We start from the raw sequence: 55,753 nt of genomic DNA, 5'->3' as shown, positions 1-55,753 counted from the left end.
GGAGCCTGGTACGGCGCGGGTCCCTGGCGCGGCGGGCCGTTGCGGGTCAGCAGCCACAACGCGACCAGCGCGACGATCGCGAGCGGCCAGGGGAACCAGAAGGCGCCCCAGCTGTCGCCGATCAGGGCCAGCGCGGCGAGCGCGCCGACGATGACGAGCGCGACCGTGCGGCTCTTCTCGTCCAGGTTGAACGGCGCGCGGTCCGCGCCGTCCTCGGGCACCAGCAGCCAGCAGGCGCCGTACAGGATCAGGCCGGCGCCGCCGAAGAACACCAGCACCACGAACGCGACCCGCAGGATCAGCGGATCGACGTCGAGGTGGCGGCCGAGGCCGCCCGCCACGCCGGCGACCTTGCGGTCGGTGATCGAGCGGCGCAGGCGACCCAGGTTGCGCATCTCGTCTCGGGTGACGCGCGGGCCGCTGCCGGGGTCGGGCTGCGGCGGAGGTGGTGCTTCGGGTGGTGTCGTGGTCATGCGGGGTCCTCGCGGAATTGTGGGCTGGAGGAGCGAAGCGGGGGAAGTCCGCTTCGTGGGGTGCTCATGGCACCAAGCCTGCGTCGTCCGACGCCCGCGAACCATCGGGGACGCCCCTGATCCTCGAGACGGCCGCCGTGGCGGCGCTCAGGGTCGGGCCGGGGTTCGCCCTCATGGTCCGGGCCCTCGCGCTGTGTGACGATTGACCCCGAGATGAGCAGCACACACGGCACCGCGTTCGAGGACGGTGCGCACCCCACGACACGGGAGCCTCGCCGCGCCGCCCGCGACACGCAGGAGCCGATCCTCGGCGGCGTGGCCTCCGGGCTGGCGCGCCACCTCGCCGTCCCGGTGCTCTGGGTGCGCGCCGGCTTCGTGCTGGCGGCGTTCCTCGGCGGCTTCGGCGTCATCTTCTACGCCGCGCTGTGGTGGATGCTGCCCTCGGACCAGCACTTCGAGACGGCCGCGCCCGGCATCGAGAGCGCGACCAGGGGCGGGCGCCGCCCTGGCCGCATCCGCCGGCTCGGCGACGTCGGCCCGGCGATCGCGCTCGCCGCCCTCGGCCTGGGGGCGATCCTCCTCCTGGAGGCCGTGCTCGGCCGCGGTGCCGTCTTCTGGCCGCTGCTCATCGGCGTCGGCGGCATCGCCCTGCTGTGGCGGCAGGCCGACGAGGCGCAGCGGGAGCGGTGGCTCGACAGCACCGGCCGGATCGCCCCGATGCGGGTCGTCTTCGGCAACGGGGGCTGGGCGTCGTACGCCCGCGTCGCCGCCGGTGTCGGCCTGATCGTGCTCGCCCTCGTCCTCTACTCCGCGCACGGCGGCTCGCTCTCGATCGCCCGCGACATCCTGGTCGCGACGCTGTTGACCATCGTCGGCCTCGCGATCGTGATCGGGCCGTGGGTGCACCGTCTGGCCACCGACCTCTCCGACGAGCGCGCCGAGCGCGTGCGCACCCAGGAGCGCGCCGACGTGGCCGCGCACCTCCACGACTCGGTCCTCCAGACGCTGGCGCTGATCCAGAAGAACTCCGACGACCCCACCACCGTGGCCCGGCTCGCGCGCGCCCAGGAGCGCGACCTCCGGTCGTGGCTCTACGCCGGTGAGTCCACCGACGAGCGCACGGTCGCCAGCGCGCTGCGCGGAGTCGCCGCGCGCGTCGAGGACGAGTACGGCGTGTCCGTCGAGGTCGTCACGGTCGGCGACTGCGACTTCGACGAGCTGCTCCGGCCGATCGTCAACGCGACCGGCGAGGCCGTCACCAACGCCGCGAAGCACGCCGGCACCGGCAAGGTCGACGTGTACGCCGAGATCACCGACGCGGCGGTCGACGTCTTCGTCCGCGACCGCGGCCGCGGGTTCGACCCCGAGACGATCGGCACCGACCGGTACGGCGTACGCCACAGCATCGTCGACCGCATGCAACGTCACGGCGGGTCGTCCGACATCCGCTCGACACCGGGGGAGGGGACCGAGGTGCGCCTGCACCTGCCCCGCCCCGCCCGACAGGAGGAGAACCACCATGGCCACGGCTGAGCGGAAGGGCCCCGTGAGCGTCGTCATCGTCGACGACCACGCGATGTTCCGGCGCGGTGTGCGAGCCGAGCTCGAGAGCGCCGGCAGGGGCCAGGTGGCGATCCTCGCCGAGGCCGCCGACGTCGACGAGGCGATCGCCGCCGTCGGCGAGCACCGCCCCGACGTGGTGCTGCTCGACGTGCACCTGCCCGGAGGCGGCGGCGCCGAGGTGATGCGACGGGTCACCGCCGGCGGCGGCGCGCCCGAGACCCGCTACCTCGCGCTCTCGGTGAGCGACGCCGCCGAGGACGTCATCGGCACGATCCGCGGCGGCGCCCGCGGCTACGTCACCAAGACGATCACCGGACCGGAGCTGGTCCAGGCCATCGGCCGGGTCGCCGAGGGGGACGCCGTGTTCTCGCCGCGGCTGGCCGGCTTCGTGCTCGACGCCTTCTCCGGCTCGATCGACGTGGCGGCCGTCGACGAGGACCTCGACCGCCTCACCGAGCGCGAGCGTGAGGTGATGCGCCTGATCGCCAGGGGCTACGCCTACAAGGAGGTCGCGAAGGAGCTCTTCATCTCCATCAAGACCGTCGAGACCCACATGTCGAGCGTGCTGCGCAAGCTGCAGCTCTCGTCGCGGCACGAGCTGACCCGTTGGGCCTCGGACCGCCGGCTCCTCTGAGAGCGCTCTCGTTTCGCCCCTGCGGACACCGGGTACCGCGGGAGCCATGACTGCGGCAACCGAACGCGAGCCCGACGTCGACGAGTCCGGCCTCAAGCGCACCATCACCGGACGCCAGCTCTTCTTCTACACGCTGGGGGACGTCCTCGGGTCGGGGATCTACGTCCTGATCGGCCTCGTCGCGGCCGCCGTCGGCGGCGCGTTCTGGATCGCGTTCGCGGTCGGTGTCGCGATCGCGGCCATCACCGGCAGCGCTTACGCAGAGCTCGTCACGAAGTACCCCAAGGCCGCCGGTGCCGCGCTCTACGTCAACAAGGCGTTCGGCAGCAAGGCGCTGGCCTTCCTCGTCACGGTCTCCTTCCTCTCGGCCAGCTTCGCGGCGGCCGGGTCGCTGGCGAGCGGCTTCGCGCAGTACTTCGCCGAGCTCTGGCCCGGACCGCCCGCGCTGGTCGTGATGCTGGTCTTCCTGGCGGCGCTCACCGTCATCAACTACATCGGCATCACCGAGTCGGTCGTGATCAACATGGTCATGGCGTTCGTGGAGATCGCGGGACTCGCGATCATCATGTTCACCGGCGCCTGGTACCTCGCGGAGGGCCACGGCAACTTCGGTGAGCTCGTCGACTTCTCCGCCACCGGCAACCCGGCGCTCGCGGTGCTCGCCGGCGTCGCGCTCTCGTTCTTCGCGATGACCGGCTTCGAGAACACCGCGAACGTCGCGGAGGAGACCATCGACCCGCACCGCTCCTTCCCGCGCTCGCTGATCGGCGGCATGGTCGTGGCCGGCGTGGTCTACGTGCTCGTCTCGATCACGGCTGCCCTGACGGTGCCCACCGACACACTCGCCGGATCCGACGCGGCGCTGCTCGAGGTCATCGAGGAGGGCATCCTGCCGATCTCGACCGGCTTCATGAGCAACCTCTTCGCGGTGATCGCGATGATCGCGATCACCAACACCACGCTGGTCGCCGTCGTCACGCAGCCGCGCATCCTCTACGGGATGGCCAACGAGGACGTCGTACCGGCGGTGTTCAAGCGGCTGCACTCCGGCCGGCGCAGCCCGTGGGTCGGGCTGATCTTCAGCGCGGTCGTCGTGGCGACGCTGCTGGTCGTCGGGACCGCCCTGACGCAGGCCGGGTCCGGGCTCGACCTGGTCGCCCGCCTCGCGACGGTCACGGTGCTCTTCCTGCTCTTCATCTACGCCCTGGTCATCGTCTCGGCGCTCAAGCTGCGCGGCCACGAGGAGGACGAGCGGACCTTCCGGGCCAACACCCCGCTGCTGGTCGTCGGCCTGGTCGGCAACATCGCGATCTTCGGCTGGTCGGTCTACGACGACCCGACGTCCCTGCTGTGGTGTGCCGGGCTCGTCGCCGTCGGCCTGGTGCTCTTCGCGATCGAGTTCTTCTTCGGCGGCCAGGACCGCCCCGAGGGCGCCGAGCGGGGCGACCCGAGCCTCAAGGTCTGAGCCGGGCCCGTCTAGGGTCGGGGCCATGGAGTTCCTGCGGCACCTGCTGCTCGTCGTCCACCTGCTCGGCTTCGCCGCCCTCGTCGGCGGGCTCCTCGTCCAGGCCCGCGACCCGGAGAAGAGGGTCAACGGCTTGATGCGCGACGGCGCCGGCACGGCCTTCGTCGCCGGTCTCCTCCTGGTCGGGGTGCTCGAGGCCGACGGCTCGCCCGACCACGCGAAGATCGCTGTCAAGGCGATCATCGGCCTGGTGATCCTGGTGCTGGTGATGGCGAACCTCCGCAAGGACCGCATCGCCACCGGCCTGTGGGCGCTGCTCCTCCTGCTCAGCGTCGCCAACGTCTGCGTCGCGGTCTTCTGGAGCCCGGTCCACACCTGACCTGCGGGGCCGTGTGTGCACGCGGTGACGGCCCCGGCCACCGGCCGTCGTCGTTTCATCAAGGGATGAAGGTCGCCCCGCGGTTCCCTCGGCGGGCTCGGCCAGGGAAGCGCGGCCTCGCCTTCATCCCTTGATGAAGCCGCGCCCCGGCCGACCCGCCGCCACTGACCCGCGCCCGGCCGACCCGCGCCCGGCTCGGCCGCTCCGCAACCCAACCCTCAGGTCGTCCCACGAGCGGCCGATATGCCTCGTCGAACGGGTCGTACGACGGAAGGCAACGCCAGTGGATGAGATGGACGAGATCGTTCAGGAGTTCCTCGTGGAGAGTCACGAGAACCTGGACCAGCTCGACCGCGACCTGGTCGCGCTCGAGCGCGAGCCCGGCTCGCGCGACCTGCTCGGCAGCATCTTCCGCACGATCCACACGATCAAGGGCACGAGCGGCTTCCTCGCCTTCGGCAAGCTGGAGTCGGTGACCCACGTCGGCGAGAACCTGCTCGCCCGGCTCCGCGACGGCAAGATGTCGATGACCCCGCGGACCACCGACGTGCTGCTCGCGATGGTGGACACCGTGCGCGACCTGCTGTCGGCTATCGAGCAGCAGGGCAACGAGGGTGACGCCGACGTGAGCGCCGTCGTCGAGCAGATCACCGCGCTCCTGGAGGGCAACGAGCCGGCGCTGGAGGTCGTCCCCGCCGCCGTCGTCGACGCCGCGGCCGTCGAGCCCGTCGAGGCCGTGACGGTCGAGCCCGTCGTACCCGAGCCGGTCGCCGAGGTGCCCGCGCCGGTCGCCGTGCCCGTGGTGGAGGCCGTGCCGGACGCCACGACCCCCGTGGCCGAGCACCCGGAGGAGCCCACCACTCGGCGCAGCGTCGCCGACTCCTCGATCCGCGTGGACGTGGACCTGCTCGACACGCTCATGCAGCTGGTCGGCGAGCTCGTCCTCACCCGCAACCAGATCGTCCGGCAGGCCGGTGACCAGCGCGACGTCGAGCTGAGCCGTTCGGCCCAGCGCCTCAACCTGATCGCATCGGAGCTGCAGGAGGGGGTCATGAAGACCCGCATGCAGCCCATCGACAACCTCTGGGCCAAGCTGCCGCGCGTCGTCCGCGACCTCGGCGCCCACTGCGGCAAGCAGGTCACCCTGTCGATGGTCGGCAAGGAGACCGAGCTGGACCGCTCGCTGCTCGAGGCCGTCAAGGACCCGCTGACGCACCTGGTCCGCAACGCCGTCGACCACGGCCTGGAGACCCCCGAGGTCCGCGCCGCGGCCGGCAAGCCGGCCGAGGGCGTCCTCACGCTCCGCGCCTACCACGAGGGCGGCCAGGTGGTCGTCGAGGTCAGCGACGACGGTGCCGGCATCGACGCGGACCGGATCGCGGCGAAGGCGCTCGACCGTGGCCTGCGCACGGCCGGTCAGCTCGCCCAGATGACGCCGACCGACGTCCTCCAGCTGATCTTCCTCCCCGGCTTCTCCACCGCGGCCGCGGTGACGAACGTGTCCGGCCGCGGGGTCGGCATGGACGTCGTGAAGACCAACATCGAGGGCATCGGCGGCACGATCGAGGTCGAGTCCGTCGTCGGCCGGGGCACCACCTGCCGGCTGCGCATCCCGCTCACGCTGGCGATCGTCCCGGCGCTGACCGTGGAGTGCGCCGGTGACCGGTACGCCATCCCGCAGCTGAGCCTGCTCGAGCTGGTCGCGCTCGACGCCGACCGGGCCGCCCACGCGGTCGAGGACGTCAACGGCGCCTCCGTCTACCGCCTGCGCGGCTCCCTGCTCCCGCTGGTCCGGCTGACCGACGTCCTCGGCGTCGAGTCCGACCGTTCCGACGGCCACGTGCTGATCGCGGTCCTCCAGGCGGAGGGCAAGCGGTTCGGTCTGGTGATCGACCGCGTCCTCTCGACCGAGGAGATCGTGGTCAAGCCGCTCGGCTCGCAGCTGAAGGCGATCGGCACCTACTCCGGTGCCACGATCCTCGGCGACGGCCGGGTCGCGCTGATCCTCGACGTACAGGCCCTGGCCCGCCGCGTCCTCAACATGGACGCCCTGGACCAGGAGGACGATGCGGGCGAGGACTCGCGTGCCGCTGGCGGCGAGAACCTGCGCCTGCTGGTCGCCGGCCTGGGCGAGGGCCGCAAGGTCGCGATCCCGCTGTCGTCGGTCACCCGCCTCGAGAACTTCGACCGCTCCGCCCTGGAGCGCGTCGGCAACCGCGAGGTGGTGCAGTACCGCGGCGGCATCCTGCCGGTCGTCCGCCTGAACAACTACTACGGCGTCATGAGCGACCGCGACGGCGAGGAGCTGGTGGTCGTCATCTACACCGTCGGCGACCGCAGCGTCGCCCTGGTCGTCGACGAGATCGTCGACATCGTCGACGAGGTCACCGAGTTCCACGACGAGGTCACCGACCACGGCGTCCTCGGCTCGACGCTCGTCCGCGACCGCATCGTCGAGGTCCTCGACGTCCGCGCCGCGATCATGTCGGCCGACCCCACCTTCTACACCGACCACGAGATGCCCGAGCTCCTGGAGGCGATGTGAGCGCCCGACTTGTCACCTTCACCCTCGACGGGCGCCTGTACGGCGTCGACGTCAACGCGGTGCAGGAGGTGTTGCGCGGGCAGCCGCAGACGCGGATCCCGCTCGCTCCCGACACGGTCTCCGGACTCATCAACCTGCGCGGCCAGGTGATGAGCGCGGTCGAGCTGCGCGCGCGCCTCGGCCTTCCGGACCGGCAGGTCGACCAGGAGCCGATGCTCGTGGTCGTCCGGGTCGCCGGAGAGACCATCGCCCTGCTCGTGGACACGATCGGCGCCGTGATGGACGTCGACGACGACCAGTTCGAGCTGCCGCCCGACACGCTCGCCGGCCCGGCCCGCGAGTTCCTGTTCGGCGCCTACAAGCTCGACAACCAGCTCCTGCTCGCCCTCGACGTCGACCGCGCCGCGGCCGCTTGAGTCTTCGCACCACCCCGACCGCTCTCCGGAGCCAACCGAAGCGAGGAACGCCATGTCACCTGCCATCTCCTGGACCGTGGGCCGCCGGCTCGCGGCGCTCAGCGGCATCGGGGCCGCCACCACCGTGCTCGTCGCGGGGGTCGCGTACTCGGGCTTCCGCGGACTCGACTCCGACGCCGAGCACCTGCAGAAGTACGAGGACGCGCGGTCGATCATGCACGCGCTCGACACCCGTTCGAGCGAGCTGAAGGTCACCGGGCTGAAGTCGGTCGCCTACGAGGACAACGCCGAGTTCGCGGACGAGCTCGGGGAGGACGCCGGGACGATCACCGCGCTGATGGACGAGCTCGCCGCCCTCGATCTCGGGGCATCGGACGAGGAGGCGGAGCAGTTCAACCAGGCGTGGACGACGTACATCGCCGCGATCACCGACTTCGTCGACGCCGCGGTCGCCGACCGCGAGGCGGCGCAGGCCGACGTGGACCAGGTCCAGAAGGCCAACGACAAGATGGACGAGCTGCTCTCCGGTGCGATCGAGTCGATGGAGGCCGAGGCCCAGGCCGCCCGCGACGAAGCAGCCGACACTCGCTCCCGGGCGCTGCTGCTCCTCTGGGCTGCCGCCGCGCTCGGGCTGGCGGCGCTGGTCGCGCTCGCGTTCCTGATCTCCCGCTCGATCACGCGGCCGCTGCGCGGCAGCGTCGACGCCCTCACCCGGTTCGCCGACGGCGACCTGACCCAGCGCGTCGAGGAGAGGTCGGCGGCCGAGCTCGGTGAGCTGGAGCGGGCCCTGAACCAGTCGATCGGCTCCGTCGCCGCCGTCGTGGCGACCGTGCAGGACTCCGCGGACGCGGTGGCTGCGGCGTCGGAGGAGTTGTCGGCGTCCTCGCAGCAGATCGCGGCGGGTGCGGAGGAGACCTCGGTGCAGGCCGGGGTGGTCTCGGGTGCGGCCGAGGAGGTCTCGCGCAACGTGCAGACGGTTGCGGCGGGCTCGGAGCAGATGGGTGCCTCGATCCGGGAGATCGCGACGTCGGCGAACGACGCGGCGCGGGTGGCCTCGCAGGCGGTGACGATGGCCGAGACCACCAACGACTCGGTCTCGCGGCTGGGGGTGTCGAGCCAGGAGATCGGCAACGTGGTCAAGACGATCACCTCGATCGCGGAGCAGACGAACCTGCTGGCGCTGAACGCGACCATCGAGGCCGCGCGTGCGGGTGAGGCCGGCAAGGGGTTCGCGGTGGTCGCCAACGAGGTCAAGGAGCTGGCGCAGGAGACCGCGCGGGCGACCGAGGACATCGCGCGTCGGGTGGAGGCGATCCAGGCCGACACCACCGGCGCCGTCGAGGCGATCGGTGAGATCTCGGAGATCATCGCCTCGATCAACGACTACCAGCTCACCATCGCCTCGGCGGTGGAGGAGCAGACCGCGACCACCAACGAGATGTCGCGCAACGTCGCCGAGGCCTCCACCGGCTCGGGCGAGATCGCCACCAACATCAGCGGCGTCGCGACGGCGTCCACGACCACCACCCAGGCGGTCAACCAGACCCTGGCCGCGATCGGCGAGCTGGCTGTCATGGCCGCGGGCCTGCGCACCGAGATCTCCCGCTTCCGCACTAACTGACCACCCTGATCGTCGAGGACCCACGTGATGAAGAAGCTCCGCAACCTGACCGTCGCCCAGCGTCTCGCCGGCGTCGCGGCGGTCAGTGCCCTGACGATCGTCGCCCTCGGCGCCGTGGCCGTCTCGGGTGTCAGCACGATGCACGACAGCGTGGACCAGCAGAACCGCCTCGCGACGGCTGCCGGCATGCTGGAGGGCCTCCAGACCGCCGGCTCCCACCTCGCGACCGACGCCGCGCTCGCCGCGACGCTCGAGGACCCCTCCGACGTACCGGCCGCGGTCCAGGCGCACGTCGGCGAGCTCCAGGGGACCGCCGAGGCGCTCGGGGCCGCCGACCTGACCGGCACCAAGCTCGAGCTCACCGACGACACCAACGACGAGTTCGCGAAGACGATCGAGGACTACGTCACCGCGGTCGGCACGTTCGTCGAGTCGGCCATGACCGATCAGGCCGCCGCGCGGGCACAGCTGCCGAAGTTCATGAAGCAGGCGCAGCAGTACGACCAGTACACCGGTTCCGCGGCGGACATGCTGGTCGAGACGACCGGCGCCTACTCGGCGGACCTCGACGCGACGCGGAGCCGGGTCTACTGGTCGACGATCGGAGTGGCGGTGGCCGGACTCGTGCTGGTCGTCGCCCTGACCCTGCTCGTGGCTCGCTCGATCGTCGCCCCGCTGCGCAGCAGCGTGCGCGTCCTCGGCGCCTTCGCCTCGGGTGACCTCTCCCAGCGGGCCGAGGAGAGGTCGGCGGCCGAGCTCGGTGAGCTGGAGCGGGCCCTGAACCAGTCGATCGGCTCCGTCGCCGCCGTCGTGGCGACCGTGCAGGACTCCGCGGACGCGGTGGCTGCGGCGTCGGAGGAGTTGTCGGCGTCCTCGCAGCAGATCGCGGCGGGTGCGGAGGAGACCTCGGTGCAGGCCGGGGTGGTCTCGGGTGCGGCCGAGGAGGTCTCGCGCAACGTGCAGACGGTTGCGGCGGGCTCGGAGCAGATGGGTGCCTCGATCCGGGAGATCGCGACGTCGGCGAACGACGCGGCGCGGGTGGCCTCGCAGGCGGTGACGATGGCCGAGACCACCAACGACTCGGTCTCGCGGCTGGGGGTGTCGAGCCAGGAGATCGGCAACGTGGTCAAGACGATCACCTCGATCGCGGAGCAGACGAACCTGCTGGCGCTGAACGCGACCATCGAGGCCGCGCGTGCGGGTGAGGCCGGCAAGGGGTTCGCGGTGGTCGCCAACGAGGTCAAGGAGCTGGCGCAGGAGACCGCGCGGGCGACCGAGGACATCGCGCGTCGGGTGGAGGCGATCCAGGCCGACACCACCGGCGCCGTCGAGGCGATCGGTGAGATCTCGGAGATCATCGCCTCGATCAACGACTACCAGCTCACCATCGCCTCGGCGGTGGAGGAGCAGACCGCGACCACCAACGAGATGTCGCGCAACGTCGCCGAGGCCTCCACCGGCTCGAACGAGATCGCCACCAACATCAGCGGGGTGGCAACGGCCGCGTCCACCACGACGGACTCCGTCACCCAGACCCTCGCGGCGATCGGCGAGCTCGCTCAGATGTCCGCCGAGCTGCGCAGCGAGATCTCGCGCTTTCAGTTCTGATCGGTCGGTGGGCTTCTTCAAGGCTTCAGCAAGCAGCTGACCACCGCGACCGGGCCGCGGCTACGATCGTCGGGTGGCGTACTCGGTCGTGGGCGGCCCGGCCCTCGGGTTCGACCTCGCCCGCCTCTCCGGCGGCGCGCAGGTCGCCGGTGTGCTGCGGCTCGCGCTCGCGGCCGGGCCCAACGACCTCGACCGGCTGGCCGGCTCTCACCCGGGGGCCGGGGTCCGCGAGGAGTGGCGCCGGGCCTACGTTCCCGCGACCGACACCGAGTCCGTCGTGGCGACACTGCCGCTCGCCGGCGCCGCGCTCGAGGAGGCGGCGTCCGGGGAGACGGCCCTGCTGCGCCGCCTGGAGACGAGCCTGCTCGGCGATGCCCACGCCCTGGACCGGATGGTCCGGCGCGACCTGCTGGACTGGACCTGGCTGCACAGCGGGCCGGTCGCGGTCCAGGACCCGGCCGCCTCGCTCGCCGCCGACGTGCTCGCCGACGCCGCCACCAGCGCCTACCTGCGCGACCGGCTCGCTCCCGAGCTGCGTCGCGCCATGGCCGCCCCGTTCGTGAAGTCGGGGCTGGCCGGAGCGCCGGACCTCCACACCGGGCTCCCCGGACTCGACGAGCGGCTGGCGACGTTCGCCGCCGCCGACGAGGAGGTACGACGGGCCTGGCGTCGGGTCGTCGACGAGCAGCGGGTCCACACCGCGCAGTGGGCCCCGGCGATGCACCAGGCGACCTGGGCGCTCTCCCTCTCCGAGCGGCTGCGCCCGGCCTGCGACGCCCAGCTCGCGGGCGTGATGGCCTTCGCCCGCGCGGGCTTCACCGGCCGCGACGCGGCGTACGGCGTCTGGAACGCGTGGTCCGGTGTCGTGCAGGCCAGCCTGGTGACCGACCTGCTTCCCGCGGACGACGCCACGGTGCTGCTGCGCGTGTGGAACGCGGTGCACGCTTCACCCGCAGACTGATCGCGACGGTCTCTCAGGTCGCGAGCGCCACGGCCGATCAACCCTTCACCTGTCACGGGGGCAGGCTGACAGTGAAGGACGTTAGATGGCGCGGATCCGAGTGCTCGTGGTCGATGACTCGGTCGTGATCCGCAAGCTGGTCTCCGACCTGCTCTCCGAGGATCCGGACATCGAGGTCGTCGGCACCGCGGTCAACGGTCGGGCCGGCGTCCAGAAGGTCGCACTGCTCGAGCCCGACCTGGTGACGATGGACATCGAGATGCCGGAGCTCGACGGCATCGGGGCGGTCCGCCAGATCCGGGCGACCGGCAACCGGGTGCCCGTCATCATGTTCAGCACGCTGACCGAGCGGGGCGCGGTCGCCACGCTCGAGGCGCTGGCCGCCGGCGCCTCGGACTACGTGCCGAAGCCGGCGAACGTCGGCAGCGTCGGCCGCTCCATGGAGCAGGTGCGCGAGGCGCTGATCCCGCGGATCAAGTCGCTCGTGCCTCGGGCGGGCGCCCGGCCGACCCACGTCGGCACCGGTGGGTCGGTGCCGCCGACCGCCGCGCCGACCCTCCGGGCCCCGGCGCCGCCGCCGGTCGGTGGCCACAGGCTCCTCGTCATCGGTTCGTCGACCGGTGGTCCCGAGGCACTGAACACCCTGCTCTCCGGGCTCCAGCCGCTCCCGGTGCCGATCGCGGTCGTGCAGCACATGCCGCCGGTCTTCACCCGCCAGTTCGCCGCGCGCCTGGACCGTCAGCTCCCGTTCGAGGTCACCGAGGCCGCCGACGGTCAGGTCCTGCGCCCCGGCACGGTGTGCATCGCTCCCGGCGACTTCCACCTGGAGATCGTCGTGGAGGGCCGCTCCTTCGTCGCCCGGCTCAACCAGGCGCCGCCCGAGAACTACTGCCGACCCGCCGTCGACGTGCTGTTCCGCAGCGCCGCCGCGGTCGCCGGCCCCGCCGTCCTCGGCGTGGTGCTCACCGGCATGGGGTCCGACGGCTGCAAGGGCGCCCGGGACCTCGTCGACCGGGGCGGCAGCGTCCTCGCCCAGGACCAGGCGACCTCGGTCGTCTGGGGGATGCCCGGCGCGGTCACGACCGCCGGGCTCGCCGAGCGCGTGCTGCCCCTGGGCGACATCCCCGGCGAGATCAACCGTCGCGTGGGCCAGCCGGCCCGTGCTACCGCATTCACCACACCAGCAGGAGGGACCCGGTGACGATCGGGACGCAAGCCTTCGCCTTCGTCCGCGAGCTCGTCCGCGCAGAGAGCGCGATCGTGCTCGAGACCGGCAAGGAGTACCTCGTCGAGTCGCGGCTGGTCCCACTGGCTCGCGCGGCCGGCCACCCCGACGTCGACGCGTACGTCGCCGACCTCTCGAAGCGGCGGACCCCCGCCGCGCTCAAGCAGGTCGTCGAGGCACTCACGACCAACGAGACGTCGTGGTTCCGCGACTCGGACCCGTTCACGGCGCTGCGGCAGTCGGTGTTCCCCGCACTCGCCAAGACCCGCTCGAACCGCACCATCCGGATCTGGGCGGGCGCGTGCTCGAGCGGCCAGGAGCCGTACAGCATCGTCATGACGGCCCTCGACACCCCGGAGCTCGCGGGATGGAGGGTCGAGGTGGTCGCCACCGACCTGTCCGACGAGATGCTGGACCGCGCCCGCAAGGGCGAGTACTCGCAGCTGGAGGTCAACCGGGGCCTCCCGGCGACGACGATGGTCCGCCACTTCGAGCGCTCCGGCCTCAGCTGGCGGATCAACCAGTCGATCAGGGACCGCGTGGAGTTCCGTCACCTCAACCTGACCCGGCCCCTTCCGCCGATGGGCCGGTTCGACGTGGTGTTCCTCCGCAACGTGCTCATCTACTTCGACCTGCCGACCAAGCGTGACGTGCTCAAGCGCGTGCGCCAGGTGATGGCGCCCGACGGCCACCTCTTCCTGGGGGCGGCCGAGATGACCATGGGCGTCGACGACGCCTGGGAGCGGGTGCCGGCGGGACGGTCTTCGGTGTACCGGATCAGAGAGGAACAACGCACATGCGTGCCGTGATTGTCGATGACTCCCGAGCGATGCGCCGGATCGTCGGCCGCATCCTCGGGGACGCGGGCTACGAGATCTCCGAGGCCGGCGACGGCCTGGAGGCCCTCGCGGTGCTGGAAGGGCTCGAGAGCCCGCCCGAGCTCGCCTGTGTCGACTGGAACATGCCGGTGATGGACGGACTGACCTTCATCACCGAGGTCCGCAAGCGGCCCGAGTGGCGCTCCATCACGCTGATGATGGTGACCACCGAGAGCGAGCAGGACCGCATCGTCCGCGCCCTGGCGGCCGGAGCCCACGAGTACCTCATCAAGCCGTTCACCGGTGAGGCCATGCTCGAGAAGCTCGACCTGCTCGGGCTTCTCCCGACGTCGACAGGGGTCTGACATGACCAGCGCAAGCGCACCCGACGAGGCGCTCGTCCTCGCCGCCATCGAGCAGGTGTGGGGATCGATGCTCTACGCCTCCGCCGAGCCCTGGCCCGCCGACCGGCCCGCCGAGTTCGAGTCCGGCCTCCAGGCCCAGATCGAGCTGCGCGGCGAGTGGAACGGCCGTCTGGTGCTCACCTGCGACAGCGAGGTGGCGACCCAGATCGCCGGCGCGATGCTCGGCGTCGGCCCCGACGAGGGCCTCGAGCAGCCCGACGTCCACGACGCGGTGGGCGAGGTGCTCAATGTCGTCGGGGGGAGCGTGAAGGGGGCCCTGCCGGGTACCTCGGCACTGGGCCTGCCCGGCGTCTCCGAGGTCACCGCGGTGCCCTCACGTGGTGAGTCGTTCGTCGTCTCCTGGGGCGACGCACCCGTCTACGTCCAGATCGTCCCGGACGCCGCCTGAGCGGCGCCCGGGAACACCAAGCAGCGAGTCAGAAGGAAGATCATGAAGATCCTCATCGCCGACGACAGCAGGGTCATGCGCCAGATCGTGCTGCGCACGATGCGCCAGGCCGGCTTCGGTCACCACGACTTCGTCGAGGCGTCGGACGGCGCCGAGGCCCTGGACCTGGTCGCGAGCGAGTCTCCCGACCTGGTCCTCTCGGACTGGAACATGCCCAACAAGACCGGCATCGAGCTGCTCCGCGCCTTGCGGGTCACCGGCAACCCGGTCCCCTTCGGGTTCGTGACCTCCGAGGGCTCCGACGAGATGCGGCAGACCGCCCAGGAGGCGGGCGCGATGTTCCTCATCGCCAAGCCCTTCACGTCCGACACCTTCGAGTCCGAGCTCTCCGGAATGCTGAGCTGAGGCCGCCATGCTTCCCAGCCGCAAGGACATCAAGGACCTCTTCGCCGGCCTGCTCGGCCGCGACGTCGAGCTGACCGACGGGAAGCCCGTCGACATCGGCATTCCCAAGCCGATCGTCGCGTCGTACGTCGACGACGTCCACAACCTCCGCGCCGTCGCGGTGATGAGCTTCGGTCTCGCCGCTCGCTCGGGCGCCGCGATCGCGCTGATCCCCAAGGGCGCGGCGGAGGCCGCCGAGGAGGACCGGGTGCTGCCGGTCAACCTCTTCGAGAACGCCTCGGAGATCTGCAACGTCCTCGCCGCGCCGCTGGGCGACGCGATGGGCACTCACCTGCGGCTGTCGGAGACGTTCGCTCCGTCGGACTCGGTCCCGCCCCAGGTCCTCTCGGTGGCGGCCCAGGCCGGTGCGCGCGAGGACGTGGTGCTGGAGATCTCGGGCTACGGCGCGGGCGGGCTCTCCGTCGTCGCCGTCGTCTGACCGGCCCGTCGCGGCCGACCCCGTCACTGGGGGAGCCCACACGTAGGCTGGGCGACGAGATGAGCACGTCGATCCCGCTGCCCGGCCTGGAGTCCGTCGCACCCGCCGACCCGCCGGCCCGTCGCGGTCCGAGCCGCGACGAGCTGCTCGAGGGGCTCAACGAGCCGCAGCGGGCCGCCGTGGTGCACGAGGGCGCGCCGCTGCTCATCGTCGCCGGCGCCGGCTCGGGCAAGACCCGGGTGCTCACCCGACGGATCGCGTGGCTGATCTCCGAGCGTCGGGCCCACCCCGGGTCGATCCTGGCGATCACGTTCACCAACAAGGCCGCCGCCGAGATGAAGGAGCGGGTCGAGGACCTCGTCGGCCGCCGCGCCCGCATCATGTGGGTGTCGACCTTCCACTCCGCATGCGTGCGCATCCTGCGCAAGGAGGCCGACAAGCTCGGCTACAAGTCCAACTTCTCCATCTACGACGCCGCCGACCAGAAGCGCCTGATGACGCTGGTCGCCAACGACCTCGACCTCGATCCCCGCCGCTACCAGCCGGGCGCGCTGCTGCACTGGGTCTCCAACCAGAAGAACGAGCTGCGCGACCCCGAGGACGCCGCCAAGGACGCCCGCAACGCGCTCGAGGAGACGTACGCCGCGGCGTACACGACCTATCAGCGCCGGCTGCGCGAGGCCAACGCGCTCGACTTCGACGACCTGATCATGTCGACCGTGCACCTGTTCCAGGCGTTCCCTGAGGTCAAGGAGACCTACCGGCGCCGGTTCCGGCACGTGCTGGTCGACGAGTACCAGGACACCAACCACGCGCAGTACGCGCTCATCCACCAGCTCTGCGCGGACCCGATGGACCCAGACGGCTCGCAGCTCGACCTCACGGCCGAGCGCGTCGAGCCCGCCGAGCTGATGGTGGTCGGCGACGCCGACCAGTCGATCTACGCCTTCCGGGGCGCCAACATCCGCAACATCCTCGACTTCGAGCAGGACTTCCCCGACGCCACCTCGATCCTGCTCGAGCAGAACTACCGCTCCACCCAGACGATCCTCAACGCCGCCAACGCGGTGATCGGGCACAACAAGGGCCGCAAGGACAAGCGGCTGTGGTCGGACGCCGGCGACGGCGAGCGGATCGTCGGGTACGTCGCCGACGACGAGCACGACGAGGCGCGGTTCATCTCCGAGGAGATCGACAAGCTCACCGACGCGGACGCCTACCGGCCCGGCGACGTCGCGGTCTTCTACCGCACCAACGCCCAGTCGCGCGTCTTCGAGGAGATCTTCATCCGCACCGGGATGCCCTACAAGGTCGTGGGGGGCGTCCGGTTCTACGAGCGGCGCGAGGTGCGCGACGCGCTCGCCTACCTGCGGATGCTGGTCAACCCGGCCGACCAGGTCTCGCTGCGCCGGATCCTCAACACGCCGAAGCGCGGCATCGGCGACCGGGCGGTCGAGTGCGTCAACGCCCTCGCCGAGCGCGATCGGACCACGTTCTGGGAGGCGCTGCGCCGCGCGCAGGACGCGCCCGGGCTGGCGACCCGGTCGCTCACCCAGATCCAGAGCTTCGTGGCGCTGGTCGAGGAGCTGCAGTCGATGGTCGACGGGGGCGAGCGCCCCGACGTCATCCTGGAGACGACGCTGGCCCGCTCGGGCTACCTCACCGCGCTGGAGGAGAGCGACGACCCGCAGGACGAGACGCGTCTCGAGAACCTCGCCGAGCTGGTCGCCGTCGCTCGCGAGTTCGCCGACGACCCCGTCGCCGGCCCGTCCGCGGACCCGGCCGACGTCGACGCCGGCACCGTGGCTCCGGGGCTGGCCGACTTCCTGGAGCGGGTCGCGCTGGTCGCCGACGCCGACCAGATCCCCGACGACGATCCTGAGGACTCGGGGGTCGTCACGCTGATGACGCTGCACACCGCCAAGGGCCTGGAGTTCCCGGTCGTCTTCCTCACCGGCCTCGAGGACGGCGTCTTCCCGCACGCCCGGTCGCTCGGCGACCAGCCGGAGCTCGAGGAGGAGCGGCGGCTGGCGTACGTCGGGCTGACCCGCGCCCGCGAGCGGCTCTACATCTCGCGTGCGGTCGTCCGCTCGGCGTGGGGCGCGCCGTCGCACAACCCCGGCTCCCGCTTCCTCGACGAGCTGCCGATCGACCTCGTCGACTGGAGGCGCACCGAGGCGTCCCAGACCCGCTGGGGCCGGCCCGACCTCAGCGGCGGGTCGACCCGGCTCGGCGCGCCCACCGCCGCCGGTCGGCGCAACTTCTCCGCCGCCGCCGTCCGGGCCGACGCCGCCGCCCGGGCCAAGCCGGCACGGGAGATCCCGAGCCTCGAGCCCGGCGACCGGGTGCTGCACGACTCCTTCGGCATGGGGACCGTCGTCGCGCTGGAGGGCGTGGGGGAGAAGTCGGTCGCGTCGATCGACTTCGGCTCCGAGGGCGTCAAGCGGCTGCTGCTGCGCTACGCACCGGTCGAGAAGCTCTGACGAGCGGAGTCGACGGACTCGACCACCGGTCTCGGCTCAGGGTGTCACGCCGTGCACGACCATCGCGGCGTACGGGTCGACCGGGTCGCCGCCGCCGGGGCGCACCTCGAGGTGCAGGTGCGGGCCGGTGACGTGACCGGTGGAGCCGACCGAGCCGATCGGGTCGCCGGCGTGGACCTCCTGGCCCTCGCTGACGGTGTAGGAGGTCTGGTGGCAGTACCAGAGTTCGGTGCCGTCATCGAGCGTGATGACGGTCTTGTTGCCGTAGGCGCCGTCGTAGCCGACGGAGGTCACGACGCCGTTGGCGACGGCGTGGATGGGGGTGCCGCTGGGCGCGGCGAAGTCGAGGCCGGTGTGGTAGTGCGCCCACAGGCCGTAGTCACCGAACCGGGCGGTGAGATGGTAGCCCGCGACCGGGACGACCCACTGGTTGAGGCGCAGCTTGGCGGCCTGGTGCTCGATCTGGCTGGCGTACTTCTTCAGCGCGGCGTTGCGCTCACGGTTCTGCGCCTCGGCCTCGTCAACGAGCTCGGCGTCGGCGTCGTCGGCGAGCGCGTCGCGGCGGGAGTCGCGGCTGATGGTGCGCCGGTCGAGCAGGCTGACGCTCGCGACCTGACTGGCGCCGCTGAGGGCGCTCGCCTGGGTGAAGCGGGACGAGTCGTCCCCGAGCCCACCGTTCGCGGTGACCGCGCCGCCGACGGAGACCGCGAGGGCGGCGAGGCCGAGCAGCACGGGGGCCGACGGGAGGCCCTTGAAGAGCGGCCCGCGCGACGAGCTGCGGCGGGCGCCGGGCCGCGACGGCGCGGTGCGGGGGGTCTGTGCGGCCCGCACGCCGGCGATGCGAGAGGTCTGGTAGACGACCGGACGGTCGGTCAGCACCTCCGGCACGTCGCGGGTGACCGGCAGGACGAGCGTCTCCTCGTCCGCGTCGAGGACGGGCGCGGGGGTCGCGGTCGAGCGGGCGACGGAGCGGCGGCCGGGCTTCTCGGCCCGCCGTTTGCCGACGGCCGTGCTGGCTACCGGGGTCGGGAGGTCCGAGGGACGGCGGCGCGGGCCGCGGCGTTCCGCTCGGTGGTTACCCATGGATGTGCTTCTCCGCTGCTCGGGGTTCAGACGGCGAGGCCCGACTGTAACGGACCGGTCACGGGGTCGGGAAACCACCCCGCGAACTTGTGGACGAAATTTGTCGGTACACGCTCCCATCGACATTGCTTCACGAGAGAGATCGGCCGCTGGGCCCCGCCTGAAACCCATTCGTGTCGACTTTTTACCGTGGCCCCGCCCACGTGGCGCGTCTCACCCCTCGGCTAGCCTCCCGTCATGAGCACGTCAGGGGCGCGTCGGATCCGCATCGTGGTGGGCAAGCCGGGCCTCGACGGTCACGACCGGGGAGCGAAGATCGTGGCGCGCGCGCTGCGCGACGCGGGTCACGAGGTGGTCTACACCGGTCTCCACCAGACCCCCGAGCAGATCGTGGAGACCGCGATCCAGGAGGACGCCGACCTGATCGGCCTCTCGGTCCTGTCCGGGGCGCACATGACGCTCTTCCGACGCCTCGTCGAGCTGCTCGCCGAGCGCGACGCGTCCGACATCGTCGTCTTCGGGGGCGGGATCATCCCGGAGGAGGACATCCCAGTGCTCGAGGAGATCGGTGTCGCCAAGGTGTTCACCCCGGGCGCGCCCACGGGCGAGATCACCGGCTGGGTCGCGGAGCACTTCGCCGACTGAACGAGGTCCCGCGTCGTGCCGGACGTCACGTCGGCCCGCCCTCGTCGTACTCCGCCGCACCGGTCTAAGGTGCGAAGGACACCCCGAGCATGTGGCGCCCCCCGGGATCGGCAGGGTGCGCGCCCGCTCGCTCCGACAAAGAGGACTTGGTGGATCAGTGGATCTGATGGAGTACCAGGCGAAGGAGCTCTTCGCCAAGCATGGTGTGACCACGACGCTCGGCGTCGTCGTCGAGACCGCGGAGGCTGCCAAGGCCGCCGCCGAGAAGCTCGGCGGCGTGACGGTCATCAAGGCGCAGGTCAAGGCCGGCGGCCGAGGCAAGGCCGGTGGCGTGAAGATCGCCAAGACCGCCGACGAGGCGCACCAGCACGCGTCGAACATCCTGGGCATGGAGATCAAGGGCCTCACGGTCAACCGGGTGCTGGTCACCCCGGCCACGCCCCCGGAGGAGGAGTACTACTTCTCCTTCCTGCTCGACCGGGCCAACCGTCGCTACCTGTGCATCGCGTCCGTCGAGGGCGGCGTCGAGATCGAGGAGGTCGCCAAGACCAACCCCGACGCCGTCAAGCAGATCCCGGTCGACCCCGGTGCGGGCGTCGACGAGGCCAAGGCCCGTGAGATCGCGACCGAGGCGAAGTTCCCCGAGCCCGTCTTCGAGCAGGCCGTGGCGATGATCGAGTCGCTCTACAAGGTCTTCGTCGAGGAGGACGCCACGCTCGTCGAGGTCAACCCGCTCGCGCGGCTGGCCGGTGACAAGCTGGAGGCGCTCGACGGCAAGGTGTCGCTCGACGACAACGCGTCCGAGGTCCGGCACCCCGACCACGAGGGGTTCGTGATCCGCGAGGAGGAGGACCAGCTCGAGGCGAAGGCCAAGGACAAGGGCCTCAACTACGTCAAGCTCGACGGCCAGGTCGGCATCATCGGCAACGGCGCGGGCCTGGTCATGTCGACCCTCGACGTGGTCGCGTACGCCGGTGAGAAGCACGGCGGCGTCAAGCCCGCCAACTTCCTCGACATCGGCGGCGGCGCCAACGCCCAGGTGATGGCCGACGGCCTCGACGTGATCCTCGGCGACCCGCAGGTCAAGAGCGTGTTCGTCAACGTGTTCGGCGGCATCACCGCATGCGACGAGGTCGCCAACGGCATCAAGGGCGCGCTCGAGATCCTCGGGTCCGACGCGACCAAGCCGCTCGTCGTACGCCTCGACGGCAACAACGTCGCGCAGGGCCGCGCGATCCTCGACGAGCTGAACCACCCGCTCGTCACGCAGGTGGACACGATGGACGGTGCGGCCGACAAGGCCGCCGAGCTGGCCAATTCGGGCAAGCAGAGCGCGTAAGGACGACGAAGCAGATGAGCATCTACCTGAACAAGGACTCGAAGATCATCGTCCAGGGCATGACGGGCGGGATGGGCTCCAAGCACACCACCCTCATGCTCGACGCCGGCTCCAACATCGTCGGCGGCGTCAACGCGCGCAAGGCCGGCACCAGCGTCGAGCTCGGTGGCAAGGAGCTGCCGGTCTTCGGCAGCGTCAAGGAGGCGATGGCCGAGACCGGCGCGGACGTGTCGGTCGTGTTCGTGCCGCCGGTCTTCACCAAGGACGCCTGCATCGAGGCCATCGACGCCGGCATCGGCCTGCTCGTCGTCATCACCGAGGGCGTGCCGGTCCAGGACAGCGCCGAGGTGTGGTCCTACCTCCAGGGCAAGGACACCCGGATGATCGGCCCCAACTGCCCGGGCATCATCACGCCCGAGGAGTCGCTCGCCGGCATCACTCCGCACACCATCGCGGGCAAGGGCCCGGTCGGCCTCGTGTCGAAGTCGGGCACGCTGACCTACCAGATGATGTACGAGCTGAAGGACTACGGGTTCTCGACGGCCATCGGCATCGGCGGCGACCCGATCATCGGCACCACGCACATCGACGCCCTCGCGGCGTTCGAGGCGGACCCGGAGACCAAGGCGATCGTGATGATCGGCGAGATCGGCGGCGACGCCGAGGAGCGGGCCGCGGCGTACATCAAGGACAACGTGACCAAGCCGGTCGTCGGGTACGTCGCGGGCTTCACCGCCCCGGAGGGCAAGACGATGGGCCACGCGGGCGCCATCGTCTCCGGCTCCTCCGGCACCGCGCAGGCCAAGAAGGAGGCCCTCGAGGCCGTCGGCGTGAAGGTCGGCAAGACGCCGTCCGAGACCGCCGACCTCATGCGGGAGATCCTCAAGGCCCTCTGAGCATCCACCGACGCCGACCCGCCCGAAACTTTCGGGCGGGTCGGCGTTCATTTCAGCAGGGGTCGGCCGAGAAGACGCACATCGCGTCGACGGTGCCCCCCGACTTCTCCTCGAGCAGGTCGGCAGTCTGCTGCACGACGTCGGGGTCGCCGCCTCCCATCGCGTACGTCGAGTCCAGCAGCAGCGCGTTGCCGACGCGGACGACGCGGTGCACGAACATGTCGCCCGCGTCGCTCATGTGGTCGGCGTAGACGAGCGTGTCGTCGTCCGAGGAGATCACCTCCGCGGACCGGCCCTCGCCCTCCGACGCGATCACGCACGCCTGCACCTGCGCGGTCTGCGACTGCATCGCCAGTCCGGCGGCACGCTCCGACGGGTACAGCGCGAGGGTGCGCTCCTGGCCGCCCTCGCTCTCCCCGGTGTACGTCGCCTGCTGCACGTCGGTCGTCTCGGCCGGCGTCCAGCCCTCGCCGTCGCAGACGTCGACGGCCTGCGGCTCGTAGCCGGCGCGTGCCTCGACGGGGGAGCCGTCGTGGCCGTTGGTCTCCGGCAGCCCGGAGGTGAGCGGGAAGTCGGGGGGGATCGTCGTCACCCAGGTGACCGCGGTGGCGGTGGGGGTCTCGGCGGGATCGGGGGTGCCGCCGGCGTCGCCGGTCCCGGAGGCGGCCAGGGCGATCGGCGTCGCGACGAGCGCGACGGCGGCAACCGCGCCGACCGTGGCGAGGGCCGTGTTGCGGCGGCGCATCCGGGTGCCGCGGCGGCGTACCTCTGCGGCGGGGAGCGGGGTCATGGTGAGTCCTGGGGCGGAGAAGTTGTCGAGCTCGTCCAGCGGGTCAGGCATGGCTCAGTCCTTCCTCGTCGGCGAGCAGGGCGGCCAGAGCCGCGCGGCCCCGGCTGAGCCGGGCCTTGATGGTTCCCTCGGGGACGCCCACCTCGCGGGCGACGTCGTGGACGGGCAGGTCGGCGATGTGGTGGAGCACCAGCGCCTGGCGCTGCGCCTCGGGGAGCTGCTTGAGCGCGGCCACCAGGGCGACGTGCGCCTCGCTGGGAGCGGCGGCCTCGAGGGTGGGACCGACCGCCCGGTCGGTCGGCCGCCTGCCGCGCTGGGTGCGCCGCCAGCGGCTCACCGCCAGTCGGTACGCCGTGGTGCGCACCCACGCCTCGGGGTGCTCGGCCCTCTCGAGCTTCCTGCGGTGTGCCCAGGCGCGGACGAACGCCTCCTGGACGCACTCCTGCGCCTCGTCGCGGTTGGCGATCATGGCGTACACCTGGCCCGTGATCCGCTGGAACGACGCGGTGTAGAAGTCGTCGAACTCGCGTTCGTCCATCGACCCTGGTCCCGTCTTCGTCTGATCGGCAGGGTTGCCGATCGTGAGGGATACGCCCGGACTGGAGCCACGGTTGCACGCGCGCGAGGAAAACCTGGACAGGCGCAGCGTCAGGGGCGGGGCATCTCCTCGAGCCGGTCCAGGGCGCGCTCGGCGAGGGTCAGGAAGTCGTCGGAGGGGATGGTCACGTCCTTGACCGGCACGAACCCGACCTGCGCGACGGCGGTGCCGTCGCGCAGCACGCCCATCAGGAAGCTGATCGACTTCTCGTCGGTGACCTCGGTGGTGACCCGCCAGACGGTCAGCTCGCGGTCGCCGCGGCGTTCCTCGCGAAGGCGGGTGACCTCGGTGCCCATCTGCTTCTTCGAGCAGCTCGCGAGCCGGTCGCGGACGTCGGAGACGAACTCCTTCGCCTTCTTCGACCGCATCGTGGCGACGGTCTCGGTGAGCCCGAACTCGCTCGGCAGCTTTGCCTCGGGGATGAGGAACGTGCGGGTGAGGTTGTTGGTGATCCCGTCGCCGGTGAAGTCGGCGTTGTCGCAGTGGGTCGCGGCCGCGTTGTCGAGGGCACGGCGGGGCTCGGTGCCGACCCACGGCTGCCGCACCCGGGTGGCCGGCGGGAGGTCGACCTCGGCCAGCATGCCGGGGACCACGCCGACCGGGACGGGCGAGCTCTTCTTCGTCGACGACCCGGTCGAGCAGGCGCCGCCCTCCGGCAGCTCGCACAGGCGGTCGACGCCCTTGGAGAGCAGCCTGGCGACGGCACGCGGGCGCGGACCGTCGTCGCCGGGGGTGCGGGCGACCGTCGTCGTGGTGAAGCTGCCGGTGCGGGCGACCCCCGCGAGCAGGCGGGCGTCGGGGTCGCCCCAGGTGCGCAGCTCGAAGACCACGGCCTCGTCACCGACGTCCGGCACGGCGTACGTCGTGAGCAGCTGCGCGCGGTCGTCGCGGCAGTCGGCGAACCAGTGGGCCGCCACGTCGTAGGCCCGGCCCGCAGCCCGCTCGGTCGGCGCGGCCTCGGCCGCCTGGACGACGGCGGTCCGGTCGGACCTGCGGACCGACGTGCCGGGGTCGAACACCCGGACCAGCGCCGCATCGGGGCGGTTGCGCGGCACGGCGTACCGGGTCTCCTGGCAGGTCATCACCAGGCCGTCGCCCGTGGAGTTGTCGTCGGTGCTGGCGACGCTCCACGCCCGGTCGACGTCGGAGCCTGCCACGGTGCGCGCGACGTCGTCGCCGTCGAGCAGCGACTCCTCGGGCAGCGCCACCGGCTCGCGCTCCTCGGCGCCGGTCGGGGAGCCCGCGATGCGCTCGCCCGCGAGCGTCGGGCGCACGCCGTCGGCATCGGTGACGAGGGTGCCGGTGACGACCATGACCGCGGCCGTGGCGGCGACGCCGATGACGGTGTGGGTACGCCGCCGGGTGGCTCCGGCGCGGCGCAGGATCGTGGCGCGTGGCCAGCGGACGTTCTCGACGTGCGCGCCCACCGCCTCGAGCATGCCGCGCACGCTCGTGGTCGGGATCCCGCGCTGCAGCGCGAAGGTGGCCGTCGCGGTCTGGAGTTCGCGCTCCGCCTCGGTCCGGGGGAGCCCGACCTCCCGGGCCATCGCGCTCAGCGAGGCGCTCGTGAGCTCGGTGACGAGCAGCACACGACGTGGGGTCATCGAGAGCTTCGCCAGGGCGTCGAGCGTCGCCTTCACCTCGGGTCCGATGCTCTTCTCGCGGTGCCAGAGCTTGGCGGTGTGCCGCCGCTGCGCGTGTCGGCAGGCGTGCTCGCGGACCCACGCCTCGGGGTCCTCGAGCCGGGAGACCTTGCGCCAGTGGTGCCACGCGACGACGAAGGCGTCACGGACCGCCGCGCGGGAGGACGGGAGGTCGCCAGTGAGGCAGTACGTCAGCAGCAGCAGGCGGGTGCGGACGTCCCTGTAGAACTGGTCGAACTCGTCGGGCTCCCTCATGGCGGCCTCCACGGTAACGCCCGGCGCACATCGGCGCCGATTCGGCGTGTGCGCCCGGATCCGGCGTACGCCGGGAGCGATGATGGCCCCACCATGACCTCGCTGTTGCCCGGCCCGCTCTCGGCCGGACCCGCCTCCGGCCGGAGCAGCGCCGACCGCGGGCACCGGTCGCCGCTGGTCCCGGTCGCGCTCCTCGGTGGAGCGGCCGCGGCGGGGGCGGTCCTCCTCGTCTGCCTCGCCCTCGGGGTCGTGGGCTGGTTCCTCTCCGACGCCGGCGCCCACGGGACCCCGAGCGACGGACTGCGCGTGGGGGCGCTCGGGTGGCTGCTCGCACACGGGTCGGGCGTCCACGTCGACGGTGTCGCGGTCACGATCGTGCCGCTCGGGCTCTCCGCGCTCTGCGCGTGGTCGGCGTGGCGCATCGGCCACCGGGTCGGCGACGCGATCTCCGGACACGGTCCGGACGCCGACCGGATCGCCGACGGCGAGCGCGACTGGACCGTCCCGACCGCTGCGGCGTCGTTCTCCGGCGGCTACCTCGCCGTGGCCGTCGCCACGGGATTGCTGGCGTCGTCCGCCAGCACCGCACCCTCGCTGGCCCGGGTCGTGGTGTGGTCGATCGTGCTGTGCGCCGCGTTCGGCTGGACCGGCATCGCCACCGGCTCCGGCCGGCTCGCGATCTGGGCCGCCGCGGTGCCGCCCTGGCTGCGGGCCGGGCTGGCGGGCGGCCTGCGCATCCTCGGGACGTTCCTGGTCGCCTCGACGCTCCTCTTCCTCGTCGCGCTTGCCGTCGACCTCGGTACGGCGGTCAACGTGATGTCCCAGCTCCACGCCGGGGCCGGCGACGCGAGCGTCTACACCGTCCTCACCGCGACCCTGGTGCCCAACGCCGCGGTCTACGCCGGCAGCTACCTGCTCGGTCCGGGCTTCGTCGTCGGCGCCGGCACCCTGGTCTCGCCGTCGCTGGTCTCGCTCGGCCCGGTCCCGATGTTCCCGCTGCTCGCCGCGCTGCCCGACAACGGCGCCACGCCGGTGTGGGCGACGTACCTCATCGCCGCCCCGCCCCTGGTCGCCGCCGCGGCCGCCGCCTGGGCGCAGCGCCGCCGCCCGACCGTGCGCTGGGAGGAGGGCGCCCTGCGCGGCTGCGTCGGCGGCGTGCTCGCGGGCGTGCTGCTCGGCGTCGTCACCGCGGTCTCCGGGGGAGCGGCGGGCCCGGGCCGGATGCGCGAGATCGGGCCCGACGCCATGGACGTGATGGTCCACGCCGTCACGGCGTTCGGCATCGGCGGTGTCGTCGGCGGGCTCGCGATGACGTGGTGGCAGCGTCGCGCCACCGCCTCCCGGCACCCCTAGACTCCCTCGCGTGTCGCACACCGAGCCCGCTGCCCTGGTCGTCCTCGTGTCCGGGAGCGGCACCAACCTCCAGGCGCTCCTCGACGCGTGCGCGGACCCGGCGTACGGCGCGCGCGTGGTCGCCGTCGGCGCCGATCGTCACGGCATCGAGGGCCTGGCGCGTGCGGAACGGGCCGGCGTCCCGACGTTCGCGCTGCAGGTCAAGGACTTCGACTCCCGGGAGGAGTGGGACGCGGCGCTGGCCGGCGCGGTCGCGGCGTACGACCCCGACATCATCGTCTCCGCGGGCTTCATGAAGCTCCTCGGCAGCACGTTCCTCGCGTTGTACGGCGGGAAGGTGGTCAACACCCATCCGGCGCTGTCGCCGTCGTTCCCCGGCATGCGCGGCCCGGCCGACGCGCTGGCGTACGGCGTGAAGGTCACCGGCGCGACGCTCTTCGTCGTCGACCCGGGCATCGACACCGGACCGATCGTCGCGCAGGCCGCCGTCGAGGTCGTCGACGGCGACACCGAGGAGACGCTCCACGAGCGGATCAAGGTGGCCGAGCGGACCATGCTCGTCGACTCGGTCGGGCGGATGGCGCGGGAGGGCTTCGTGGTCGAGGGACGCCGCGTCCGCTTCGGCGGGCTGGTCGACTAGTCTCGGGATCACACGACTGGCGCAGGTGGGCAACCACCGGGGAGTGACGTCGGGAGCATCGTCCGCCTGGGTGCTTCCAGCTGTCCGTTCCAACGCTTCGCAGGAGTGTCCGTGTCCGATCACCGCATCCCGATCAAGCGCGCCCTCGTCTCCGTCTACGACAAGTCCGGCCTCGAGGACCTGGTCCGCGGTCTCCACGACGCCGGCGTCGAGCTCGTGTCGACCGGCGGCTCCGCCGCGCTGATCGGCGGGCTCGGCCTGCCGGTCACGAAGGTCGAGGACCTCACCGGCTTCCCCGAGTGCCTCGACGGCCGCGTCAAGACGCTGCACCCGAGGGTGCACGCCGGCATCCTGGCCGACCGCCGCCTCGACTCCCACGTCGAGCAGCTCGCCGAGCTCGGCGTCGAGCCCTTCGACCTGGTCGTGTCGAACCTCTACCCCTTCGTGCAGGCCGTCGCGTCCGGTGCGACCCCCGACGAGTGTGTCGAGCAGATCGACATCGGTGGCCCGTCGATGGTCCGCGCGGCCGCCAAGAACCACCCCTCGGTCGCGATCGTCACCTCGCCCGCCAGCTACCCGGCCGTGCTCGAGGCGGTCGCCGCGGGCGGCTTCACGCTCGCCCAGCGGCAGCGGCTCGCCGCCGAGGCGTTCGTGCACACCGCGACGTACGACGTCGCCGTCGCGTCGTGGATGGGCAACGTGCTGACCGACACCTCAGACGGCGAGGGGTTCCCCGCGTGGGTGGGTGGCACCTGGGACAAGTCGACCGCGCTGCGCTACGGCGAGAACCCGCACCAGCCGGCCGCTCTCTATCTCAACGGGTTCGGCACCGGGCTCGCGCAGGCCGAGCAGCTGCACGGCAAGGAGATGTCCTACAACAACTACGTGGACGCCGACGCGGCCCGGCGAGCGGCGTACGGCTTCGACGAGCCGGCCGTCGCGATCATCAAGCACGCGAACCCCTGCGGGATCGCCGTCGGCGCCGACGTCGCCGAGGCGCACCGCAGGGCCCACGAGTGCGACCCGGTCTCCGCGTTCGGCGGCGTGATCGCGGTCAACCGGCCGGTGTCGGTGGAGATGGCGCGCCAGGTGGCCGAGGTGTTCACCGAGGTCATCGTCGCGCCGGCGTACGACGAAGGCGCCGTCGAGGCGCTCCAGGGCAAGAAGAACATCCGGATCCTGGTCTGCGAGCCGCTGGGTCGCGGCGAGGTCGAGATGCGCCCGGTCTCCGGCGGCCTGCTGATGCAGCAGCGGGACTACGTCGACGCCCCCGGTGACGACCCCGCGTCCTGGACGCTCGCGACCGGAGAGGCCGCCTCGTCCGAGGTGCTGGCCGACCTGGCCTTCGCCTGGAAGGCGAGTCGGTCGGTGAAGTCCAACGCGATCCTGCTGGCGAAGGACGGCGCGTCCGTCGGCGTCGGCATGGGACAGGTCAACCGCGTCGACTCCTGCAGGCTCGCCGTCGAGCGGGCGGGGGAGCGGGCCGCCGGGTCGGTCGCGGCCTCGGACGCGTTCTTCCCGTTCGACGACGGTCCGCAGATCCTCATCGACGCCGGTGTCGCCGCGATCGTGCAGCCCGGCGGCTCGGTGCGCGACGAGCTGACGATCGAGGCGTGCGCCAAGGCCGGGATCACGATGTACTTCACCGGCACGCGGCACTTCTTCCACTGATCGGGGACGCGGAGCGGACCCGATCGTCGGTGGTTGAGCAGCGACGGAGCGTGTCGAAACCCGTCAACTCGCTGAACACCTGCCGCGCTGGGCAATGAAAGGATGCAGGACGTGACCGCACAGAAGCTGGACGGCTCCGCCACGCTCAAGGCGATCAAGGCCGAGCTCACCGAGCGGGTGGCCAAGCTGCGCGAGCGCGGCGTGGTGCCGGGGCTCGGCACCGTGCTCGTCGGCGACGACCCGGGCTCGCACTGGTACGTCGGCGCCAAGCACAAGGACTGCGCCGAGATCGGCATCGAGTCGATCCGGGTCGACCTGCCCGCGACGGCGACCCAGGCTGAGGTCGAGGCCGAGATCGACCGGCTGAACGCCGACCCGGCGTGCACCGGCTTCCTCGTCCAGCAGCCGACCGGGCTCGACGAGTTCCGGCTGCTCTCCCGTGTCGACCCCGACAAGGACGTCGACGGCCTGCACCCCACGAACCTCGGCAGGCTCGTGCTCGGCGAGCCGGGTCCGTTGCCGTGCACCCCGATCGGCTGCATCGAGCTGCTGCGTCGGCACGGTGTGGAGCTGAAGGGTGCGGAGGTGGTCGTCGTGGGCCGCGGCATCACGGTCGGCCGCCCGCTGGGGCTGCTGCTCACCCGCCGCAGCGAGAACTCCACCGTCACGCTGTGCCACACCGGCACCCGCGACCTCGCCGCCCACACCCGCAACGCCGACGTCGTCGTGGCCGCTGCCGGTGTGCCGGGGATCATCACGGCCGACATGGTGCGGCCGGGCGCCGCCGTACTCGACGTCGGTGTCTCCCGCGTCGACGGCAAGATCGCCGGCGACGTCGCCGACGACGTCTGGGACGTCGCCGCCTGGGTTTCACCGAACCCCGGGGGCGTCGGCCCGATGACCCGCGCGATGCTGCTCTCCAACATCGTGGCCGCAGCCGAGCGTCAGGCGTCGTGAGCGACCCGGAGCAGCCGCTCGGGCAGTCGCACGAGCCCGACGAGGAGGAGCCCGCGTCCGCGGAGGACACCGGGGACGGAGAGCCCCGGCGCTACCCCTCGACCATCGGAGGCGCGTTCTACCTGGCCGTGCTGGCCGTCGTGGCGATCGCGATCGGGGTCGTGACGACGGGGGAGTGGCGCGCCGGCATCCGCTGGTTCGGGGGTGCGTTGATCATCGCCGCCGTCATCCGCGCCGTGCTGCCGGCCAAGGACGCCGGCATGCTCGCCGTGCGCGCCCGGTGGTGGGACTGCACGCTCCTCGTCGGCACCGGCGCCGCGCTCATCTTCCTGGCCGGCTCGATCCCCGACCAGCCGCTGTAGACGACGGTCAGATGAGGCCGAGCTCCGTGACGGCCTCGCGCTCCTCGGCGAGCTCCGCGGTGGAGGCGTCGATCCGGGCCCGGGAGAAGTCGTCGATCTCGAGACCCTGGACGATCTCCCAGTCGCCGTCCTTCGTGGTGACGGGGAACGACGAGATCAGGCCCTCGGGCACGCCGTAGGAGCCGTCCGAGACGACGGCCATCGAGACCCAGTCGCCCGCGGCCGAGCCGAGCAGCCAGTCGCGCGCGGCGTCGACGGTGGCCGAGGCGGCCGAGGCGGCCGACGAGGAGCCGCGGGCCTCGATGATCGCCGCACCGCGCTTGGCGACGGTGGGGATGAAGGTGTCCTCGATCCAGGCCTGGTCGTCCACGGCCTCGGCGGCGTTCTTGCCGGCGATCTCGGCGTGGAAGATGTCGGGGTACTGCGTGGCGGAGTGGTTGCCCCAGATCGTCATCTTCTTGATGTCGGTGACGGCCGCGCCCGTCCTGGCGGCCAGCTGCGAGATCGCGCGGTTGTGGTCGAGGCGGGTCAGCGCGGAGAACCGCTCGCGCGGGATGTCGGGCGCGTTGGTCATCGCGATCAGCGCGTTGGTGTTGGCCGGGTTGCCGGTGACCCCGACGCGGATGTCGTCGGCGGCGACCTTGTTGAGCGCCTTGCCCTGCGCGGTGAAGATCGCGCCGTTGGCCGACAGCAGGTCGCCGCGCTCCATGCCCGCCGTGCGCGGACGGGCGCCGACCAGCAGGGCCAGGTTCGCGCCGTCGAAGATCGTCTCCGCGTCGTCGCCGATCTCGACGCCGGCGAGGTTCGGGAACGCGCAGTCGTCGAGCTCCATCACGACACCCTCGAGCGCCTTGAGGGCCGGCGTGATCTCGAGCAGCCGCAGCTCGATCGGGCGGTCGCCCAGGAGCGAGCCGCTCGCGAGGCGGAACAGCAGGCTGTAGCCGATCTGGCCGGCGGCGCCGGTGACGGCGACCTTCAACGGGGTTGAGCTCACGACGGACTCCTTGGCACACGTGGACGAGGGTGGACGAGGAAGGTGGGATTTCCGGCTCCCGACGCTAGCAGCGCCCGGCCCCCCTGCGATGCTGGGGTCCATGACCGTGCGGGCGCCCAGGATCGTGGCGTTCGTCACCGTCGTCGCGGCCGCTCTCGCCGGCTGCGGCACGGCGTCGGACCCGAGTCCGCCGAGCGGCGTCGACCAGCTGGTCATCCCGACGCCGAGCCCCGACCCCGACGACTTCGTCGCCGGGGTCGACAACGCGTGGCTGCCGCTGCCGCCCGGCCGCACCTGGATCTACCAGGTCGTCGACGCCCGCGGCGTCCACCGGCTCACCATGACGGTGGCCGACGGTCCGCAGGTCGCCGGCGTCGACACCACGGCGCGCGTGACGACCGAGCGCGGGCAGACCACGACGGACTGGTTCGCCCAGGACGACCAGGGCAACGTCTGGTGGTTCGGCCGCGACGGGGAGTGGGAGGCCGGGACGGATGGCGCCGAGGCGGGGCTCGCCATGCCCGACCGTCCGCGCGTCGGCGACGGCTTCCGTACGGCGTATCTGCCCGGTGTCGTCGAGGACGTCGTCACCGTGACCGCCGTCGACGAGACGGTCACGGTCCCCGCCGGCTCGTACGACGACCTCGTCGCGACCCTCGAGACCTCGGAGCGCGAGCCGGGCGCGCGGCAGCGCTACTGGGCGCGCGGCACCGGCCTGGTCGAGGAGGACGGCACCGGCCGGGTGCTCCGCCTCGCGACGGTCAGCGGCTGAGCGACCTCACGCGTGCGGCGGCCGGATCTGGGTGCCGCCGTCGCCCGGGTCGCCCTCGGGCCACTCGCTCGACTCGGGCGCCCGCTCCGCGGCGCTGGCCTCCTCGGCGGCAGCGGCCTGCTCCGCCTCCTGCTGGGCGCGCCACTGCTCCGGCGTCGAGCCCACCGGGTGCCACTGCTGGCCGACCGGGTCCCACTGCCAGCCGTCCTGGACGATCGGCTCGGCGACCGCCGGCTCCTGGTTCCACTGCTGCTGGTACTGGTCGGGCGCGGCGTACCCGGGGGCCTGCGCCGCCGTGCGTGGCCGGCCGAACCGGAGCCCGGAGCCCGCGACGACCTCGCCGACGCGACCGAAGAGCAGCGGGTAGGCGAGGCCCGCGACCGCCGCACCGATCAGTGGGGCGAGGATGAACAGCCACAGCTGCTCGATGGCGTCGGCGCCGGCGAAGAGCGCGGGGCCGATCGAGCGGGCGGGGTTGACCGAGGTGCCGGTGGCGGGGATCGCGACGAAGTGGATGGCCGCGAGCGTGAAGCCGATCGCGAGCGGGGCGAGGGCCGGGTGCTCGTTGCGCTCGTCAGTCACGGCCAGGATCACGGTCACGAAGACCGCGGTCAGGACGAGCTCGAGCAGGAACGCCGCCCAGCCGGCGTACCCGCTGCCGACGTCGCCGAAGGCGTTCTGGCCCATGTTGCCCTCGGCGTCGAAGTTGTCGAAGCCCTGCAGCAGCAGGAAGAGCAGCAGAGCGCCGAGGACGGCACCGACGAGCTGGGCGAGGATGTAGAAGCCCACCTCGCGCCAGGCCATCCGGCCACCGACTCCGGCGCCGACGGACACCGCCGGGTTGAAGTGGCCACCGGAGACCCGTCCGAAGGCGTAGACCATCACCATGACGGCGACGCCGAAGGTGAGGCCGACCGTGGTGACGGTCGACGGCAGCAGCCGGCCGTCGTTCGCGGCCTGCGCGGTGCCGTAGACCACGACGGATCCGCAGCCGAAGAACACGAGCACGAACGTCCCGATGACCTCGGCGGTCAGCTTCTGCTGGATGGTGGGCTCGGACATGGCATCTGCTCCCTCGTGGCGCCCCCCGCGGGCGCGGCGACAGCACCTTACCCACGCCCACCCCTCGGTAGACCTCACCCGAACCGGGTGCAAAGGTGGACGGGTCGACCCCGTCAGGTATCTTGACGTCAAGGAAGTTTCGGGCCCCGCTCAGCGCCACGCCGTCCGGCCCTACGCCGTCCAGCCCTACGCCGTCCAGCACAGGAGACGCAGAACCCTCATGGCCAAGATCATCTACACGCACACGGACGAGGCGCCGCTGCTCGCGACGTACTCCTTCCTCCCGATCGTGCAGGCGTACGCCGGCCGGGCGGGCGTCGACATCGACACCCGCGACATCTCGCTGAGCGGCCGGATCCTCGGCGCTTTCGGGATCGTCGACGACGCGCTGGCCGAGCTCGGCGACCTCGCCAAGACGCCCGAGGCCAACATCATCAAGCTCCCGAACATCTCCGCCTCGGTGCCGCAGCTCAAGGCCGCGATCAAGGAGCTGCAGGAGCAGGGCCACGCGATCCCCGACTACCCGGAGAGCCCCTCGACCGACGAGGAGAAGGAGACCCGGGCCACCTACGACAAGGTCAAGGGCTCGGCCGTCAACCCGGTCCTGCGCGAGGGCAACTCCGACCGCCGCGCGCCCGCCTCGGTCAAGAACTACGCGAAGACCCACCCCCACCGGATGGGCGCCTGGAGCTCCGACTCCAAGACCAACGTCGCGACCATGGGCCAGCACGACTTCCGCTCCAACGAGAAGTCGGTCGTCGTCCCGGCCGACGACACCCTGACCATCAAGCACGTCGGCGCCGACGGCACCGAGATGGTGCTCAAGGACGGCATCGGGGTGCTCGCCGGCGAGGTCGTCGACGGCACGTTCATGGACGTCGCCGCGCTGCGCCGCTTCCTCACCGAGCAGATCGCCCGCGCCAAGGCCGAGGACGTGCTGTTCTCGGTGCACCTCAAGGCCACGATGATGAAGGTCTCCGACCCGATCATCTTCGGTCACGTCGTCCAGGCGTTCTTCCCGACGCTCTTCGAGCAGTACGGCGCACCGCTGGCTGCCGCGGGCATCTCGCCCAACGACGGGCTGGGTGGGCTGCTCACGGCGGCCGAGAAGCTGCCGGAGGGCGGGGCCATCAAGGCGGCCGTCGAGGCCGGCCTGGCCGAGGGACCGAAGATGGCGATGGTCGACTCCGACCGCGGCATCACCAACCTGCACGTCCCCTCCGACGTCATCATCGACGCGTCGATGCCGGCGATGATCCGCACCAGCGGCCACATGTGGGGTCCCGACGGCGACGAGGCCGACACCCTCGCGGTGATCCCGGACTCGTCCTACGCAGGCGTCTACCAGACCGTCATCGACGACTGCCGCGCCCACGGCGCCTTCGACCCGGCCACCATGGGCTCGGTGCCCAACGTGGGCCTGATGGCCCAGGCCGCCGAGGAGTACGGCTCCCACGACAAGACCTTCGAGGTCCCGGCCGCCGGACAGGTCCAGGTCGTCAACGCCGCCGGCGACGTGCTCATCGAGCACGACGTGCAGCCGGGCGACATCTGGCGTGCGTGCCAGACCAAGGACGCCCCGATCCGCGACTGGGTCAAGCTCGCCGTCGCGCGGGCCCGCGCCACCGGCGCCCCGGCCGTCTTCTGGCTCGACCGGACCCGGGCCCACGACGCGAACCTGATCGCGAAGGTCGACGAGTACCTGCCCGAGCACGACACGACCGGCCTGACCATCGAGATCATGTCCCCGGCCGAGGCCACGGCGTACTCGCTGGAGCGCATCCGCCGGGGCGAGGACACCATCTCGGTGACCGGCAACGTGCTGCGCGACTACAACACCGACCTCTTCCCGATCCTCGAGCTCGGCACCTCGGCGAAGATGCTCTCCGTCGTCCCGCTGATGAACGGCGGCGGCCTCTTCGAGACCGGCGCGGGAGGCTCGGCGCCCAAGCACGTGCAGCAACTGGTCAAGGAGAACTACCTGCGCTGGGACAGCCTGGGCGAGTTCTTCGCGCTGGTGCCCTCGCTGGAGCTGTACGCCGAGCAGGCCGGCACCCCGGCCGCGACGGTGCTCGCGGAAACCCTCGACCGGGCGACCGGCACCTTCCTCAACGAGGACAAGTCCCCGACCCGGCGGCTGGGCGGCATCGACAACCGCGGCTCGCACTTCTACCTCGCGCTCTTCTGGGCCCAGGAGCTCGCGCAGCAGACCGACGACGCCGACCTCGCTGCCGTCTTCAAGCCGCTGGCGGACACGCTCGCCGCGAACGAGCAGACGATCGTGGACGAGCTGATCGCGGTGCAGGGCTCGCCGGCCGACATCGGGGGCTACTACCGGCCCGACGACGCCAAGGCCGACGCGGTGATGCGCCCCTCGGCGACGCTCAACGAGGCGCTGGCTTCCCTTGCCTGACATCCAGGACGAGGTCCACCCCGGCCAGGCCCACTGGGACCAGCGGCCGGCGCTGGGACGCCGGGGCATGGTGCTCATGGCCGGCGTCGTGGTCGTGATCGCGGCGGCGGCCTTCGGCATCGTGTCGCTGGTCTCGCAGGGCTCCGACACCCAGGCGTCGGCGATCAGGGTGCCCACGTCGGGATGGATCTCCGGCCAGGAGGAGGGCACCGAGACGATCCGCGGCACGCTCTCGGTCGACGAGCGGCACTGCGTCTACCTCGAGACCGGCACCGGCGAGAAGGTCTTCCCGGTGTGGCCGGCCGGGTTCTACGGCCGCCTCGACGGCGCCGGCAACGTGCGCCTCTACGACGGGGCCGACGAGCTGGTCGCCCGGGACGGCGCCGCCCTCCAGGCGTCGGGGACCTTCCAGTCCGCGGCGCAGTACGCCGGCGAGCCGTGCCTCCCCGGCGAGGGCGACGTGGCCGTCGTGCAGTCGGAGGTCACTGTCCTTCCGTGACCCCTCGTGCGAGGGTGGCAGGGCACGGACTGCCGATCGCAGGAGGTCACGATGACGGACCACGCGACACCTCCGACCGCGACCTCCGCGGCTCCCCTCAAGGAGGTGCCCGAGCAGCTGCGCAGCGATCGGGGCCTGCCGGTCGTCGGCCGGATCTTCGAGTACGCCCGGGACCCGGTCGCGCTCTTCCGGCACCAGTGGGAGACCTACGGACCGGTCTCGCCCTTCAGCGCGGTCGTCGACAGCGCCGTCGTGCTCCTCGGTCCGGACGCGTGCGAGCAGGCACTCCGCAACGCCGACAAGGCGTTCGCCAACGAGCCGGCGTGGGGGCGGATCGTCGGCCCCTTCTTCAACCGCGGGCTGATGCTGCTCGACTTCGACGAGCACCACGCCCACCGGCGGATTCTGCAGGAGGCGTTCACCCGCGACCGGCTCTCGGCGTACGCCGAGCGGATGCATCCGGCCATCGCCGAGGGCATGGCGTCGTGGGGCACCGAGCCCGGCTTCAGGGCCTACCCCGCGCTCAAGCAGCTCACGCTCGACATCGCGGCCGACATCTTCATGGGCGGCGCCGACGCCACGAGTCGTGCGGAGATGGACCGCGTCAACAAGGCGTTCATCGCCTGCGTCCAGGCAGCGGCCGGCATCGTCCGCGCCGACGTGCCGTTCACCCGGTGGGGGCGCGCCTACCGCGGTCGGAGGGTGCTCGAGGAGTTCCTGCGCGGCTACCTGCCGGCGAAGCGGGCGGCGCGCACCGACGACATCTTCTCCGTGCTCTGCCACATCGAGACCGAGGACGGCGAGCGCTTCGGCGACGACGACGTCGTCAACCACATGATCTTCCTGATGATGGCCGCGCACGACACGTCGACGATCACGACCTCCACGATGCTGCAGTACCTCGGCCAGCACCCGGAGTGGCAGGAGCGCTGCCGCGCGGAGGCGCTCGAGCTCGGCCCGGAGCCGACCCTCGCCGAGCTCGAGGGGCTGCAGGCGGTCGACCTCGTGATGAAGGAGGCCCTGCGGCTGCGGGCGCCGGTCCCGATCCTCGTGCGCAAGACCGTCAAGGAGACCGCCGTCCAGGGCTATCGGATCCCCGCCGAGACCCACGTCATGGTCGGGGTGCAGTGGTCGCACCTGATGGAGGAGCACTGGACCGACCCGATGGCGTTCGACCCCGACCGCTTCTCACCCGACCGGCGCGAGGACAAGTCACACCGCTACGCCTGGGAGCCGTTCGGCGGGGGCGTGCACAAGTGCATCGGCCTCTACTTCGCGGGCATGGAGGTCAAGGCGATCCTGCACCGGCTGCTGCGCGGCTACCGCTGGAGCGTGGACCCTGGGTACGTCGCGCCGCTCGACCACCACTCGCTGCCGTTCCCGAAGGACGGGCAGCCGATCGACCTGGTCCGCACCGCGTAGGCCCGGACCGGCTCACTCGTAGCGGAAGGTCGACACGACGTCCTTGAGCTCCGCGGACATCCGCGACAGCTCGGCGACCGCGCCGTTGAGCTCCTGCGCCCCCTGGGAGGTGACCTGGCTGGCCGCGGCGACCCGACCGATGGTGGCCGCGATCTCCCCGGAGCCGGTGGCGGCGTCGCCCACGTTGCGGTTCATCTCCTGGGTGGTGAGGGTCTGCTCCTCGACCGCGGCAGCGATCGTGGTCTGCGAGTCGCTGATGCGGCCGACGACGGCACCGATCTGGTGGATCGCGTCGACGGCACCCGCCGCGTCCGACTGGATCGCACCGACCCGGCGGGCGATGTCGTCGGTCGCCCGGGCGGTCTCCTGGGCCAGCTCCTTGACCTCGTTGGCGACCACGGCGAAGCCCTTGCCGGCCTCGCCGGCACGGGCGGCCTCGATGGTGGCGTTGAGGGCGAGCAGGTTGGTCTGCTCGGCGATCGAAGTGATCGTCTTGACCACGTTGCCGATCTCCTGGCTGGAGGTGCCGAGCCGGGTCACCGTCTCGCCGGTGCGCCCGGCGGTCTCGACGGCCTCGGTGGCGACCCCGGCGGCGTCGTGGGCGCTCCGGGCGATCTCCTGGATCGACGCGCCCATCTCCTCCGAGCCGGCGGCGACGGTCTGGACGTTGTGGGAGACCGCGTCGGCGGCCGTGCTGACCACCCGGGCCTCGGCGGACGCCTGCTCGGCGGACCCGGAGATCGTGCCGGCGGTCGCCGTGATCTGCTCGGCGGCGGTCGCGACGGTCGTCGCCGACTGGGCCACCGTGGAGACGATGCCGCGCAGCGAACCCATCGTCGAGTCGAACGCCCGGGCGAGGTGGCCGATCTCGTCGCGCTGCTCGATGCCGGGCGACGCGGTCAGGTCGCCCTCGGCGACGCGGTCGATCGCGTCGACGCACCGGCGCAGCGGGCGCACGATCGACCGGGTGACGGCCACGCCCGCGGCGATCGCGAGGCCGAGCGCGAGCAGGGCGGCGACCACCATGATGGCCATCGCGCGCTGCGCGACGTCGTCCGCGTGCTCGTGCAGCGCGTGCGCACGGTGGTCGACCGAGGACACCAGCTCGTCGGTCGTCTCGAGGAGCGCCGCCCACGAGGTGGCGAGAGCGCCGCTGTTGAGGACCTTGAAGGCCTGGTACATGTCACCCGGACCCGCGGTCGTGCGCAGCTGCTCGGTCCAGGCGTCGGTCGCCGCGAAGTAGTCGTCCCACTGCTGGCGCATCGTCGCGAGGTCCGCGCGCTCGCCCTCGGACATCACGCCCGTGTCGATGCCGTCGAGCACGGCGTACACGTTCTCGCGCGACTCGATCAGGCCCGACATGTTGTCGGCGTCCGGCTCGACGGCCTGGGCCGGGCTGGACGCCGTCGCCTCGGAGTAGATGTAGCCCTGCCAGCCGCTGACGTCGGAGTCCAGGAAGCGGAGCTCCTTGACGTCGTCACGCATCGCGGCGAGCCGCTGCTGGTCGTCGCCGAGCGCGACCTGCTGGCGGGCCGCGTTGATGCCGGTGGCCGCGACGACCGCCACGAGGAGGCAGATCAGGGCGAAGGCGACCGCGAGTCGCCGTCCGATCGACAGGTGGTGCATGAGCGTGCGCATGGTTGCCGTTCTGCGTCGAAGATGGGTGCAAGACCTTGTGATCGACCGGTTCGCGAGGTACTTGAACACTTCAGGAATACCTCCGGAGGGCGGGCTGGTTGCAGACTGGAGACCACCCGACGAGAGCTGCGTACGCCGTCAGCCGCGATCCGACCAGACACCGGAAGGTCCCGCCCCCTGTGACGACGACTGCACCCACCCCTGCCGCGACCGACCGGTCGCCGACGCCCGCGAGCCACTACCGGCTCGCGGTCCTCGCCCTGGCGATCGGTGGCTTCGCGATCGGCACCACCGAGTTCGTGACGATGGGCCTGCTCCCGCAGGTCGCCGACGGTGTCGGCATCTCGATCCCGCAGGCCGGTCACGTCATCTCGGCGTACGCGCTCGGCGTCGTCGTCGGCGCACCGGTGATCGCCGTCTTCGGGGCGAAGCTGCCGCGTCGCGCGCTCCTCGTCGGCCTGATGGCGGCGTACGCCGCGTTCAACGTGCTCAGCGCGCTCGCCGACAGCTACGGCGTGCTGTTCGCCGCTCGGTTCCTCGACGGGCTGCCGCACGGTGCCTACTTCGGGGTGGCGTCGCTGGTCGCCGCCGACCTGGCCGCCCCCGGCCGCCGCGGGCGCGCGGTCGCGAGCGTGATGCTCGGCCTGTCCGTCGCGAACGTCGTCGGCGTGCCCGCCGCCACCTGGCTCGGCCAGCAGGTCGGCTGGCGCGCGGCGTACCTCTCCACCGCGGGGCTCGCCCTGGTCACCGTGCTGATGGTGCTGACCTTCGTGCCCCGCGTGCCCGGCGACCCCGAGGCGACGGGGCGGCGGGAGATGCTGTTCTTCCGCAACGGCCAGGCGCTGCTCACCCTCCTCGCGGGTGCCGTCGGCTTCGGTGGGCTCTTCGCCGTGTACTCCTACATCGCACCGACCGTCACCGACGTGGGCGGCCTGTCCGAGTCGGCCGTGCCGGTCTTCACGGCGGCCTTCGGCGTCGGCATGGTCGCGGGCACCTGGCTCGCGGGTCGGCTCGCCGAGTGGTCGGTCTTCCGCACGCTGATCTGGTCGGGCGCCGCCTCCGGGCTCGTGATGCTGGTCGTCTGGGCGGTCGCGCCGTACGGCTGGTGGTTGCTGCCGGTGATCTTCCTGGTGACCGCGACCGGTTCGGTGCTCGTGGTGAACCTGCAGCTGCGGCTGATGTCGGTCTCCGGCAAGGCGCAGACGCTCGGCGCCGCGATGAACCACGCGTCGCTCAACATCGCCAACGCGCTCGGCGCGTGGCTGGGCGGCCTCGTGATCGCTGCCGGTCACGGCTACCGCGCGCCGGCCCTCGTGGGGGCTGCACTCTCGGTGGCCGGCATCGCCGTGCTGTTCTGGTCGGCTGCGCTGCACCGCCGGACCGGCTGACCCTGCCGCGCCCGCCGTAGCTCCATCCGGAAGAATGACCGCCATGTCCACCACGACCGCCTCCGAGGTCGCGCTGTCGGCGCAGGGCTCCGGCACCTCCCGGCCCCGCGTGCTCTCCGGCATCCAGCCGACGGCCGACTCGTTCCACTTCGGCAACTACCTCGGCGCGCTGCGGCAGTGGGTGGACCTGCAGCAGGACTACCAGCCGTTCTTCTTCATCGCCGACCTGCACGCGATCACGGTGGAGCAGGACCCGAAGGTGCTCCGCGAGCGGACGCTGCGCGCGGCCGCGCAGCTGCTCGCGATGGGCATCGACCCCGACCGCTCGGCGATCTTCGTGCAGTCCCAGGTGCCCGAGCACGCCCAGCTCGGCTGGGTGCTCCAATGCCTGACCGGCTTCGGCGAGGCGCGCCGGATGACGCAGTTCAAGGACAAGTCCGCGAGGGGCGGCGAGGGCGCGGCCAGCGTCGGCCTCTTCACCTACCCGGTCCTCCAGGCCGCCGACATCCTGCTCTACCGGCCCCACTACGTGCCGGTCGGCGAGGACCAGCGCCAGCACCTCGAGCTGACCCGCGACCTCGCCCAGCGCTTCAACAGCCGCTACAAGAAGACGTTCCGGCTGCCGGAGCCCTACATCCTGAAGGCGACCGCGAAGATCACCGACCTCCAGGACCCGACCGCGAAGATGTCGAAGTCGGCCTCCTCCCCGTCCGGCATCGTCGAGATGCTCGACGACCCCAGGATCTCCGCCAAGAAGATCCGCTCGGCGGTCACCGACTCCGGGTCCGAGATCCACTTCGACCCCGACGCGAAGCCCGGCGTCAGCAACCTCTTGACGATCTACTCCGCGCTGACGGGCCGCTCGACCGCCGATCTCGAGGCCGAGTACGCCGGCCGCGGGTACGGCGACCTCAAGAAGGACCTGGCCGAGGTCGTGATCGACTTCGTCACGCCGTTCCGCACGCGCACGCTCGAGCTGCTCGACGACCAGTCCTACCTCACCGACGTGCTCCGGCGCGGTGCCGAGCAGGCCGGCGCGGTCGCCGCCGGCACGCTGCGCGACGTCTACCAGCGGGTCGGCTTCGTGGCGGCGGCCCAGTAGGGTCCGAGAATGCCGACGATTGGAGTGGCGGTCGCGATCCCGGAGCCCTGGGCGACCGAGCTGCAGGACTACCGGACCTCCGTCGGCGACGTCACGGCGGCGATGATCCCGACCCACATCACGTTGGTCCCCCCCACGGAGATCGCGGCGGCCGACCTCCCCGGCGTCGAGCAGCACCTGGCTCGGGCCGCCGCCGACCTCGACAGCTTCCGCGTCCACCTGCGTGGCACGGGCACGTTCCGGCCGATCTCGCCGGTGGTCTTCGTGACCCTCGTCGAGGGCATCTCGCACTGCGAACGACTCGCCGACGCCGTACGCAGCGGGCCGCTCGACGTGGTGCTCGAGCACCCCTACCACCCGCACGTCACCATCGCCCACCACCTCGAGGACGCGCTGCTCGACCGGGCCTTCGCGGAGCTGGCCGGCTTCGAGTGCGAGTTCCTGGTCGGGGAGTTCCACCTCTACGTGCACGACGAGGCCATCGGCTGGCAGCCGACGCGGCAGTTCTCGCTGGCGGCCGCGGAGTCCTGACGTGCCGGCTCTCGGGGAGCGGGTGGCGCGGGTCCGGCGACGGAGCCCGCTGGTCGACCACGTCGTCAGGGTGCAGGAGCACTACTCGGGGGTGCAGGCGGGTCAGCAGGCCGGTGCGGTCACCTACTTCGCGTTCCTCTCCTTCTTCCCCGTGCTGGCGCTGGCGTTCTTCGTGGTCGGCTGGCTGGCGAAGGTGTGGGACGAGGCCGACGAGAACCTCACCGAGGCGCTGGACGCCGTCATGCCGGGGCTGATCGGGACCGGTGACACCCAGGTGCAGATCAGCGACATCGAGCGGGCGGCCGGCGCTGTCGGGATCATCGGCGCGGTCGTGCTGCTCTACTCCGGGCTCGGGTGGCTGGCGGCGATGCGCAGCGCGCTGCAGACCGTCTTCGAGGTGCCGGCGAGGGAGCAGCCGAGCTTCGTCCTCGGCAAGCTCCGCGACCTCGCCACGCTCGGCGTCATCGGTGTGATCCTGCTCGTGTCGGTCGCCGTCGCCGGGCTGGTCGGCGGGTTCTCCGACCAGGTGCTGGACTGGCTCGGCCTCGACGACGAGCTCGGCTGGCTGGTCCGGCTGCTCACCGTCGTGCTGGGGTTCCTCGCGAACATGCTGCTCTTCTTCGTCATGTTCGTGCTGCTCGCCGACCCGCACACCCCGCGCCGGTCGTTGTGGTCCGGCGCCCTCCTGGGCGCGATCGGGTTCGAGGTGCTCAAGCAGGTCTCCGGGCTGCTGATCCGGCTGACCCAGGGCAGCCCCGCCTTCCAGGCCTTCGGCATCGCGCTGATCGTGCTCGTGTGGATCAGCTACTTCTCCCAGCTCGTGCTCTACGCCGCTGCCTGGGCGCACACCTCGCCCGCCGCTCGGGCGGCCCGGCCGGTCCCCGTGGCGGCGCCGGTCGCGGGCCCGCCGTCGCCGCCGGTGCGGCGTCCCGACGTCGAGCACCCGTGGGCGGCGCCGTACGCTGCGGGCGCGGCCACCATGCTCGGCCTGGTGGCCGTGGTCCGCCGGTTCTCGAGAAGGAGCAGATGACAGTGGGACGCAAGACGGGCTGGTTCCTCGTCGCCGTGGCGGCGTGGAGCTTCCTGACCTGGACCATGTTCGCCCGCAACCTGTACGACGCGCACGCCTCCGGCGAGGACCGCCCGCAGGGCTACTGGATCGCCCACACCGGCCTGATCGTCGTGAACCTGTGCCTGGGCGTCGTCTTCGCCGTGCTCGGCGTCAGGGGGCTGCGCAAGCGCGCCTGACCGCCCGGGTCGGCCCGGGACCGGCCTGGGGTCGGCCCCGCGGTCGGCGCTTCATCAGGGGATGAAGGCGATACCGCGCTTCCCTCGGCGAGTTCACCCCGGGAAGCGCGGCTTGACCGTCGTCCCTTGATGAATCCGCGCCCGGTTGGGGGGCGAAACTCCACCCTCATCCCGTGATGAACCTGCGGGCGGTGCGGGCGCGGCGGCCGCCTCGGCTCAGTGTCCGTGGCGCAGGGCGGCGTGCAGGTCCCAGTTGAGGCGGGAGATCACGTCGAGCGGGATCTCCTTGGGGCAGGCCGCGGTGCACTCGCCGATGTTGGTGCAGCCGCCGAAGCCCTCGGCGTCGTGCTGGGCGACCATGCCGACGACCCGACTGTCGCGCTCGGGCTGTCCCTGCGGCAGCTCGCCCAGGTGGGTGACCTTCGCACCCATGAAGAGCGAGGCCGAGCCGTTCGGGCAGGCCGCGACGCACGCGCCGCACCCGATGCAGGTGGCCACGTTGAACGCGCGGACGGCGTCGTCGCGGGGGACGGGCACCGAGTGCGCCTCCGGTGCGGAGCCGGTGTTGACCGAGATGTAGCCGCCGGCCTGGATGATCCGGTCGAACGCGCCGCGGTCGACGACGAGGTCCTTGACGACCGGGAAGGCGTCGGCGCGCCACGGCTCGATGACGATCTCGTCGCCGTCCTTGAAGGACCGCATGTGCAGCTGGCAGGTCGTGGTGACCTCGGGGCCGTGCGCCTGGCCGTTGATCATCAGGCCGCACATGCCGCAGATGCCCTCGCGGCAGTCGGAGTCGAACGCGACGGGGTCCTCGCCCCTGGCGACGAGGTCCTCGTTGAGGACGTCCAGCATCTCGAGGAACGACATGTCCTCGGAGACGCCGTCCAGCTCGTAGGTGTGCATCGCGCCCTGCGACGCGGCGTCCGGCTGGCGCCAGATCTTGAGGGTCACCTTCATCGGGGCCCCCGCGCAAGCATGCTCCGCACGAGTGAAGCGAGTCCCTGCAGGGTTTCGTGGGGTGAATTCATTACTTGTAGCTCCGCTGCTTCATCTCGATGGCCGTGTAGACGAGGTCTTCCTTGTGCAGGACGGGCAGTCCCATCCCGCCGGAGTCGGGGTCGCTGCCGAACTCCCAGGCCGCGACGTACGCGAACTGGTCGTCATGGCGCAGGGCCTCGCCGTCCTCGGTCTGCGACTCGGCGCGGAAGTGGCCGCCGCAGGACTCGCGACGGTTGAGCGCGTCGATGCACATCAGCTCGCCGAGCTCGAGGAAGTCGGCCACCCGGCCGGCCTTCTCCAGCGACTGGTTGAGGCTCTCGGCGGTGCCGAGGACCTTCACGTTGCGCCAGAAGTCGTCGCGGAGGGTGCGGATCAGGTCGATGGCCTTCCTCAGGCCGTCCTCGCTCCGCTCCATGCCGCAGTACTCCCACATGATGTTGCCGAGCTCGCGGTGGTAGGAGTCGACGCTGCGGGTGCCGTTGGTGGACAGGAGGTGGTCGACCCGCGACTGCACGGACCGCCGGGCCTCGACGACGGCTGGGTGCGACTCGTCGATCTTCTCGAACGGTCCGTCCACGAGGTAGTCGCGGATGGTGTGCGGCAGCACGAAGTAGCCGTCGGCGAGGCCCTGCATCAGCGCGGACGCGCCGAGGCGGTTGGCGCCGTGGTCGGAGAAGTTCGCCTCGCCGGTCACGAACAGGCCGGGGATCGACGACTGCAGGTCGTAGTCGACCCACAGGCCGCCCATGACGTAGTGGACCGCCGGGTAGATCCGCATCGGCGTCTCGTAGGGGTTCTCGCCCGTGATCCGGGCGTACATGTCGAAGAGGTTGCCGTACTTCTCCTCGACGGCGTCGCGGCCCAGACGCTCGATCGCCGCGCCGAAGTCGAGGTAGACGCCCCGGCGTACGCCGTCGACCTCCGGTCCGACGCCGCGACCCTCGTCGCAGACGTTCTTCGCCGCGCGCGAGGCGATGTCGCGGGGCACCAGGTTGCCGAAGGACGGGTAGATCCGCTCCAGGTAGTAGTCGCGGTCGGCCTCGGGGATCTGACGCGGGTCCTTGTCGCAGTCCGCCTTGCTCTTCGGCACCCAGATCCGGCCGTCGTTGCGCAGCGACTCCGACATCAGCGTCAGCTTCGACTGGTGCGAGCCGGTGACGGGGATGCAGGTCGGGTGGATCTGCGTGTAGCAGGGGTTGGCCATGTAGGCGCCCTTGCGGTGCGCGCGCCAGCTCGCGGTGACGTTGGAGCCCATGGCGTTGGTCGACAGGTAGAAGACGTTGCCGTAGCCGCCGCTGGCGAGCACGACCGCGTCGGCGAGGTGCGTCTGGATCTCACCGGTGACCAGGTCGCGGGCGACGATGCCGCGCGCCTTGCCGTCGACCACGATCAGCTCGAGCATCTCGTGGCGGGTGAACTGCTCGACGGTGCCGGCCGCGACCTGGCGCTCCATCGCCTGGTAGGCGCCGATCAGCAGCTGCTGGCCGGTCTGGCCGCGGGCGTAGAACGTGCGGGAGACCTGGACGCCGCCGAACGAGCGGTTGTCGAGGAGGCCGCCGTACTCGCGGGCGAACGGGACGCCCTGCGCGACGCACTGGTCGATGATGTTGGTGCTGACCTCGGCGAGCCGGTAGACGTTCGACTCCCGGGAGCGGTAGTCGCCGCCCTTGACGGTGTCATAGAAGAGGCGGTGGACGGAGTCGCCGTCCTCCTTGTAGTTCTTCGCGGCGTTGATGCCGCCCTGCGCGGCGATCGAGTGCGCGCGGCGCGGGGAGTCCTGGTAGCAGAAGGACTTCACGTTGTAGCCGGCCTCGCCGAGCGTCGCGGCCGCGGAGCCGCCGGCCAGGCCGGTGCCGACGATGATGATGTCGAGCTTGCGGCGGTTGGCGGGGTTGACGAGGCGGGCCTCGAACTTGCGGGTCTGCCAGCGCTCGGAGATCGGGCCCTCGGGCGACTTCGTGTCGCTGATCGGGTCACCCGGCGTGTAGTAGCCGACCGCGTCGTCGCCGTGCTCGGCAGGGGCGTCGTGGGAGGGGTCGCCCGTCAGCGTGGTGTCAGGCATGTCGGTCATGTGCTGCCCCTTACTTGGAGATGACGCCCGCGAGGACGAAGATCGGGACGAGGGAGAAGCCGCCGGCGATGACGACCGCGAGGATCCAGCCGAGTGCCTTGGCGTTGCGGCGTGCCCGCGCGTTGTTGGTCAGGCCGAGCGTCTGGGCGGCGCTCCAGGTGCCGTGGTGCAGGTGCAGGGCCAGCGCGAACATGGCCAGCAGGTAGATGACCGTCATCCACCAGGTGTCGAAGGTGTCGACGAGCAGGTTGTACGGGTCGTTGGTCTCCCCGCCCGCGACGTTGACCTTGCCGATCGTGAAGTTGATCAGGTGCCAGATCACGAACAGGAGGATGGCGACACCGCCCCAGCGCATCCAGCGCGAGGAGAACGACGAGGCGAGGTTCTTCTTCACCACGTACCTCTGGCTGCGCGCGTGGATGGCCCGGTGCCCGAGTCGGACCGCGGCGTACACGTGGACGACCAGCGCCACGATCAGCACCGCGCGCATGATCCAGAGGAAGCCCTCGTAGGGGAGCATCGGCTCGCCCAGCGTGCGCAGGTGGTGCGCGTACTCGTTGTAGGCGTCGTGGCCCGCGAAGGCCTTGAGGTTGCCGTACATGTGCGCGAGCACGTACAGGATGAAGACGAGGCCGCTCGCGGCCATCAGGAGCTTGAGTGTGATGGTGGAGCGCGACGCCCGCGCACCGGTCACCAAGGTCGTCGTTGCCACGAAGGGCCACGCTACCCCGGGTGGAAGCGCTATCAGTCCGTGGGTGAGTGTGACTTAGAGCGCGTTGCCGGATGAGCCCGATTTCGCCCGGTCGGCACAATGGCGGGGACCGGCCGGACCGCGCGAGAGGACCAGATGCACCGTTCGATCGTGGTGACCGCCGCGTCCGCCGTCGTGGTCGCCGTGGCAGTGGTGAGTGTGGTGACGGTCGTCTGGGAGGGCAACCCGCGCCCCGGCCCCGGGCCGGAGGCGGCCCACACCCAGGTCCGGGTCTCGGCACCTCAGACCCGGATGCCGGGAGAGACGTTCCGCGTGCGGGGGGTCGCGAGTGTCGAGGGCGCGTCGTTCACGGGGCTACCGGTCGGCCTGCAACGGCAGGACGCGACCGGTGCGTGGTCGGACGTCGGCGAGGTCGACACCGTTCATCACGGCCACTACGCCTTCCCCGAGGTGACGCTCGACCAGTTCGACGGCACGTCGACCTTCCGCACGTACGTCGACCCGGGTCTCACCGACGAGCCGGTCTACTCCGACCCCGTCCAGGTGAGGTACGTCCCGCAGACGGTCCGCATCGAGGTGCAGCCCCGGCTGATCGCCCCCGGCGTCGACCCGGAGGCGCTGTCGGTGGCCGCGGCGCGGGCGGTGGTGACCGTCTCGCCGGCTCGCGCCGAGCGACCGATCGACGTCTACGTCCGTGCCGCGGGGAGCCAGGACGCATGGCAGCCCATGACGTCACTGACCACGGACGACTCCGGCCAGGCCTACTTCCGGGCCTGGGGGGCGCAGGAGTACCGCGCCGTGGCGCACGCGTGGCACGGGGTCGCTGAGGCCACCAGCCTGTCGGCCGAGCTGGCCGACACGCCGGCCGGCGCCCCGACGTTCGTCGACGAGTTCGACACCTTCGACCCGGCCAAGTGGGTCGACCGGCCCGGCCAGGACGTGTACGGCGTGGCTCCGCAGATGATGTGCGAGAAGGCCTCCGCTGCGGCCCGCAGTGTCGCGAACGGCGTCCTGACCCTCGGCGTGCTGCCCGACCCCGAGGCGCCCGGTCCGTGCACGTCGGCCGACCCCGCGGACGGCCAGCTCCAGCACCTGCTCCAGGGGCACGTCCAGACCACCTCGTTCACCCAGGCGCGGGGCTGGTTCGTGGCGCGGGTGAAGTTCCAGACCGCGCGGGCCGGCAGCTACGGCGCCTTCTGGCTCAGTGCCGAGGGCTACGGCCGCGGCCGGGCGGAGGTCGACGTCGCGGAGTTCAACGGCCGCACGATCTGGGGCGACAGCATCACCGCCAACTGGGACGGTGACGGCAGCCCGCTGCGATCCAGCCCCCAGAAGTTCGCGTTCCCGAGCCCGCTGAGCGGGGCGGAGTACCCCGTGCCGGCCGAGCTCCAGAGCCCGAGCGAGGCCTTCCACGTGTACGCGGTGCACTGGACCCATCTCGGCTACGACTTCTACTACGACGGCAACCTGGTCGCCTCGCTGCAGGACCAGAGCGCCTACAAGCCCAGCCGCGTGATCCTGAGCAACCTGACGCGGGACTGGAACCAGAAGAACATGCGCGACCTGTCCGACCCGGAGCATGCCGTCGAGCAGCAGATCTACGTCGACTGGGTGGCCGTCTACGAGGACTGACCGCGGAACCGGTTCTCGAGATCTTCGGTGTGGCCCCTTTCACAACCGGCGACGACTGTGCAGACTGCACTGGCACCCGACCCACCGGAGGTGGCGATGGCGTCGACCGACGCGCGAGAGACCAGAGCAACGCAGGGGTCAGCAGGATCGACAGGTGTGAATGGCCCCACCCGGGCCCGGATCGGGGTGAAGACGCTCCGCACCGACACGTGGTGGCTCTACCCGGCAACGACGTTCGTGGTCTTCGCCGCGTTCGTCGTCTACGCGACCTGGCGCGCGTTCGCCGGTGACAACTACTTCTCGGAGCCCTACCTCTCGCCGTTCTACTCGCCCTGCCTCACCGACTCGTGCATCGAGGGGTCGTCGGACTTCGGGCAGCCGTTCAGCTGGTGGAACCTCTCGCCGGCGCTGCTCATCCTGATCTTCCCGCTCGGCTTCCGGCTGACCTGCTACTACTACCGGAAGGCCTACTACCGGGCGTTCTGGCTCTCACCGCCGGCCTGCGCGGTCGCCGAGCCGCACGGCAAGTACACCGGCGAGACCCGCCTCCCGCTGATCCTGCAGAACATCCACCGCTGGTTCTGGTACGCCGCGGTGCTGGTCGCCTGCGTCCTGACCTTCGACACGGTGCTGGCGTTCCGGCCGGCCGAGGGCGAGTCGGACGGGATCCACATGGGGCTCGGCACGGTGCTGATGCTGATCAACATCGTGCTGATCTGGCTGTACACGCTCTCGTGCCACTCCTGCCGCCACATCACCGGCGGCCGGCTGCGGCACTTCTCGAAGCACCCGGTGCGCTACCGGATGTGGACCTTCGTCTCGAAGCTCAACGCCCGGCACGGGACCTACGCCTGGTACTCCCTCTTCTCGGTGGCCCTGGTCGACCTCTACGTCTACCTGCTGGCGACCGGCGCCTTCGACGACCCGCGATTCTTCTGATCCTCCGAGGAGCTGAGCATTTCCGATGAGTGACCGGCACCCCATGACAGGCAACGAGATGTCCGGCGCCAGTGAGGGCGGCATGGAGCGGCACGAGTACGACGTGGTCGTGGTCGGCGCCGGCGGAGCGGGGCTCCGCGCGGCGATCGCCGCCCACGAGGCGGGCGCGCGCACCGCGGTCGTCTGCAAGTCGCTGCTCGGCAAGGCCCACACGGTGATGGCCGAGGGCGGCATCGCGGCGGCGATGGGCAACCGCTGGCCCGAGGACAACTGGGAGGTGCACTTCCGCGACACCATGCGTGGCGGGAAGATGCTCAACAACTGGCGGATGGCGCAGCTGCATGCGCAGGAGGCGCCCGAGCGGGTGCAGGAGCTCGAGGACTGGGGCGCGCTCTTCGACCGCACCGACGACGGATTGATCTCGCAGCGCGACTTCGGCGGCCACAAGTACGCCCGGCTCGCGCACGTGGGCGACCGCACCGGCCTCGAGATGATCCGCACCCTCCAACAGCGCACCGTGCAACTCGGCATCGACGTGTTCATGGAGTGCACGATCACCGAGCTGCTGAAGGACGCCGACCGGGTCAGCGGCGCGTTCGGCTACTGGCGCGAGACCGGCCGCTTCGTCGCGTTCGAGGCGCCGACGGTGATCCTCGCGACCGGCGGCATCGGCAAGTCCTTCAAGGTGACGTCGAACTCCTGGGAGTACACCGGCGACGGCCACGCGCTCGCGCTCCGTGCGGGCGCCGCGCTGATCAACATGGAGTTCGTGCAGTTCCACCCGACCGGCATGGTCTGGCCACCCTCGGTGAAGGGCCTGCTGGTCACCGAGTCGGTGCGCGGAGACGGCGGGATCCTGCGCAACTCCGAGGGCAAGCGCTTCATGTTCGACTACATCCCGGAGTTCTTCAAGGCGGAGACGGCCGATACCGAGGAGGAGGCCGACCGCTGGTACGAGGACAAGAAGAACAACCGCCGCCCGCCCGAGCTGCTGCCGCGTGACGAGGTGGCGCGCGCGATCAACTCCGAGATCAAGGCGGGCCGCGGGTCACCGCACGGTGGCGTCTTCCTCGACATCGCGTCGCGCCGGTCGCCGGAGTTCATCCGCAAGCGGCTGCCCTCGATGTACCACCAGTTCAAGGAGCTCGCCGACGTCGACATCACCCAGGAGGCGATGGAGATCGGGCCGACCTGCCACTACGTGATGGGCGGCGTCGAGGTCGACGCGGACACCCAGGAGAGCGCGGTCACCGGGCTGTACGCCGTCGGCGAGTGCTCCGGCGGCATGCACGGCTCCAACCGGCTGGGCGGCAACTCGCTCGGTGACCTGCTGGTGTTCGGCAAGCGCGCGGGCGAGCACGCGGCGTCGTCCGCCGCCGGACTGTCGGCGCGGCCGGCGGTCCGCGAGGACGACGTGAAGGCCGCGAAGACGAGCGCGCTCGCGCCCTTCGAGGTCTCTGCTGGATCCGGGGGAGGCGGAGAGAACCCGTACACCATCCAGCAGGACCTCCAGCAGTCGATGAACGACCTGGTCGGCATCATCCGCACCGCCGCGGAGCTCGAGAAGTCGCTGCGCGAGATCGAGCTCTTCAAGGAGCGGGCGAAGGCGATGGTCGTGGAGGGGCACCGGCAGTACAACCCGGGCTGGCACCTCTCGATCGACCTGCGCAACATGCTGCTCGTCTCGGAGGCGGTCGCGAAGGCGGCGCTGGCGCGTGAGGAGTCGCGCGGCGGCCACACCCGCGACGACTTCCCCCTGACGGACAACGAGGTGTGGGGCACCAAGAACCTCGTCGTCAGCCTCGACGCCGACGGCACCGGCGTGGACCTGTCCGAGAAGCCGCTGCCGGTGATGCCGGGCGAGCTCGAGAAGTACTTCGACTGAGGAGGACCGACATGGGCTACACGCTGAAGATGCGGGTCTGGCGCGGCGACCAGTCGGGCGGCGACCTCGGCGACTACGAGGTCGAGGTGTCCGAGGGCGAGGTCGTCCTCGACGCCCTCCACCGGCTGCAGGCCACCCAGGCGGGTGATCTCGCGATCCGCTGGAACTGCAAGGCCGGCAAGTGCGGCTCCTGCTCCGCCGAGATCAACGGTCGACCCAGGCTGATGTGCATGACGCGACTGTCGGACTTCGAGCCGGAGGAGACGATCACGGTCACCCCGATGCGGGCCTTCCCCGTCATCCGCGACCTCGTGACCGACGTGTCGTACAACTACGAGAAGGCCAAGGAGCTCCCGTATGCCGAGCTCGGGCCGCGCGACGCCGACGGCAAGCGCCGGATGGCGCAGATCGACGTCGAACGCGGCCAGGAGTTCCGCAAGTGCATCGAGTGCTTCCTGTGCCAGGACACCTGCCATGTCGTGCGTGACCACGAGGAGAACAAGCCCGCGTTCGCCGGGCCGCGGTTCTTCCTGCGGTACGCCGAGCTCGACATGCACCCCCTCGACACCCACGACCGGCGCAAGCTGGCGCAGGAGGCCGCGGGCATCGGGATGTGCAACATCACCAAGTGCTGCACGGAGGTCTGCCCCGAGGGGATCAGGATCACCGACAACGCGATCATCCCGATGAAGGAGCGTGTCGCCGACCGCAAGTACGACCCCTTGGTCTGGCTCGGCAACAAGATCGGCCTCCGCAACCGCGACAACGACGGCCGGACCGAGGTCTAGTGCATGCCTGTCAGCATATGCTGACAGGCATGAGGACTTCGGTGGAGGCGCACGATGGGGACGGCGGCGGCGTCGTGGCGGAGCTGGCGGCCGTCGCGGAGGCCAAACGGGAGCTGGCTCGACGCGAGGAGGTCGCGGTTCGACGGGCCCGACACCAGGGTCTGAGCTGGGCCGAGATCGGAACCTTGCTCGGTGTCACGCGACAAACCATGCACCGCAAGTACCGCAAGGTCGGCTGACGTCCGCGGACTGCCTGTCACGTCCTGCGGTGGAACCGGACCTTCCGGTGGGGAGGTAGGCGGTGTCGTAGCTCGGGTCGTGGGCGCGGTTGTGCTCGTCCACACCGCTATCGGTGTCCTGTGGAGGGGTGGTTTCGAGACAGGCGCCAGGGCGCCTTCCTCAACCACCGTGACGCTCGGGTGGTTTCGAGACAGGCGCCTTCCTCAACCACCGACGCCAGGGCTGGCGCCTTCCTCGACCATCTGACCGCCGCCGCGCCGCGTCAGCTCAGCATCGCGACGAACGCCTTCGACACGACGTACGTCGCGCCGCCGAGCGCGGCCGCGACCAGGGCCGTCACGAGCAGGATCGTCAGGACCGCGCGCAGGGCGGCCCGCCAGCGAGTCGGCTCGCCCTCCGTGTCCCGGCCCCGCGGCCGGTGTGCGATGACCGTCATGTCGATCGTCTCCCTCCCGAGTCGAAGATCGATCCGGATCCAGCATGGGCCCCGTTCGATCCCGTGTCTTCGCCTGCACCGGGTGAGACGCGCCCACGGGTGGTCCGGTTGTAACCTCGCGACCAGTCGAGTCGGGGAGGGTGTGTGGTCAGGGGACGTCCAGCGCGTGCCGTGCTGGCGACCCTCGCGGTCGGAGCGCTGGCCGTCGTCGGCATCGACGACCCGAGCCGGGTGCCCGAGTCGGCCCGGGCCGTGCTGACCCCCACGCCGACGCCGGCCTTCGAGCGACCGGTGCAGAGGCCGAACATCCTCATGGTGACCGTCGACGACCTCGCCGCCGCCGACATGCCGTACCTGCCGCGGGTCCGCCGACTGATGGAGGGCGGAGGAGTGGCCTTCGCCGACGGCATCGCGCCCTCGCCGATGTGCGTGCCGGCGCGGGCGTCGCTGCTCACCGGGCAGTACGCCCACAACCACGGCGCCAAGACTGTGCGCGGCCCCGCCGGCGGCTACCAGGCGCGCGACTGGGACGAACGAGACACGATCGCCACGGCGCTGCAGGATGCGGACTACGACACGCTCTTCACCGGGAAGTACCTCAACGGCTACGGGAAGGCCGGCACCGCCCGCGAGGTCCCACCCGGCTGGACCGACTGGCGCGCGACGCCCGACCCCTCGACGTACCGCTTCTTCGACCAGCGCCTCAGCATCAACCACCGGCTGGAGCGCCAGCAGGGCTACACGACCGACGTGATGACCGCCCAGGCGGAGGAGATGATCGGCGAGCGCCGCGACAAGCCGTGGTTCGCGTGGGTCAACTACGTCGCTCCGCACGTCGGCGGGCCGGTCGACGCGGAGGCGCCGCGCAAGAAGTACGCCGGGACCCCCCAGGGCCGGTTCAAGTCCACCGTGCCCGATCCGGACGACGTCGGCCACTACCAGGACGTCCCACTGCCGAGGACGCCGAACTCGTTCCCGGACGGCGACCCCGATGTGCCGGCGTACGCGCCGGCGAACGTCCGTCAGTTCACCGCCGCGGACAAGGTCGCGCTGGACACCGTCTACCAGCGCCGCATCGAGGCGGCGCGCGGCCTCGACCGGGCCGTCGCCCGGCTCTTCCGCCAGCTCCGGACGACCGGGCAGCTGGACGAGACGCTGGTGATCTTCACCTCCGACAACGGCTACGCGATCGGCAACCACAACCTCAACGGCAAGCTCTACCACTACGACGAGTCGGTGCGGATCCCCGTCCTGATGCGCGGTCCGGGCCTCCCGAGCGGCGTCACCGTGCCGACCGCGGTGACCAACCCCGACCTCGCCGCGACCATCCTCGCCGCGGCCGGTGTCGAGCCGCCGCGGCCCCTCGACGGCGTCGACATCCTGCCGTGGGTCGACGCACCCGCCCAGGTGCGGGTGGTACCGATCGAGGCCTACCAGGTGGCGGGCACCCAGCGCATCTACTTCGGCGTCCGGGTGGGCGCCTGGACCTACGTCCGCTACCGCAAGGGCGGCCAGGAGCTCTACGACCGCTCCCGCGACCCCTACGAGATCCACAACCTGGCGCGCGTGCAGGAGTACGCCGCGGTGCGCAAGGCGCTCGCCTCCTTGGCGAAGCGCTACCGCGGGTGCGCGGGGGACACCTGCCCGAAGGGGTTCTACGCGGCCGACGAGCTCTCCGACCTGCTGGAGTCGGCCGATGCCTGAGGATTTCTGGGCCGGCTTCGGCCTCGATCCCCGACGTCCGGAGCACGCGCGGATCCGGGCGACCGACGCCGACCGCGAGCGTGCGGGCGACCTCTTCGCCGCGGCGTACGCCGACGGGCGCCTCGACCGCGGCGAGCTCGACGTCCGCACGGCGGAGGTCGCCGGCCCGGTCACGCTCGGCACGCTCCTGCACCTGCTCTCCGACCTCGAGCCGGTGCGCGCCGCGCCGACCGGCCGCACCCGGCGCCCGACCGTCCGCGAGCTGCTCGCGTTCGTCGTGTGCAGCGCCGCGTGCGTGCTGCTGTGGTGGCTGACCGGCCGCGGCTTCTTCTGGCCGCTGTGGGTCGTCGTCTTCACCGGGCTCCCGCCGCTGGCGACGCTGGTCGCGGGCCGGCCGGTGGGAGCACCCGACCGCGGGAAAGGTCACACTCTGTAGCAGACGTCCCGGGCCGCTTCTATCGTTCGCCCCATGACCGAACGTGTCGACGGCGGCCTGGACGAGCCCGAGGAGCTGGAGCCCGAGCAGGGCTCGCTGGACCTGGCGGACCCGTCCGACTCCTGGACGGTGGCCGACTGGGAGGAGCAGGCGGCGGCCGTGCTGCGCAAGGGCCGGCGCCTGGGCGAGGGCGACGCCGACGCGCTCGTGTGGGACAAGCTCACCCGGCGCACGCTCGACGGCATCGAGGTCACCCCGCTCGGCATCCCGGCGCTGGTGGCCGAGCTCAGCACGAGCGGACGGCCCACCCGTCGGGGCGACTGGGACGTGCGTGCCCTCGTCGTCGGGGACGACGCCCGGCTCGCCAACGAGGAGGCCCTCGTCGACCTCGACGGAGGCGTGAGCAGCCTGTGGGTGCGGGGCGACGCCGACTACGCGACGGTGCTCGACGGCGTGCTGCTCGACCTCGCCCCGGTCGTCCTCGACGGCGGCGACCCGCGGGCCTTCCTGGCGTACGCCGAGGGCCGCGAGCTGCATCCCGAGACGAACCTCGGCGTCCCGGCGGCGGACGCCACCGCTGACGTCGCGAACACGGCGAAGGACCGCGGCATTCGCGCGTTCGTCGTCGACGCCAGCAGGATCCACGACCAGGGCGCCTCTGACCCGGATCCGCAGGTAGGCGGGCGGCGCTTCGGGGTGTGAACGCAACAAGTGCCCTTC

General features: G+C 71.4%; 53 protein-coding genes. 41 read left to right on the top strand and 12 right to left on the bottom strand.

The genetic code is table 11. The annotated features are described in order from the left end of the window. On the bottom strand, positions 1 to 473 hold a 473-nt coding region (locus tag PZ894_RS02215; protein ID WP_275742028.1), incomplete at its 3' end, for a PspC domain-containing protein. 213 nt (positions 474 to 686) lie between these two features. Here PZ894_RS02215 and PZ894_RS02210 point away from each other — a divergent pair. The 16 genes from PZ894_RS02210 (at position 687) to pcrA (ending at position 17,887) form a co-directional block, all read left to right on the top strand. Next, a complete protein-coding gene (locus tag PZ894_RS02210) occupies positions 687 to 2,006 on the top strand; it encodes an ATP-binding protein (protein ID WP_275742027.1) in 1,320 nt (439 codons plus the stop codon). Then, complete coding sequence (locus PZ894_RS02205) at positions 1,993 to 2,670, top strand: response regulator transcription factor (protein ID WP_275742025.1); 678 nt, start codon at positions 1,993 to 1,995, stop codon at positions 2,668 to 2,670. The genes PZ894_RS02210 and PZ894_RS02205 overlap by 14 nt, the downstream gene beginning before the upstream one ends. 46 nt (positions 2,671 to 2,716) lie before the next feature. Then, positions 2,717 to 4,135, top strand: coding sequence for an APC family permease (locus tag PZ894_RS02200; RefSeq protein WP_275742024.1), 1,419 nt, complete (start codon positions 2,717 to 2,719; stop codon positions 4,133 to 4,135). 25 nt (positions 4,136 to 4,160) lie between these two features. After that, complete coding sequence (locus PZ894_RS02195) at positions 4,161 to 4,514, top strand: hypothetical protein (protein WP_275742022.1); 354 nt, start codon at positions 4,161 to 4,163, stop codon at positions 4,512 to 4,514. Between the two features lie 292 nt (positions 4,515 to 4,806). Then, complete coding sequence (locus PZ894_RS02190) at positions 4,807 to 7,059, top strand: chemotaxis protein CheA (RefSeq protein ID WP_275742020.1); 2,253 nt, start codon at positions 4,807 to 4,809, stop codon at positions 7,057 to 7,059. Then, the gene (locus PZ894_RS02185; RefSeq protein ID WP_275742018.1) at positions 7,056 to 7,475 is read left to right on the top strand and encodes a chemotaxis protein CheW; all 420 of its coding nucleotides are present in this window, start codon (positions 7,056 to 7,058) and stop codon (positions 7,473 to 7,475) included. The genes PZ894_RS02190 and PZ894_RS02185 overlap by 4 nt, the downstream gene beginning before the upstream one ends. A 52-nt stretch (positions 7,476 to 7,527) precedes the next feature. Then, positions 7,528 to 9,096 (top strand): methyl-accepting chemotaxis protein, encoded by a 1,569-nt coding sequence (locus tag PZ894_RS02180; RefSeq protein WP_275742016.1) that lies wholly within the window; start codon positions 7,528 to 7,530, stop codon positions 9,094 to 9,096. Positions 9,097 to 9,123: 27 nt separating this feature from the next. Continuing rightward, positions 9,124 to 10,704, top strand: a complete 1,581-nt coding sequence (locus tag PZ894_RS02175; RefSeq protein ID WP_275742014.1) for a methyl-accepting chemotaxis protein — start codon at positions 9,124 to 9,126, stop codon at positions 10,702 to 10,704. A gap of 73 nt (positions 10,705 to 10,777) precedes the next feature. Beyond that, a complete protein-coding gene (locus tag PZ894_RS02170; protein ID WP_275742012.1) occupies positions 10,778 to 11,665 on the top strand; it encodes a hypothetical protein in 888 nt (295 codons plus the stop codon). A gap of 85 nt (positions 11,666 to 11,750) precedes the next feature. After that, entirely contained in the window at positions 11,751 to 12,866 is a 1,116-nt protein-coding gene (locus PZ894_RS02165; protein WP_275742010.1) for a chemotaxis response regulator protein-glutamate methylesterase, read from the top strand. Further along, positions 12,863 to 13,699: a protein-glutamate O-methyltransferase CheR gene (locus tag PZ894_RS02160; RefSeq protein WP_275742008.1), complete on the top strand. Its 837-nt coding sequence runs from the start codon at positions 12,863 to 12,865 to the stop codon at positions 13,697 to 13,699. The genes PZ894_RS02165 and PZ894_RS02160 overlap by 4 nt, the downstream gene beginning before the upstream one ends. Then, positions 13,687 to 14,073, top strand: coding sequence for a response regulator (locus tag PZ894_RS02155; protein ID WP_275742006.1), 387 nt, complete (start codon positions 13,687 to 13,689; stop codon positions 14,071 to 14,073). The genes PZ894_RS02160 and PZ894_RS02155 overlap by 13 nt, the downstream gene beginning before the upstream one ends. A 1-nt stretch (position 14,074) precedes the next feature. Then, positions 14,075 to 14,521 (top strand): chemotaxis protein CheX, encoded by a 447-nt coding sequence (locus PZ894_RS02150; protein WP_275742004.1) that lies wholly within the window; start codon positions 14,075 to 14,077, stop codon positions 14,519 to 14,521. 42 nt (positions 14,522 to 14,563) lie between these two features. Beyond that, positions 14,564 to 14,926: a response regulator gene (locus PZ894_RS02145; protein WP_275742002.1), complete on the top strand. Its 363-nt coding sequence runs from the start codon at positions 14,564 to 14,566 to the stop codon at positions 14,924 to 14,926. 7 nt (positions 14,927 to 14,933) lie between these two features. Beyond that, positions 14,934 to 15,404: a hypothetical protein gene (locus PZ894_RS02140; RefSeq protein WP_275742000.1), complete on the top strand. Its 471-nt coding sequence runs from the start codon at positions 14,934 to 14,936 to the stop codon at positions 15,402 to 15,404. Between the two features lie 59 nt (positions 15,405 to 15,463). After that, on the top strand, positions 15,464 to 17,887 hold the full coding sequence (gene pcrA, locus PZ894_RS02135; RefSeq protein WP_275741998.1) for a DNA helicase PcrA: 2,424 nt from the start codon (positions 15,464 to 15,466) through the stop codon (positions 17,885 to 17,887). Between the two features lie 36 nt (positions 17,888 to 17,923). On the opposite strand, the gene PZ894_RS02130 is transcribed toward pcrA, so the two are convergent. Beyond that, positions 17,924 to 18,970: a M23 family metallopeptidase gene (locus PZ894_RS02130; protein ID WP_275741996.1), complete on the bottom strand. Its 1,047-nt coding sequence runs from the start codon at positions 18,968 to 18,970 to the stop codon at positions 17,924 to 17,926. A gap of 237 nt (positions 18,971 to 19,207) precedes the next feature. On the opposite strand from PZ894_RS02130, the gene PZ894_RS02125 reads away from it, so the two are divergent. The 3 genes from PZ894_RS02125 to sucD all read left to right on the top strand — a co-directional run bounded on the left by PZ894_RS02125 (position 19,208) and on the right by sucD (position 21,850). Then, positions 19,208 to 19,615: a cobalamin B12-binding domain-containing protein gene (locus PZ894_RS02125; protein WP_275741994.1), complete on the top strand. Its 408-nt coding sequence runs from the start codon at positions 19,208 to 19,210 to the stop codon at positions 19,613 to 19,615. A 157-nt stretch (positions 19,616 to 19,772) separates the two neighbouring features. Continuing rightward, positions 19,773 to 20,954, top strand: coding sequence for an ADP-forming succinate--CoA ligase subunit beta (gene sucC / locus PZ894_RS02120; protein ID WP_275741992.1), 1,182 nt, complete (start codon positions 19,773 to 19,775; stop codon positions 20,952 to 20,954). A 14-nt stretch (positions 20,955 to 20,968) separates the two neighbouring features. Further along, on the top strand, positions 20,969 to 21,850 hold the full coding sequence (gene sucD / locus PZ894_RS02115; RefSeq protein WP_275741990.1) for a succinate--CoA ligase subunit alpha: 882 nt from the start codon (positions 20,969 to 20,971) through the stop codon (positions 21,848 to 21,850). 52 nt (positions 21,851 to 21,902) lie between these two features. Here sucD and PZ894_RS02110 read toward each other — a convergent pair whose 3' ends face one another. The 3 genes from PZ894_RS02110 to PZ894_RS02100 all read right to left on the bottom strand — a co-directional run bounded on the left by PZ894_RS02110 (position 21,903) and on the right by PZ894_RS02100 (position 25,136). Then, positions 21,903 to 22,691: a hypothetical protein gene (locus PZ894_RS02110; protein WP_275741988.1), complete on the bottom strand. Its 789-nt coding sequence runs from the start codon at positions 22,689 to 22,691 to the stop codon at positions 21,903 to 21,905. Further along, positions 22,684 to 23,178 carry a sigma-70 family RNA polymerase sigma factor gene (locus PZ894_RS02105; protein ID WP_275741986.1) on the bottom strand — a complete coding sequence of 165 codons (495 nt, stop codon included), beginning with the start codon at positions 23,176 to 23,178 and terminating at the stop codon, positions 22,684 to 22,686. The genes PZ894_RS02110 and PZ894_RS02105 overlap by 8 nt, the downstream gene beginning before the upstream one ends. A 110-nt stretch (positions 23,179 to 23,288) precedes the next feature. After that, a complete protein-coding gene (locus PZ894_RS02100; RefSeq protein ID WP_275741984.1) occupies positions 23,289 to 25,136 on the bottom strand; it encodes a hypothetical protein in 1,848 nt (615 codons plus the stop codon). 93 nt (positions 25,137 to 25,229) lie between these two features. Here PZ894_RS02100 and PZ894_RS02095 point away from each other — a divergent pair, with 93 nt between their 5' ends. The 5 genes from PZ894_RS02095 (at position 25,230) to PZ894_RS02075 (ending at position 30,119) form a co-directional block, all read left to right on the top strand. After that, on the top strand, positions 25,230 to 26,489 hold the full coding sequence (locus tag PZ894_RS02095) for a DUF6350 family protein (RefSeq protein WP_275741982.1): 1,260 nt from the start codon (positions 25,230 to 25,232) through the stop codon (positions 26,487 to 26,489). Positions 26,490 to 26,499: 10 nt separating this feature from the next. Then, a complete protein-coding gene (gene purN / locus PZ894_RS02090; protein ID WP_275741980.1) occupies positions 26,500 to 27,129 on the top strand; it encodes a phosphoribosylglycinamide formyltransferase in 630 nt (209 codons plus the stop codon). 111 nt (positions 27,130 to 27,240) lie between these two features. Continuing rightward, positions 27,241 to 28,800: a bifunctional phosphoribosylaminoimidazolecarboxamide formyltransferase/IMP cyclohydrolase gene (purH, locus tag PZ894_RS02085; RefSeq protein ID WP_275741978.1), complete on the top strand. Its 1,560-nt coding sequence runs from the start codon at positions 27,241 to 27,243 to the stop codon at positions 28,798 to 28,800. 111 nt (positions 28,801 to 28,911) lie between these two features. After that, positions 28,912 to 29,757 carry a bifunctional methylenetetrahydrofolate dehydrogenase/methenyltetrahydrofolate cyclohydrolase gene (locus tag PZ894_RS02080; protein ID WP_275741976.1) on the top strand — a complete coding sequence of 282 codons (846 nt, stop codon included), beginning with the start codon at positions 28,912 to 28,914 and terminating at the stop codon, positions 29,755 to 29,757. Further along, entirely contained in the window at positions 29,754 to 30,119 is a 366-nt protein-coding gene (locus tag PZ894_RS02075) for a DUF3017 domain-containing protein (RefSeq protein ID WP_275741974.1), read from the top strand. Before PZ894_RS02080 ends, PZ894_RS02075 begins: the two co-directional genes overlap by 4 nt. Positions 30,120 to 30,126: 7 nt before the next feature. Here PZ894_RS02075 and PZ894_RS02070 read toward each other — a convergent pair whose 3' ends face one another. Continuing rightward, complete coding sequence (locus PZ894_RS02070) at positions 30,127 to 31,113, bottom strand: malate dehydrogenase (RefSeq protein ID WP_275741972.1); 987 nt, start codon at positions 31,111 to 31,113, stop codon at positions 30,127 to 30,129. A gap of 100 nt (positions 31,114 to 31,213) precedes the next feature. Here PZ894_RS02070 and PZ894_RS02065 point away from each other — a divergent pair, with 100 nt between their 5' ends. Further along, positions 31,214 to 31,885 carry a hypothetical protein gene (locus PZ894_RS02065; RefSeq protein WP_275741970.1) on the top strand — a complete coding sequence of 224 codons (672 nt, stop codon included), beginning with the start codon at positions 31,214 to 31,216 and terminating at the stop codon, positions 31,883 to 31,885. 6 nt (positions 31,886 to 31,891) lie between these two features. On the opposite strand, the gene PZ894_RS02060 is transcribed toward PZ894_RS02065, so the two are convergent. Continuing rightward, positions 31,892 to 32,947 (bottom strand): MIP family channel protein, encoded by a 1,056-nt coding sequence (locus tag PZ894_RS02060; protein ID WP_275741968.1) that lies wholly within the window; start codon positions 32,945 to 32,947, stop codon positions 31,892 to 31,894. A gap of 220 nt (positions 32,948 to 33,167) precedes the next feature. On the opposite strand from PZ894_RS02060, the gene PZ894_RS02055 reads away from it, so the two are divergent. From PZ894_RS02055 to PZ894_RS02045, 3 genes are read left to right on the top strand one after another with little or no spacing between them, the layout of a single operon-like run. After that, positions 33,168 to 35,360, top strand: coding sequence for an NADP-dependent isocitrate dehydrogenase (locus PZ894_RS02055; protein WP_275741966.1), 2,193 nt, complete (start codon positions 33,168 to 33,170; stop codon positions 35,358 to 35,360). Continuing rightward, positions 35,353 to 35,859 carry a hypothetical protein gene (locus PZ894_RS02050; RefSeq protein ID WP_275741964.1) on the top strand — a complete coding sequence of 169 codons (507 nt, stop codon included), beginning with the start codon at positions 35,353 to 35,355 and terminating at the stop codon, positions 35,857 to 35,859. Before PZ894_RS02055 ends, PZ894_RS02050 begins: the two co-directional genes overlap by 8 nt. A 51-nt stretch (positions 35,860 to 35,910) precedes the next feature. Further along, positions 35,911 to 37,281 carry a cytochrome P450 gene (locus tag PZ894_RS02045; RefSeq protein WP_275741962.1) on the top strand — a complete coding sequence of 457 codons (1,371 nt, stop codon included), beginning with the start codon at positions 35,911 to 35,913 and terminating at the stop codon, positions 37,279 to 37,281. A gap of 12 nt (positions 37,282 to 37,293) precedes the next feature. Here PZ894_RS02045 and PZ894_RS02040 read toward each other — a convergent pair whose 3' ends face one another. Then, positions 37,294 to 38,919, bottom strand: a complete 1,626-nt coding sequence (locus PZ894_RS02040; RefSeq protein WP_275741960.1) for a methyl-accepting chemotaxis protein — start codon at positions 38,917 to 38,919, stop codon at positions 37,294 to 37,296. 179 nt (positions 38,920 to 39,098) lie between these two features. On the opposite strand from PZ894_RS02040, the gene PZ894_RS02035 reads away from it, so the two are divergent. From PZ894_RS02035 to PZ894_RS02015, 5 genes are read left to right on the top strand one after another with little or no spacing between them, the layout of a single operon-like run. Beyond that, entirely contained in the window at positions 39,099 to 40,307 is a 1,209-nt protein-coding gene (locus PZ894_RS02035) for an MFS transporter (RefSeq protein WP_275741958.1), read from the top strand. 43 nt (positions 40,308 to 40,350) lie between these two features. Then, positions 40,351 to 41,409, top strand: coding sequence for a tryptophan--tRNA ligase (gene trpS, locus PZ894_RS02030; RefSeq protein WP_275741956.1), 1,059 nt, complete (start codon positions 40,351 to 40,353; stop codon positions 41,407 to 41,409). Positions 41,410 to 41,418: 9 nt separating this feature from the next. Beyond that, entirely contained in the window at positions 41,419 to 41,940 is a 522-nt protein-coding gene (locus PZ894_RS02025; RefSeq protein WP_275741954.1) for a 2'-5' RNA ligase family protein, read from the top strand. Position 41,941: 1 nt separating this feature from the next. Continuing rightward, positions 41,942 to 42,970, top strand: a complete 1,029-nt coding sequence (locus tag PZ894_RS02020) for a YhjD/YihY/BrkB family envelope integrity protein (RefSeq protein WP_275741952.1) — start codon at positions 41,942 to 41,944, stop codon at positions 42,968 to 42,970. Then, positions 42,967 to 43,188, top strand: coding sequence for a hypothetical protein (locus PZ894_RS02015; protein ID WP_275741950.1), 222 nt, complete (start codon positions 42,967 to 42,969; stop codon positions 43,186 to 43,188). The genes PZ894_RS02020 and PZ894_RS02015 overlap by 4 nt, the downstream gene beginning before the upstream one ends. A gap of 216 nt (positions 43,189 to 43,404) precedes the next feature. On the opposite strand, the gene PZ894_RS02010 is transcribed toward PZ894_RS02015, so the two are convergent. The 3 genes from PZ894_RS02010 to PZ894_RS02000 form a co-directional block, all read right to left on the bottom strand. Then, entirely contained in the window at positions 43,405 to 44,148 is a 744-nt protein-coding gene (locus PZ894_RS02010) for a succinate dehydrogenase/fumarate reductase iron-sulfur subunit (RefSeq protein ID WP_275741948.1), read from the bottom strand. 70 nt (positions 44,149 to 44,218) lie between these two features. Continuing rightward, positions 44,219 to 46,252: a fumarate reductase/succinate dehydrogenase flavoprotein subunit gene (locus PZ894_RS02005; RefSeq protein WP_275742031.1), complete on the bottom strand. Its 2,034-nt coding sequence runs from the start codon at positions 46,250 to 46,252 to the stop codon at positions 44,219 to 44,221. Between the two features lie 19 nt (positions 46,253 to 46,271). Further along, positions 46,272 to 46,973, bottom strand: a complete 702-nt coding sequence (locus PZ894_RS02000) for a succinate dehydrogenase cytochrome b subunit (RefSeq protein WP_275741947.1) — start codon at positions 46,971 to 46,973, stop codon at positions 46,272 to 46,274. Between the two features lie 135 nt (positions 46,974 to 47,108). Here PZ894_RS02000 and PZ894_RS01995 point away from each other — a divergent pair, with 135 nt between their 5' ends. The 5 genes from PZ894_RS01995 (at position 47,109) to PZ894_RS01975 (ending at position 52,456) form a co-directional block, all read left to right on the top strand. Continuing rightward, positions 47,109 to 48,605 carry a glycoside hydrolase family 16 protein gene (locus tag PZ894_RS01995; RefSeq protein ID WP_275741945.1) on the top strand — a complete coding sequence of 499 codons (1,497 nt, stop codon included), beginning with the start codon at positions 47,109 to 47,111 and terminating at the stop codon, positions 48,603 to 48,605. Positions 48,606 to 48,761: 156 nt separating this feature from the next. Continuing rightward, complete coding sequence (locus PZ894_RS01990) at positions 48,762 to 49,544, top strand: hypothetical protein (RefSeq protein ID WP_275741944.1); 783 nt, start codon at positions 48,762 to 48,764, stop codon at positions 49,542 to 49,544. A 43-nt stretch (positions 49,545 to 49,587) separates the two neighbouring features. Next, positions 49,588 to 51,429: a fumarate reductase/succinate dehydrogenase flavoprotein subunit gene (locus PZ894_RS01985; protein ID WP_275741942.1), complete on the top strand. Its 1,842-nt coding sequence runs from the start codon at positions 49,588 to 49,590 to the stop codon at positions 51,427 to 51,429. Between the two features lie 11 nt (positions 51,430 to 51,440). Beyond that, a complete protein-coding gene (locus PZ894_RS01980; RefSeq protein ID WP_275741940.1) occupies positions 51,441 to 52,217 on the top strand; it encodes a succinate dehydrogenase/fumarate reductase iron-sulfur subunit in 777 nt (258 codons plus the stop codon). A 29-nt stretch (positions 52,218 to 52,246) separates the two neighbouring features. Next, entirely contained in the window at positions 52,247 to 52,456 is a 210-nt protein-coding gene (locus PZ894_RS01975; RefSeq protein WP_275741938.1) for a sigma factor-like helix-turn-helix DNA-binding protein, read from the top strand. A 263-nt stretch (positions 52,457 to 52,719) separates the two neighbouring features. Here the strand turns inward: PZ894_RS01975 and PZ894_RS01970 are convergent, their stop codons facing one another. Next, positions 52,720 to 52,893: a hypothetical protein gene (locus PZ894_RS01970; protein WP_275741936.1), complete on the bottom strand. Its 174-nt coding sequence runs from the start codon at positions 52,891 to 52,893 to the stop codon at positions 52,720 to 52,722. Positions 52,894 to 53,064: 171 nt separating this feature from the next. On the opposite strand from PZ894_RS01970, the gene PZ894_RS01965 reads away from it, so the two are divergent. Genes PZ894_RS01965 through PZ894_RS01955 form a run of 3 tightly spaced genes read left to right on the top strand, consistent with a single transcriptional unit; the run spans position 53,065 to position 55,735 of the window. Then, the gene (locus tag PZ894_RS01965) at positions 53,065 to 54,597 is read left to right on the top strand and encodes a sulfatase (RefSeq protein ID WP_275741935.1); all 1,533 of its coding nucleotides are present in this window, start codon (positions 53,065 to 53,067) and stop codon (positions 54,595 to 54,597) included. Beyond that, positions 54,590 to 55,033 (top strand): DUF1707 domain-containing protein, encoded by a 444-nt coding sequence (locus PZ894_RS01960; protein WP_275741933.1) that lies wholly within the window; start codon positions 54,590 to 54,592, stop codon positions 55,031 to 55,033. The genes PZ894_RS01965 and PZ894_RS01960 overlap by 8 nt, the downstream gene beginning before the upstream one ends. A gap of 33 nt (positions 55,034 to 55,066) precedes the next feature. Continuing rightward, the gene (locus PZ894_RS01955) at positions 55,067 to 55,735 is read left to right on the top strand and encodes a hypothetical protein (RefSeq protein ID WP_275741930.1); all 669 of its coding nucleotides are present in this window, start codon (positions 55,067 to 55,069) and stop codon (positions 55,733 to 55,735) included. The last annotated feature ends 18 nt before the right edge of the window (positions 55,736 to 55,753 follow it).

It is taken from the genome of Nocardioides sp. YIM 152315, from assembly GCF_029210375.1.
Taxonomy (GTDB): Bacteria; Actinomycetota; Actinomycetes; order Propionibacteriales; family Nocardioidaceae; genus Nocardioides.
Note: the sequence above shows the minus strand (reverse complement) of the source record. Positions and strands in the feature narration are given on the sequence as shown.

What these genes read in the sequence shown, in the direction of transcription:
- PZ894_RS02210 (WP_275742027.1), top strand. Translation starts at nt 687, where the DNA reads ATGAGCAGCACACACGGCACCGCGTTCGAGGACGGTGCGCACCCCACG.
- PZ894_RS02205 (WP_275742025.1), top strand. Translation starts at nt 1,993, where the DNA reads ATGGCCACGGCTGAGCGGAAGGGCCCCGTGAGCGTCGTCATCGTCGAC.
- PZ894_RS02200 (WP_275742024.1), top strand. Translation starts at nt 2,717, where the DNA reads ATGACTGCGGCAACCGAACGCGAGCCCGACGTCGACGAGTCCGGCCTC.
- PZ894_RS02195 (WP_275742022.1), top strand. Translation starts at nt 4,161, where the DNA reads ATGGAGTTCCTGCGGCACCTGCTGCTCGTCGTCCACCTGCTCGGCTTC.
- PZ894_RS02190 (WP_275742020.1), top strand. Translation starts at nt 4,807, where the DNA reads ATGGACGAGATCGTTCAGGAGTTCCTCGTGGAGAGTCACGAGAACCTG.
- PZ894_RS02180 (WP_275742016.1), top strand. Translation starts at nt 7,528, where the DNA reads ATGTCACCTGCCATCTCCTGGACCGTGGGCCGCCGGCTCGCGGCGCTC.
- PZ894_RS02175 (WP_275742014.1), top strand. Translation starts at nt 9,124, where the DNA reads ATGAAGAAGCTCCGCAACCTGACCGTCGCCCAGCGTCTCGCCGGCGTC.
- PZ894_RS02165 (WP_275742010.1), top strand. Translation starts at nt 11,751, where the DNA reads ATGGCGCGGATCCGAGTGCTCGTGGTCGATGACTCGGTCGTGATCCGC.
- PZ894_RS02155 (WP_275742006.1), top strand. Translation starts at nt 13,687, where the DNA reads ATGCGTGCCGTGATTGTCGATGACTCCCGAGCGATGCGCCGGATCGTC.
- PZ894_RS02150 (WP_275742004.1), top strand. Translation starts at nt 14,075, where the DNA reads ATGACCAGCGCAAGCGCACCCGACGAGGCGCTCGTCCTCGCCGCCATC.
- PZ894_RS02145 (WP_275742002.1), top strand. Translation starts at nt 14,564, where the DNA reads ATGAAGATCCTCATCGCCGACGACAGCAGGGTCATGCGCCAGATCGTG.
- PZ894_RS02140 (WP_275742000.1), top strand. Translation starts at nt 14,934, where the DNA reads ATGCTTCCCAGCCGCAAGGACATCAAGGACCTCTTCGCCGGCCTGCTC.
- pcrA (WP_275741998.1), top strand. Translation starts at nt 15,464, where the DNA reads ATGAGCACGTCGATCCCGCTGCCCGGCCTGGAGTCCGTCGCACCCGCC.
- PZ894_RS02130 (WP_275741996.1), bottom strand. Translation starts at nt 18,970, where the DNA reads ATGGGTAACCACCGAGCGGAACGCCGCGGCCCGCGCCGCCGTCCCTCG.
- PZ894_RS02125 (WP_275741994.1), top strand. Translation starts at nt 19,208, where the DNA reads ATGAGCACGTCAGGGGCGCGTCGGATCCGCATCGTGGTGGGCAAGCCG.
- sucD (WP_275741990.1), top strand. Translation starts at nt 20,969, where the DNA reads ATGAGCATCTACCTGAACAAGGACTCGAAGATCATCGTCCAGGGCATG.
- PZ894_RS02110 (WP_275741988.1), bottom strand. Translation starts at nt 22,691, where the DNA reads ATGCCTGACCCGCTGGACGAGCTCGACAACTTCTCCGCCCCAGGACTC.
- PZ894_RS02105 (WP_275741986.1), bottom strand. Translation starts at nt 23,178, where the DNA reads ATGGACGAACGCGAGTTCGACGACTTCTACACCGCGTCGTTCCAGCGG.
- PZ894_RS02100 (WP_275741984.1), bottom strand. Translation starts at nt 25,136, where the DNA reads ATGAGGGAGCCCGACGAGTTCGACCAGTTCTACAGGGACGTCCGCACC.
- PZ894_RS02095 (WP_275741982.1), top strand. Translation starts at nt 25,230, where the DNA reads ATGACCTCGCTGTTGCCCGGCCCGCTCTCGGCCGGACCCGCCTCCGGC.
- PZ894_RS02065 (WP_275741970.1), top strand. Translation starts at nt 31,214, where the DNA reads ATGACCGTGCGGGCGCCCAGGATCGTGGCGTTCGTCACCGTCGTCGCG.
- PZ894_RS02060 (WP_275741968.1), bottom strand. Translation starts at nt 32,947, where the DNA reads ATGTCCGAGCCCACCATCCAGCAGAAGCTGACCGCCGAGGTCATCGGG.
- PZ894_RS02055 (WP_275741966.1), top strand. Translation starts at nt 33,168, where the DNA reads ATGGCCAAGATCATCTACACGCACACGGACGAGGCGCCGCTGCTCGCG.
- PZ894_RS02045 (WP_275741962.1), top strand. Translation starts at nt 35,911, where the DNA reads ATGACGGACCACGCGACACCTCCGACCGCGACCTCCGCGGCTCCCCTC.
- PZ894_RS02040 (WP_275741960.1), bottom strand. Translation starts at nt 38,919, where the DNA reads ATGCGCACGCTCATGCACCACCTGTCGATCGGACGGCGACTCGCGGTC.
- trpS (WP_275741956.1), top strand. Translation starts at nt 40,351, where the DNA reads ATGTCCACCACGACCGCCTCCGAGGTCGCGCTGTCGGCGCAGGGCTCC.
- PZ894_RS02025 (WP_275741954.1), top strand. Translation starts at nt 41,419, where the DNA reads ATGCCGACGATTGGAGTGGCGGTCGCGATCCCGGAGCCCTGGGCGACC.
- PZ894_RS02015 (WP_275741950.1), top strand. Translation starts at nt 42,967, where the DNA reads ATGACAGTGGGACGCAAGACGGGCTGGTTCCTCGTCGCCGTGGCGGCG.
- PZ894_RS02010 (WP_275741948.1), bottom strand. Translation starts at nt 44,148, where the DNA reads ATGAAGGTGACCCTCAAGATCTGGCGCCAGCCGGACGCCGCGTCGCAG.
- PZ894_RS02005 (WP_275742031.1), bottom strand. Translation starts at nt 46,252, where the DNA reads ATGCCTGACACCACGCTGACGGGCGACCCCTCCCACGACGCCCCTGCC.
- PZ894_RS01995 (WP_275741945.1), top strand. Translation starts at nt 47,109, where the DNA reads ATGCACCGTTCGATCGTGGTGACCGCCGCGTCCGCCGTCGTGGTCGCC.
- PZ894_RS01985 (WP_275741942.1), top strand. Translation starts at nt 49,588, where the DNA reads ATGACAGGCAACGAGATGTCCGGCGCCAGTGAGGGCGGCATGGAGCGG.
- PZ894_RS01980 (WP_275741940.1), top strand. Translation starts at nt 51,441, where the DNA reads ATGGGCTACACGCTGAAGATGCGGGTCTGGCGCGGCGACCAGTCGGGC.
- PZ894_RS01975 (WP_275741938.1), top strand. Translation starts at nt 52,247, where the DNA reads ATGAGGACTTCGGTGGAGGCGCACGATGGGGACGGCGGCGGCGTCGTG.
- PZ894_RS01970 (WP_275741936.1), bottom strand. Translation starts at nt 52,893, where the DNA reads ATGACGGTCATCGCACACCGGCCGCGGGGCCGGGACACGGAGGGCGAG.
- PZ894_RS01960 (WP_275741933.1), top strand. Translation starts at nt 54,590, where the DNA reads ATGCCTGAGGATTTCTGGGCCGGCTTCGGCCTCGATCCCCGACGTCCG.
- PZ894_RS01955 (WP_275741930.1), top strand. Translation starts at nt 55,067, where the DNA reads ATGACCGAACGTGTCGACGGCGGCCTGGACGAGCCCGAGGAGCTGGAG.